This is a genomic window from Amycolatopsis sp. NPDC049252, assembly GCF_043197175.1.
In the GTDB taxonomy this organism is placed as follows: Bacteria; Actinomycetota; Actinomycetes; order Mycobacteriales; family Pseudonocardiaceae; genus Amycolatopsis.
The window spans coordinates 1-57,671 of the sequence record NZ_JBICSQ010000055.1 but is presented as its reverse complement, the minus strand read 5'-3'; the positions used below and the strand labels follow the sequence as shown (position 1 = coordinate 57,671).

At 72.9% G+C, this 57,671-nt stretch carries 29 protein-coding genes; 14 read left to right on the top strand and 15 right to left on the bottom strand.

Annotation, left to right across the window (positions count from 1 at the left end; all coding sequences use genetic code 11):
• Positions 1-220 precede the first annotated feature (220 nt).
• Both ACGFMK_RS35665 and ACGFMK_RS35660 read right to left on the bottom strand, forming a co-directional pair.
• Positions 221-418, bottom strand: coding sequence for a hypothetical protein (locus tag ACGFMK_RS35665; RefSeq protein WP_392772902.1), 198 nt, complete (start codon positions 416-418; stop codon positions 221-223).
• Positions 419-494: 76 nt separating this feature from the next.
• Entirely contained in the window at positions 495-1,361 is an 867-nt protein-coding gene (locus tag ACGFMK_RS35660) for a hypothetical protein (RefSeq protein ID WP_392772900.1), read from the bottom strand.
• A 96-nt stretch (positions 1,362-1,457) separates the two neighbouring features.
• On the opposite strand from ACGFMK_RS35660, the gene ACGFMK_RS35655 reads away from it, so the two are divergent.
• Positions 1,458-1,661: a hypothetical protein gene (locus ACGFMK_RS35655; RefSeq protein ID WP_392772906.1), complete on the top strand. Its 204-nt coding sequence runs from the start codon at positions 1,458-1,460 to the stop codon at positions 1,659-1,661.
• 105 nt (positions 1,662-1,766) lie between these two features.
• On the opposite strand, the gene ACGFMK_RS35650 is transcribed toward ACGFMK_RS35655, so the two are convergent.
• Positions 1,767-2,351, bottom strand: coding sequence for a TetR/AcrR family transcriptional regulator (locus ACGFMK_RS35650; protein WP_392772898.1), 585 nt, complete (start codon positions 2,349-2,351; stop codon positions 1,767-1,769).
• A gap of 102 nt (positions 2,352-2,453) precedes the next feature.
• On the opposite strand from ACGFMK_RS35650, the gene ACGFMK_RS35645 reads away from it, so the two are divergent.
• Both ACGFMK_RS35645 and ACGFMK_RS35640 read left to right on the top strand, forming a co-directional pair.
• Entirely contained in the window at positions 2,454-3,503 is a 1,050-nt protein-coding gene (locus tag ACGFMK_RS35645; protein ID WP_392772896.1) for an aldo/keto reductase, read from the top strand.
• Between the two features lie 70 nt (positions 3,504-3,573).
• Positions 3,574-4,089: a hypothetical protein gene (locus ACGFMK_RS35640; protein ID WP_392772893.1), complete on the top strand. Its 516-nt coding sequence runs from the start codon at positions 3,574-3,576 to the stop codon at positions 4,087-4,089.
• 302 nt (positions 4,090-4,391) lie between these two features.
• On the opposite strand, the gene ACGFMK_RS35635 is transcribed toward ACGFMK_RS35640, so the two are convergent.
• The 3 genes from ACGFMK_RS35635 to ACGFMK_RS35625 form a co-directional block, all read right to left on the bottom strand.
• On the bottom strand, positions 4,392-4,604 hold the full coding sequence (locus tag ACGFMK_RS35635) for a hypothetical protein (protein WP_392772890.1): 213 nt from the start codon (positions 4,602-4,604) through the stop codon (positions 4,392-4,394).
• Positions 4,601-4,855: a hypothetical protein gene (locus ACGFMK_RS35630; protein WP_392772888.1), complete on the bottom strand. Its 255-nt coding sequence runs from the start codon at positions 4,853-4,855 to the stop codon at positions 4,601-4,603. The genes ACGFMK_RS35635 and ACGFMK_RS35630 overlap by 4 nt, the downstream gene beginning before the upstream one ends.
• Positions 4,856-5,301: 446 nt before the next feature.
• Positions 5,302-6,552 (bottom strand): permease, encoded by a 1,251-nt coding sequence (locus ACGFMK_RS35625; protein WP_392772886.1) that lies wholly within the window; start codon positions 6,550-6,552, stop codon positions 5,302-5,304.
• Between the two features lie 269 nt (positions 6,553-6,821).
• Between ACGFMK_RS35625 and ACGFMK_RS35620 the strand changes: the two genes are divergently transcribed.
• A complete protein-coding gene (locus ACGFMK_RS35620; RefSeq protein ID WP_392772883.1) occupies positions 6,822-7,289 on the top strand; it encodes a phosphatase PAP2 family protein in 468 nt (155 codons plus the stop codon).
• Between the two features lie 18 nt (positions 7,290-7,307).
• Here ACGFMK_RS35620 and ACGFMK_RS35615 read toward each other — a convergent pair whose 3' ends face one another.
• Positions 7,308-8,669 carry an ATP-binding protein gene (locus ACGFMK_RS35615; RefSeq protein WP_392772881.1) on the bottom strand — a complete coding sequence of 454 codons (1,362 nt, stop codon included), beginning with the start codon at positions 8,667-8,669 and terminating at the stop codon, positions 7,308-7,310.
• Positions 8,659-9,342 (bottom strand): response regulator transcription factor, encoded by a 684-nt coding sequence (locus tag ACGFMK_RS35610; RefSeq protein ID WP_392772878.1) that lies wholly within the window; start codon positions 9,340-9,342, stop codon positions 8,659-8,661. The genes ACGFMK_RS35615 and ACGFMK_RS35610 overlap by 11 nt, the downstream gene beginning before the upstream one ends.
• An 83-nt stretch (positions 9,343-9,425) precedes the next feature.
• Between ACGFMK_RS35610 and ACGFMK_RS35605 the strand changes: the two genes are divergently transcribed.
• From ACGFMK_RS35605 to ACGFMK_RS35590, 4 genes are read left to right on the top strand one after another with little or no spacing between them, the layout of a single operon-like run.
• Positions 9,426-10,931 carry a hypothetical protein gene (locus ACGFMK_RS35605; protein ID WP_392772875.1) on the top strand — a complete coding sequence of 502 codons (1,506 nt, stop codon included), beginning with the start codon at positions 9,426-9,428 and terminating at the stop codon, positions 10,929-10,931.
• A complete protein-coding gene (locus ACGFMK_RS35600; protein WP_392772872.1) occupies positions 10,928-11,344 on the top strand; it encodes a FixH family protein in 417 nt (138 codons plus the stop codon). The genes ACGFMK_RS35605 and ACGFMK_RS35600 overlap by 4 nt, the downstream gene beginning before the upstream one ends.
• A gap of 23 nt (positions 11,345-11,367) precedes the next feature.
• Positions 11,368-12,495, top strand: coding sequence for a hypothetical protein (locus ACGFMK_RS35595; RefSeq protein WP_392772869.1), 1,128 nt, complete (start codon positions 11,368-11,370; stop codon positions 12,493-12,495).
• Positions 12,492-13,040: a hypothetical protein gene (locus tag ACGFMK_RS35590; RefSeq protein WP_392772867.1), complete on the top strand. Its 549-nt coding sequence runs from the start codon at positions 12,492-12,494 to the stop codon at positions 13,038-13,040. Before ACGFMK_RS35595 ends, ACGFMK_RS35590 begins: the two co-directional genes overlap by 4 nt.
• On the opposite strand, the gene ACGFMK_RS35585 is transcribed toward ACGFMK_RS35590, so the two are convergent.
• The 4 genes from ACGFMK_RS35585 to ACGFMK_RS35570 form a co-directional block, all read right to left on the bottom strand.
• Positions 13,041-13,715: a response regulator gene (locus ACGFMK_RS35585; RefSeq protein WP_392772864.1), complete on the bottom strand. Its 675-nt coding sequence runs from the start codon at positions 13,713-13,715 to the stop codon at positions 13,041-13,043.
• Positions 13,712-14,827, bottom strand: coding sequence for a sensor histidine kinase (locus ACGFMK_RS35580; RefSeq protein ID WP_392772861.1), 1,116 nt, complete (start codon positions 14,825-14,827; stop codon positions 13,712-13,714). The genes ACGFMK_RS35585 and ACGFMK_RS35580 overlap by 4 nt, the downstream gene beginning before the upstream one ends.
• Before the next feature lie 170 nt (positions 14,828-14,997).
• A complete protein-coding gene (locus tag ACGFMK_RS35575; protein ID WP_392772858.1) occupies positions 14,998-15,597 on the bottom strand; it encodes a DUF305 domain-containing protein in 600 nt (199 codons plus the stop codon).
• Positions 15,598-15,658: 61 nt separating this feature from the next.
• On the bottom strand, positions 15,659-16,069 hold the full coding sequence (locus tag ACGFMK_RS35570) for a hypothetical protein (protein WP_392772855.1): 411 nt from the start codon (positions 16,067-16,069) through the stop codon (positions 15,659-15,661).
• 117 nt (positions 16,070-16,186) lie between these two features.
• On the opposite strand from ACGFMK_RS35570, the gene ACGFMK_RS35565 reads away from it, so the two are divergent.
• Complete coding sequence (locus ACGFMK_RS35565; protein ID WP_392772852.1) at positions 16,187-16,666, top strand: DinB family protein; 480 nt, start codon at positions 16,187-16,189, stop codon at positions 16,664-16,666.
• 164 nt (positions 16,667-16,830) lie between these two features.
• On the opposite strand, the gene ACGFMK_RS35560 is transcribed toward ACGFMK_RS35565, so the two are convergent.
• Positions 16,831-18,267, bottom strand: a complete 1,437-nt coding sequence (locus ACGFMK_RS35560) for a sialidase family protein (protein ID WP_392772849.1) — start codon at positions 18,265-18,267, stop codon at positions 16,831-16,833.
• A 402-nt stretch (positions 18,268-18,669) separates the two neighbouring features.
• On the opposite strand from ACGFMK_RS35560, the gene ACGFMK_RS35555 reads away from it, so the two are divergent.
• Positions 18,670-20,523, top strand: a complete 1,854-nt coding sequence (locus tag ACGFMK_RS35555; protein ID WP_392772846.1) for an exo-alpha-sialidase — start codon at positions 18,670-18,672, stop codon at positions 20,521-20,523.
• Between the two features lie 15 nt (positions 20,524-20,538).
• Here ACGFMK_RS35555 and ACGFMK_RS35550 read toward each other — a convergent pair whose 3' ends face one another.
• Positions 20,539-21,006, bottom strand: coding sequence for a hypothetical protein (locus ACGFMK_RS35550; RefSeq protein WP_392772843.1), 468 nt, complete (start codon positions 21,004-21,006; stop codon positions 20,539-20,541).
• Between the two features lie 157 nt (positions 21,007-21,163).
• Complete coding sequence (locus ACGFMK_RS35545) at positions 21,164-21,700, bottom strand: hypothetical protein (protein WP_392772840.1); 537 nt, start codon at positions 21,698-21,700, stop codon at positions 21,164-21,166.
• Between the two features lie 1,283 nt (positions 21,701-22,983).
• Between ACGFMK_RS35545 and ACGFMK_RS35540 the strand changes: the two genes are divergently transcribed.
• The 4 genes from ACGFMK_RS35540 to ACGFMK_RS35525 form a co-directional block, all read left to right on the top strand.
• Positions 22,984-40,608 (top strand): non-ribosomal peptide synthase/polyketide synthase, encoded by a 17,625-nt coding sequence (locus tag ACGFMK_RS35540; RefSeq protein ID WP_392772837.1) that lies wholly within the window; start codon positions 22,984-22,986, stop codon positions 40,606-40,608.
• Between the two features lie 24 nt (positions 40,609-40,632).
• Positions 40,633-40,833, top strand: coding sequence for an MbtH family protein (locus ACGFMK_RS35535; protein ID WP_392772834.1), 201 nt, complete (start codon positions 40,633-40,635; stop codon positions 40,831-40,833).
• A gap of 56 nt (positions 40,834-40,889) precedes the next feature.
• Entirely contained in the window at positions 40,890-42,242 is a 1,353-nt protein-coding gene (locus ACGFMK_RS35530) for a serine hydrolase domain-containing protein (protein WP_392772832.1), read from the top strand.
• Positions 42,243-42,298: 56 nt separating this feature from the next.
• The coding region (locus ACGFMK_RS35525; RefSeq protein WP_392772829.1) for an amino acid adenylation domain-containing protein at positions 42,299-57,671 on the top strand (15,373 nt) is incomplete at its 3' end.

The following is a 57,671-nucleotide window of genomic DNA, read 5'->3' as shown; positions in this document are numbered from 1 at the left end:
ACGGCAAGGGCGCGCGGCGGCTCACGGTCCTGACAGCGTCGGCGCTGCGTCGCGGCACCGAAACCTGGCACGAAGTCGCGCTCGACGAGTAGGAGTCGCCGAGTTCATCGCCGGCCAATCCCGTTCACCGCGCGATCGGCGTACGCAGGATCCGTACTCCCGGTCTGGGAACCCCCGTCTTGAGTGGTTCACCGGTGCCAGACTTCGCGGTCGATGATCCTCACGGGGTGCTCCGCAGGTGCGCCCGGGCGCCGGAGACCAGCATCGCCACCGCGAGCGCGGCTCCGCCGCCGAAGCTGATCACCGCGGTGACGACGCCCCAGCTGCCCGATGGCTGTCGCCGGTCCGCTCGGCGAGCGGTACTCCACTCCGCGACCTGATTCGTCATGACCAGGAAGAACAGGTAGGCGCCCTCCATCAGGCCGGCACCCGGCTGAGTCGGCGGTATCCGATCGCCAGGACGACGGCCGCCAGGGTCGCGAGGACCGTCCGGATCACCGGGGCGTCTCCGGGGGTGACCAGTTCACCGCGGTCTGCGGCGCGAACAGTGGGTCCGGTGACGGGACGCCGTAGTCGCCGTCGGACAGGGCCGGGCGCCGTCGCCGGTGGATGATCGCGCCGACGGCCTGCAGCGCGACGGCCAGCGCCGCGTAACCGGCCAGCCAGGGCGCGAACCCCGGCGGCTGCCGGTGGGTGGTCACCAGGTCCGTGAGCACCGGGAACGCGTAGATCGCAGGCAGGGTGAGGCTGAGGTCCTCGAACCGCAGCACGGCGTCGACCGCCAGCGACGGCTCGTCCTCCGCGATCACCGGCCGGCGGACCACCCCGGTGAAGATCACCGCGAAGACGACTGCGCCCATCGCGAGGAGACCGAGCCAGCTCCAGGCGTAGGTTCGGTACCCGGTGGTGAAGAACATCGTCGCCCCGAGCGCGGCGCCACCGGCGAAGGTCACCACGACCGACGCGAAGTACCAGCCGTTCCTCAGCGCGTGCCACGGCTGTCGCGGCCGGTCGAGCGCCCGCGCGCCCAGTGCCGCGGCGGCTTTGCGGTCCCGTTGCCGGAGGGCGGACCAGATCGCCCCCTGGATCGCGAAGAGGAGGAAGTACGCGAGCTTGCTCTCGGTCATCTCGACCCCGCGCACGCCGGGCAGGTACTGCAGGCACTGGTACCCGAGGGCGCCGGCGGTCCCGGCCAGGAAGAAGACGGCCAGCAGTCCCAGCACCGCCAGCGGCCGCGCGCCCCCGCGCACGCCAAGCCGTGTCGCCAGCAGCCGGGTCGGGACCCGCACCCGGACCCCGTGCCAGCCCAGCCAGACCGCGGCCTGCGCCACCTCGTCGCGGGTCGGCACCTTTGCACCCATGACAGCCTCCTCGCCTCGGGAGTACACGCGCGAGATGGGCGAAAGGTTGGCCCGAAAACGGCCTGCTTCCCGGGCGGAGAAGCAGGCCGTCCGTGGATGATGCTGACCGTGGCTGACAAACAGGACCATGGCGGGAAACCGACTTTCAAGGAGCTCCTCGAATGTCAGGTGCGGACCATGCGGCCTTTCCGGAAACCGGCACTCCACCAGAAAAATGCTGGCGGAATCGCGTGCACGGTCCGGGACACCCGTGGCCAGGACATCGCCGCGGCCTGCGGCCAGCTGGCTGCTAAAGACTGAGGGTTCGCTATCACCCGTGAAACCATCGCCGTCCAGGTGTGGTGGTCCCGCGTCGCGTTTCCCGGCGAAAGACGTTGCAGTGTTTAGCGTCCAGCCCTCGGCTGCTCACCTTGGTGGCGGCGCTTGCTCGAGGCCCGAGAACACGGTGGCGATCAGGCGCCGTCCCTGGGTCACGCCCTCATCGTTGTTCGCGACCCGCCATAGGAAGCTCATCAGCATGATGATGTCCGCCGGATCGTGCCCGGCGGCGATGGTGCCCTCGGCCACGCACGCGTCGACGAGCTTCTTTACTGCCTCGGTGGTCGGCGCCCAGGAGGCGTCGATCATGTCCTGCGTGGCGGCGCTGTGCAGCGCGTCGCCGAGGCCGTGCTTGATGCGAATGTAGGCCGAGAGGGTCTCGAACCACTCGATGAAGGCGGCCTTCGCGGACGAATGCCGCACCAGGACCTCGTCGGCGGTGGTGGTCAGGCGCTCGATGTCGTGCTGGTAGGCCGCCAGGATCAGGTCTTCCCTGGTGGGGAAGTGGCGGTAGAGCGTTCCGGCGCCGACGCCGGCGCGCTTGGCGACTTCGCTCAGCGGCACGAGCGGGTTCTGTGCGAACAGTTCGTGGGCGGCCTCGATGATCGCGACACGGTTGCGCGCGGCGGCCTGGCGCTGTGTCCCGTATGTGCCCGGCGTCTGGTCGGTCATAACCCCATAGTGCCCTCTCGTTGACTCGCGGACAATCCTCCGCTAGTTTGGGAAGCACTTGCGGAGGATCCTCCGCAAGTGCTTCCTCTCAGGAGACCTCCCATGCGTTATGTGAAACTCGGCGCCACCGGCCTGGACGTCTCGCCCATCGCGATCGGTGCGATGACCTACGGCGAGCCCGACCGCGGCCACCCCATCTGGTCCCTCGGCGAGGAGCAGGCGCGCCCGCTGATCAAGCACGCGCTCGACGCGGGCATCAACTTCTTCGACACTGCGAACATGTACTCCAACGGCTCCAGCGAGGAGATCCTCGGCCGCGCACTGAAGGACTTCGCCGACCGCGACGACGTCGTGATCGCCACCAAGCTCCGTCACCCCATGCGCCCGGGCCCCAATGGGAAAGGCTTGTCCCGCAAGGCGATCATGACCGAGGTCGACCACTCCCTGCGGCGGCTCGGCACCGACTACATCGACCTCTACCAGGTGCACCGCAACGACCACGCCACCCCGTTGGAGGAGACCCTCGAAGCGCTCAGCGACCTGGTGAAAGCGGGCAAGGTGCGCTACCTGGGCGCGTCGTCGATGTTCGCCTGGGAGTTCGCCAAGGCCCTCCACCTGCAGAAGCAGCACTGCTGGGCCCGGTTCGTCTCGATGCAGGACCACTACAACCTGATCGCCCGCGAAGAAGAACGCGAGATGATCCCGCTGTGCCTGGACGAGGGCGTCGGCACGATCATCTGGAGCCCCCTGGCCCGCGGCCGCCTCGCCCGCGCCTGGGACGACGCCAAGTCGACCGCCCGCTCGGAGACCGACGGCGGCTATGCCGACCTGCTCTACTCACCTACGGAAGAGGCGTCGAACCACGCCATCATCGATGCGGTGGGGAAGGTCGCGGCTGATCACGGCGTGAGCCGCGCCTCGATCGCCCTGGCCTGGCTGCACCGCCAGCCGGTCGTCACCGCCCCGCTGGTCGGCGCCGGTTCGACCAAGCAGATCGACGACGCCATCGCCTCGCTGGAGGTCGAGCTCACAGATGAGGACGTCCGCGCTCTCACCGCCCCCTACACGCCGCGGTATGACTGGCAGGGCGTCTCGGACGAGGCGACCATGGACGCGATCCGTGCCCGGGTCGCGGGGATGGCGCTGACGTGACGCCGATCGTGCGCTCCGGCTCGGGGGCCCGCCTGGGAGCTGGCCTGCTATTGATCGGTCCGCTGGTGTCGTGGGTGGCCGAGCTGATCACGGCGGCGGCCTGGCAGGACCGCACTACTCGCCGTTCTGCAACTGGGTAAGCCATCTCGGCCTGACCGGCCCGAGTCAGGTCGCGTTCGGGCAGGTCGGGAAATCCCCGCTCGGGGCGGTCATGGACATCGGCTGGGTGTTTTACGGCCTCCTGCTGATCGTCGGCGCGCTGCTCACCTTCGACCTGCGTGGAGGACCGCGGCCGATCGTGATCGTGGTACTTGCGGTCCTGGCCGGTGTCGGCGTGTCCTGCGGCGGCATCTTTCAGGGGTCCAACGCGAATGTCGCGAATGGACTGATCGTCTTTCACACTTATGATGCGCAAGGCGTGATGCTGGCCGGGAGCCTCATGGCGATCGCCGTCGGCGTCAGGTCGTCGCGGCGGGCTCGCGTGGCCGGATCGGGTCGGGGAGCGCCGCGGAAGAGCGAGCGGGTCTCGGGCTGTCCCGGCTCGCGCCCCTGGATCCGTACCTGCTCGCGAACCGTGCACTGGTGAAGGCGCGTTCGTCCTTGGCAACGGCAATCGCGTCGAGCATTCGCGTCGGTCTGGCGACCTCGGCCATAAGACGGGGGAGGGCTGTCATCGGGCCGTATGCGCGTAGGAGCGGCAAGGGCCAGGCCGTCTACAGGCCGTCACACGTCCGGCCCGGATCAACCTCTGTCGGCCCCACCCGGCCTGAAAGTGCAGGTCAGGCCCTGCCTGGCCATGAAGGGTGCCAGCTTGGGAAATGGTGTCCTAAGTTCTGGCACAAGTAGGCGGTATCGGGCTGACCTGCTGTTTTGCAGTTGTTGATCGCGTCAAGCCGTCTCGGGATCTTCAAGCCGTGCCGCCCCGGTGTGGCGCGGTTTGAAGATCCCGTCGGCTGCCTCCCGTGCCCGGCGATGGCTCGACGGGACCAGGCGGGTGTAGATTCGGAGCGTGTACCCCGGGTCGTGGTGACCGAGGTACTCGGCCAGCTCCTTGACCGACACCCCGGACGCCAGTGCGATCGAGGCGTAGAAGTGCCTCATGCCGTGCATCCCGTCCCGTCGCATAACGTAGTCAACTTCTGCCGTACGGTAAGGACCACCTCGTTCACGCTGGTCGGCTCTTCCACGACGTACATCACCGCAGCACAGCCGAAGCTCAGCTCAACAGCACTCTGGCCGGCATCGCCGCTGGGGAGGGTGATGGCGGACGTGCTGAAAAGCTGCTGCACGACGCCGTCGCTTCGGCTCGGCGCGACAACTACCCGCGCGGCGAACTGCTCTTCACCCTGCAACTCTTGCTCGTGCAGCTACGTCGCGGCGCTGTGGCCGCCGCGATCAAGACCGCCTTGCGGTTGACGAAGATCGCCCGAGGCGCCGAGTACGGCGGTGTGGTTTGGCTCGTCCGACGTGTCAAGGCATCGAGCTTCTCCTTCCTGTTCACGTCTGTGTGGCGGAGGATAGACGGGCAACCTCCCGACCCAGTGGGCTGCCCGTGTCCGCTGCATCTTGACGTCCCGATGGCGGAATTGCTCGATGTGATCAGAGGGTCACTACCGGCGACAGGCTGAAGGTTGCCGGTGTAGGTGGGTCTGCACAGACTCCGGTTGACATCGGAGTTGACTGTTTCTCAGGCCGCTGACGCAGTCGTGCAGATGGTCTCAAGACTCGACCGGGGTGAGTTTGCCCAGCCCTCGTTGTCGGCGTTTGCGGCGGTTCTTCGTCCGTTGCGGCCTGCGTGTCAGGGGCGGTGATGCTCGTGGCCGGCAGGACGGTCATCGGCCGGTGCTTCGTTGCCCGTGTGGCCGGTGTGGTTTCCGTGCTGGGCGTGGTCGCCGTGATGCTCGTGCGTGGCCGTGGCGTCGGGTGAGCCGCCCATCATGCGTAGCATGTCCCGGCCGCCGGTGCGAAAGAACCGGACCAGCAGGACCGCGGCGAGGATCAGGAAGGCGATGTTGAGCCAGGTGGTGTAGTTCCACGAGATGCCTTCGGTCATCACCGTCGCGTTGCGTTGCTGTGGGGTCAGGCCGGTGACGCCGAAGAGCAGCTCGACGAGGTAGCCGGCGCCGACCATGGCGGCGTAGAAGGTGCCGAGCAGCACCAGGGCCATCCGGGTGCCGTAGTACTTCCGGTAGATGTTGAGGATCGGCAGGATGAGCAGGTCGGCGAAGATGAACGCGACCACGCCGCCGAAGCTGATGCCGCCGTTCCACAACACGGCCGCGAGCGGGACGTTGCCGATGGAGCAGACGAAGGAAAGGATCGCCACGATCGGTCCGACGATCGGCCCCCACAGCGCGGAGACCACCGGGTGGTCGGTGAAGAAGAACGCCCGCCAGAACGACTCCGGTACCCATGCGCCGATCGCTCCGGCGATGAGCAGGCCGATCACCAAGTCGCGCACGATGGCGGCCCATTCCATGACGAACACGTGCGCCACCGAGGTGAACCCGCCCGCGGAGAACAGCCGTCGCCGGAACGAGCCTTCGCCCTGCACGGACATGTCCATCGCCGCGTGGCCTTCCATCGACCCGGCCAGGCCGCGGTCGGCCTGCTCGCGGGCCTTGGCGATGAGGCGCTTGCGCACGAAGATCCGGAACAGCACGGCGAGCAGCACGATCATGATCGGTCCGCCGACGAACTCGGCCGCGGTGAACTGCCAGCCCATCAGCAGCGCCATGATGATGCCGAGCTCCACGACCAGGTTGGTGGAGCCGATCTCGAACGCCATCGCCGCGGTGAAGTTCGCGCCCTTGCGGAACAGCGACCGGGCCAGCGCGACGGCGGCGTAGGAGCAGGACGACGACGCGGCACCGAGCAGGGACGCCACCGCGAGGGTGCGCGGCCGGTCGTCGCCCATCAGCCGCACGATCGTGGACTTGCGCACCACCGCCTGGACCACCGCGGACAGCAGGAACCCGAGGATCAGCGCCCAGAGGATCTCCCAGGTCATCGACCCGGCCAAGGCCAGCGCGTGTCCGATCGCACCCATAACAACCACTCCCTAATACCCTGTGGGGGTATTGATGTGGGTGAAGACTACTCTTATCTTCCTCGACTCACTGTGACCCGCACGACATGCCGGTCAGATGTACGGGGCGATCGAGGTTCAGCCGGACCTCGTGCAGAAGAACGCCGGCCAGGTGCTCGAAGCCACCGTCCTGGCTGTTCCCGCGGACGGCGCTCGACCGGCAACCGCCGCGCGCTCCGAGGGCAGGAGGGCGCGCGAGCGCGGATACCCCAGGGGAGTAGGACATTCGCGTGGACGGCGGGGCGATCGACGGCAGCTGGTACCTCGCGGTGCTGGGGTTCGCCCGGGAGACCCCGTGGCTGCAGGGGGTGATGGCGATCTACACCAACGTCGGCCTGGTGCTGCTCGCCCTGCTGGCGGTGATGACGTGGTGGCGGATGCGCTCGCGCGAGGGGGCCCGCATGGCCGCCGCGTTGTGGGTCACGCTCGCCGTCGCCGCGGCGCTCGCCCTGCTGTTCGCCACGCGCCGCACCGGCCTGGTCGCGCTCGGGCTGGCCCTGCTGGTCGCGTTTTCGCGGATGTACCTGGGCGCGCACTATCCCCACGACGTGCTCGCCGGAGCTGTCCTCGGCGCGCTGGTGGCGTGCCTGGGCCTGTCGCTGCGGCGTCCGATGACGGCCCTCGTGGATCACCTGCGCGACGGCGCCCTGCGGCCGTTGGTGGGAAGCGGCGGACGAACCCTGGCCGCCGCCCGGTGACCGGACGCGGAGCTGACGTCAGGCCGTGCGGGGCAGCCAGATGACGACCGTGGTTCCGTGCCCCTCGGCGTCGGCCACGCTGATGCCGCCGTGGTGAGCGGTGACGATCTCCCGCGCGATGGCCAGGCCGAGCCCGCTCGTGCCGCTCGCGCGATCCCGGCTGCCGTCGAGGCGGACGAACCGGTCGAAGACCCGCTCGCGGTCCTCGGCCGGGATGCCCGGACCGTCGTCGGCGATCTCCGTGACCACGCGCACGTCCGTGGTCGTCGTTCTGATGTGGACAGTCGTTGCCGCGTGCCGCACCGCGTTGTCGAGCACGTTGCGGAACAGCCGTTCCAGGTGATCGGCGTGACCCGGGACCTTGCTGTCGCCCGCTGATTCCAGGCTGATCGTCAGGTGGCCTGAGGGCGTCGTGTCGTCGATCTCTCGCAACAGCCGGTCGACGTCCACCTCGGAGCTGCGAGCCGCCAGCTGGTGTTCGTCCGCTCTGGCGAGCAGCAGCAGCTGCCCGATGAGGGTTTCGAGGCGGTCGGACTGCCGCGCGGCGCGTTCGGCGATCTCGGGCCAGGGGGCCCGGTCACGGTGGGCGAGCCCGACTTCGAGCGTGGTGCGGATCGCCGCGAGCGGGCTCCGCAGCTCGTGGGAGGCGTCGGCGACGAAGCGCCGCTGACGGCCGGCCGAGTTCTCCAGCCGGCCGAGCATGTCGTTCATCGTCCGGGCGAGCGAGCCGATCTCGTCGGGCGTGCCGGGCTCCGGCACCCGCCGGGAAAGGTCGGCGGCGGTGATCTCGGTCACGGCGTGCCGGATCTCCTCGACCGGGCGCAGCACTCGCCCCACGATCAGCCAGACCGTGCCCGCGGCGCCGAGGAGGATGACGGGAAAGCCGAGCAGCAGGTTGGACGTGAACGCCTCGCGCAGCTGGGTCAGCAGCCCGGTGGGGGTGCCGGCCAGAATGGTGACCGGCTGTCCGCCGACGATCTGCCGGACGGCGACCACTCGGACGTCGTCGGGGATGATCCCGTCGGCGGCGCCGGTGCGCTGCGGGGTTTCGGAGCTGCCCGCGACGGTGTACATCGCGGGCAGGCCGGCCAGGGTGCGGGTCGCCGCCAGCACGTGCCCGTCCGGGGCGATCACCTGGGCCTCGGCGTCGGCGTCCAATGTGGACGGAGCCAGCACGCGGGGCCACGCGCCGGTCGCTGCGGATTCCGTGATCTCGACCGCGTAGGCGCGCAGCTGGCCGTCGAGGGTGCGGTCGACGGACTGGACCTGCAGCAGGTACAGCAGGACGATCCCCAGGACCACGGCGCCGGTGATGACGAGCCCGGCGATCATCGTGAGCCGGACCCGCAAGGTGCGCCACCGCGGGCGGTCACCGCTCATCGTCGTCGTCCCGGATGAGGTAACCCTGGCCCCGCAGGGTGTGGATCACGTCCTGGCCGCCGGGCCGGTCCAGTTTCCGGCGCAGGCGGTGGACGGTGACCTCGACGACCGCCGGCCCGCCGTCGTAGGCGGCGTCCCAGCAGTGCTCCAGCAGCTCGGACTTCGACACCACCTGCCCCTGCTTGCGCAGCAGGTACTCCAGGACGCTCAGCTCACGGGTGGTGAGGTCCAGCGCGGCGCCGTCGTGGACGACCGTCCGCCCGGCGGGGTCGAAACGCAGGCCTGCGGCGGTGAGGACCGCGGGACGGCGGCCGAGCCCGCGCCGGGTCAGCGCCCGCAGCCGGGCGAGCAGGACCGGGTAGGCGAACGGCTTGACCAGGTAGTCGTCGGCGCCGCAGTCGAGCCCCTCGGCCTGGTCGAGGTCGTCGTCCATGGCCGTGAGCATCAGGATCGGCGTCCACACCCCGTCGGCGCGCAGGCGGCGGCAGACCTGGTAGCCGTCCAGCCCCGGCAGCATGACGTCCAGGACGATCACGTCGTGGGCCGTCTCGAGGGCCTGCCACAGGGCGTCCCGGCCGTCGCCGGTGACGTCCACGACGTACCCCTCCGCCCGCAGGCCCCAGGCCAGCGACGCGGCCATGGCCTCCTCGTCCTCGACCACCAGTATCCGCATCGGCCCAGTATCACCGGGCGCGGGCAAAAGCGCGGTTACCGGCTGAAAGGGTCCTGTAAGGCGGCTTTCGCGAAGCTCCTGCCGTGCCGCACTTCCCGAAGTACCGTGCGCTGGTCCCGTTCGCGTGCCTGGTGTTCCTGCTCGCCGCGAGCCCGGTGGCGCACGCCGACTCGCCGTCTTCGGGCGGCGACGTCACCGTGGCCCAGACCCTCGGCGACCGCGAACTCACCGTCGTCCTGCGTCGCGTCACAAGCGTCCCCGGCCCGCTGCACCTGGACTTCATCACGCACGCCGGCACCGCGCCGGGCCGGCTCACCGTGGTGGCCCGGGCTACCACCGAAAGCGGGCCGGCGCCCTCGGCGACGGTCGACCTCGGGGTGGAACCGCGGGCCTACAGCGCCGTCGTCGACGTCGACCGGCCCGGACCGTGGGAGCTGGCCCTGAGCGACGGGACACGCACGGCCCGGATCCCGTTCGTCGTACCCGTTCAGGTGATCTCGCCGCCGGAACGCCTGGTGTACGGCGGGTTCCTCGCCGCCGGTGTGCTGCTGCTCGTGTCGGTCGTCACGGCGACCCGGGCTCGACGGGCGGCCTGGGCGGTCCTCCCGGCCGGCGGGATGGTGGCCGGGCTGGCGGTCGCGGTGACCGCCGCGGTGCTCTCGGCGTCGCTGCCGTTGCCGCCGCAGCCCGGTACCCAGCTGGACCCGACCGTCGCCAACGTCACCGACCCCTACGTCCTGACCCAGCCGATGACCGGCGACTACTCGCGCCCGCCGGTGGTGCTCACCGTCGACGGCGCGCTGACCGCGGGACACGCGGCGGACCTCGGCCTCACCCTCACCGACGGGTCGACGGGCCTGCCGGTGGACGACCTGATCGTCCACGACAGCGCCCTGGTCCACCTGCTGCTGGTCGGCCCGGACGGCGAGCTGTGGCACGAACACCCGATCCGGACCTCTCCGGGCCACTACGCACTGCACGTCACGCCGCCGGCGTCCGGGCACTACGCCTTGTCGGCCGAGCTGGTCCGGCGCGGCGGCGGGGTCCAGCTGGTGCGGGCCGCCGCGGGCCTCGACGTCCCGGGCGCGTCCGTGCCGCCGGCGGTCCCGGACCCGGTCCGGCTCGGGGCCGGGGAGCTCACCGGCGTGACGGCGGCGGGCGACATCGCCGTCACCACGACGACGCCGGCAGCCGGGGAGCCCACAACGGTGACGGCCCGGGCCGGTGACACCGGTGATCTCCAGCCTTGGCTGGGCATGGCCGGGCACCTGATCGTGGCCGGGCCGCTGCCGCCCGCGGCGCCGGTGGGGGCGGCGGCGCAGGCCGCGCCGGTGTGGGCGCACGTCCACGCCATGGGTTCGACGTCCACAATGGACCCGTCGCGGCCCGGGATGGCCGGCCTGCCGCCGGTCAACGGCGACAGCGCTCCCGACGAGACCGTCGCCGCCTACGGCCCGGACGTGCCGTTCACCTACACCTTCCCGGTGCCCGGCGAGTACCGGCTCTGGATCCAGGTCGAACGCCGTTACGCCGTGCTGACGGTCCCGGTCGTGCTCGACGTCGCCCCCGCACCCCAGGAGACACCGTGACGACCACGCCCACCTGCTCCCGTCGCGGGCTCGCCGCCACCGTCGGCGTGGCGGTCGCCGTGGCCGCGGTGCTCGTGGCGGTGCTGTGGCCCAGCCCGGCCGGACCGGCCGTGCTGCACGCGGCGACGGCGCACTACGCGGTGACGGCCACGGTGCGCAACCCCAAGCCCGGCAGCACTTCCGTCGACGTCGAGGTGGCCGATCCGGCCGGTCGCCCCGTCTCCGGCGCCACGGTCCGGATCCAGCCGGTGATGCCGCAGATGGGCCACGCCGGGCCGCCGGTCACCGCCGTGCCCACTGGTGGCGGCGGCTATCGCGCCGACGGCGTGCCGCTGATGATGGCCGGCTCGTGGCAGTTGCTGCTCTCGGTCGACGCCGAGCACCTCACCCTCCCGCTACCGGTCTCCGGCTGACATCCCCACCCCGAAAGGACACCATGATGGACATAACCGCGGCACTGGCCGGCGGTCGCACCGCCACCCGAACGGGAACGGCCGCCCAGACCGGCGCGTGGACGGTGTTCCTCGGCACGGTCATCACCACGGCCGGGCTGAGCTGGGACATCCAGTGGCACACCGAGGTCGGGCCGGACACCTTCTTCACCCTGTCCCACCTGGCCCTCTACACCGGCAGCGCCCTGTCCGGCGTCGCCAGCCTCGTCATGGTGCTGCTGGCCACCGCCGCCCAGCGCGCCGGCCGGCCGATGCCCCGCACCGTCGGCGGCACGCCCGTGCGGGTGTTCGGCGGCGTCTTCACCGCGCCGCTCGGGTACCTGGTGTCGGGGATCGGCGCTGCGTCGTTCCTGCTCTACGGGTTGCTGGACCTGGTGTGGCACTCGATCTACGGCTTCGACGCCGTGCTGAACACCCCGTCGCACGTCGCGCTGTTCCTCTCGATCACCGTCACGATGATCGGCAGCATCATCGTGTACGCCGCCGCGAAGAACCAGCGCTGGGGCCGCTGGGGGGTCATCGGGTCGATCCCGATCCTGATCACCTTCGCGCCGATCCCCGCGAACGCGCTCAAGAACTTCCCGCTGCCGATCGACCCGACGATCATCGGGATCATCTTCTTCTCACCGCTGCTGCTGATCATCGGCGCGACGCTGCTGCGCCGGCCCGGTTCGGCGATCGCGATCGCGGTGGTCCTCGGGGTGCTGCAGGCGTTCCTGTGGTGGTTCTCCCCGTGGGCGGCGGAAACCTACGCCGCCGCGGTTGGCCTCCCGCTGCGCGACGGCCTCACCCCGCAGCCGCCGGACCTGCCCGGCGCCATGCCGATGTTCCTCGTCGTCGCGGCCGTCCTGGTCGAGGGCTTGCTGCACGTCACCCGCCGTCGTGGGCTCGGCGTCCGGCGGGTCCTGCTCCTGGCCGGCGCGGTGACCGGGCTGGTCGTGGCCGTCGGCCTGCCGCTGCAGCAGACCCTCACCGACCCCACCGTGGAGATCTCCGGAACCGAGTTCGCGCTCGTCGCGATCCTCGGCCTCCCGCTGGGCGCGCTCGCCGGGTTCCTCGGCGGCCGGTTCACCATGATGCTCGACGCCCTCACACCGGAGGAAACCCGATGACCTCGCGCACCCGGCGCTTCGCCGTCACCGCCCTCGCCGTGCTGACCCTGAGCTTCGCCGGAGCGGCTCCGGCGATGGCCTACGCACCCGTCAACATCGTGCACACCGAACACGTCCAGGCCGGGCCCTACAGCGTGACCGTCGGGTTCTCCGTCTGGCCCGTCCGGGCCATGCAGTCGCTGGACTTCACGTTCCTGCCCGACGGCGGCATCGCGGGCAAGTCCGGCACCCTGCTGCTGGACGGCCCCGGCGTCAAGTCCGACGAGCACACCCGCCCGCTGGTCCGCCACCCGCGCAAGCTCGATTCGTGGGGCCTGGACGTGAAGTCGTTCAGCAGCGCGGGCGTCTACCGCTTCGGGTTCGCCATCGACGGCCCGCAGGGGCACGGCGAAGGGCAGCTCCCGGCGATCACGGTCCTCGGCCAGCCGGGGCCGCCGCTGGCGTTGAGCTGGCTGGTCGGGTCACTGCCGTTCGCGGGCCTGCTCGTGTTCCTGGTGATCGCGTGGCGCCGGGTCCGGCCCGCGTGGCAGCCGCTCGTGGTGTGATCACCGGCGGGGCACGTGGTAGCGGTGTTCCGGACGGCCCGCGGTGCCGTAGTTCAGGCTGAGGTCCGGCAGGCCGCGGCGCCCGAGGTCGGCCAGGTACCGCTGCGCCGTGGCGCGGCTGACGCCGAGCTGCTCGGCCACGTCGGTCGCGGACAGGGCGTGCGGCGCGGTCCGGACCCGTTCCGGCACTTGGGCCATGGTGGCGGGCAGCCGCCGCCGGTCGGCCCGGTGGACGGCCGGGCCGCGCAGGAGGCCGTAGAGGGTGTCGACGGTTTCCTGGTTCGCGATGTCGAGCCCGGCCAGGCTGTCGTGCAGCCGGCCGTAGGCGGCGAGCTGCTCGCGCAGCTGGGCGAACCCGAACGGCTTGACCAGGTAGTAGACGGCGCCGAGCTGCATGGCCTGCCGGACGCCGTCGATGTCCTGTGCGGCGGTGACGACGATGAAGTCGGGGCGGGGCACGGCTTCGTGCAGGGAATGCATGAGCTCGAGCCCGTGGCCGTCGGGCAGGTAGAGGTCGAGCAGGAGCAGGTCCGGCCGGAGGGTCCGGACCAGCGCCCGCGCCTCGGCCAGCGAATGCGCCTCCCCGGCCGCGGTGAAGCCGCCGACGCGGCCGACGCCGGCCGCGTGGACCTTGGCGATCCGGTCGTCGTCGTCCACCACCAGCGTCCGGATCATCGGGCCTCCAAGGCAGGTACGGGCAGCCGCACGGTGAACGCTCCGCCCGGGCCCGGCGTCACCACGATCACGCCGCCGAGCCGGACGACCAGCCGGTGCACCAGCGCGAGGCCCAGGCCGCGCGGCAGCCCGCTGCGGGACGGTTTGGTGGTGTAGCCGTCCTGGAAGACGCGCTCCGCCAGTTCGGCCGGCACGCCGGGGCCGCTGTCGGTCACGGACAAGGCGATGGCTTCGTCGTCGTACGTCAGGCGGACCACGACCTCCCGCGGCGCGGGGGTGTCCGCGACGGCGTCGAGCGCGTTGTCGACGAGGTTGCCGACGATCGTGCGCAGCGCGTCCGGGGTGGCGCCCGGCCGGTCGAGCCGCGAGTCCTCGGACACCGTCAGCCGCACGTCCCGCTCCGCCGCGATGGTGATCTTGGCCAGCAGCAGGGCGGCGAGCGACGCCGGTGCGATGCGGGAGCGCAGCTCCTCGGCCTGCCCGGCGCTGCCCGCTGAGATCTCGTCGAGGTAAGCCATTGCCTCGTCCTGATCGCCCATCCCGATCAGCACCGACAGGACGTGCAGCCGGTTGGAGAACTCGTGCTGCTGCGCGCGCAGCGCGTCGGTGAGCCCGGTGACGCTGTCGAGTTCGCGTAGCAGGGCTTCGAGCTCGGTGCGGTCCCGCAGCGTCACCACCGAACCGACGTCGCGCCCGCGCACCCGCACCGGCATCCGGTTCGCCACCAGGAGGTGCTCGTCGGTGAGCACGATCTGATCGATCCCGTCGCCGCCGAGCACCTCGCGCAGGCGGCCCTCCGGCACGATCTCGTCGAGGGGCCGGCCCAGTTCCGCGCTCCGCCACCGCAGCAGCCGCCGCGCTTCGTCGTTGACCATCGTGAGCCGGTCTTGCCCGTCGAAGGCCACCACGCCTTCCCGGATGCCGTGCAGCGCGGCCTCCCGCTCCTGCAGCAGCGACGCCAGTTCGTGCAGCTCCAGCCCGAACGTCATCCGCTTGAGCCGCCGGGCGAGCACGAGCGCGGTCAGCGTCCCGGCCAGCAGCGCCGCGCCGGTGTAGCGGAGCAGCGTCGGTACTTCGGCCCAGAAATGCTGGGAGACGAGCCCTTCTCGCACCGCTGTTCGCGGCGAAGAACCCGGATGGGTTACGCCGCGTTCCAGTGCACGTCCATCACCGACGCTTCGAACTCACCCAGACCCGTCAGGGCACTTCCGCGAGCAAGAAATTTCCAGCGCTTCGTGCTGCCGGCGGTCGCCGGGGCGGTGGCCGCCCCGGCGACCGGTGATCAGCTCCGGGCGAGCAGGCCCTGCATCTCGGTGATCTCCGCCTGCTGGCCGTCGATGATCTTCTGGGCGAGCGCCTTCGCGTCGGCGTTGCCGCCCTTGGAGAGTTCGGTCTTCGCCATGTCGACCGCGCCCTGGTGGTGCTTGACCATCATGTCCAGCCACATCTTGTCGAACTCGGCGCCCTTGGTGCCCTTGAGTTTCTCCAGGTCGGCGTCGGACATCATGCCGGGCATCGACCCGTGGGCCATTCCCGGCATGCCGGACATGCCGGCGCCCCAGGTGGTCAGCCAGGTCTGCATCTGCTGGATCTCGGGGTCCTGAGCCTTGGCGATGCGGCTCGCGAGGTCGAGCACCTTCGGGTCGGTGCTGCGCGACGGGACCAGTTTCGCCATGTCGAGGGCCTGGCTGTGGTGCGGGACCATCTGCTGGGCGAACGTGACGTCGTCGGCGTTGTGGCCGGCGGCCGCCTGCGTGGACGGAGCCGGAGCGGGCGCCGACGAGCTGTGGTCCATTCCGGACATCGAGTCGTTGCTGCTGCACGCGCCGAGAAGCACGGCGGAGGTCAGGGCGATGCCGCTGACGAGGATGTTTTTGCGCATGACAAATCCTTCTCTGTGCTGATTGTTCGTGAAACGACGAGACCGTGGGAGGCCGGGTCGATCACGTGCGTAGTACGCACAGAGAGGTCAGGATGCTTCGGCCGCGTCCGTCGGGCGGACGTCCTCGCCGCGGTGAGCCGCGGAGCCGAGGCGATCGGGCGAACGTCGTGGTGAGCCACGAGAGGGCCAGGAAAGCGGCCAATGCCAGCAGGAGCGCGGCCGCCGCGTACAGCACGGCCAGGCAGAGGTGCAGCATGTCGTGCATGCCGCCGGGCATCCCCGGATCGTGTTCGCCGGAGCCGGCCACCGGCGCCACTTCCGGCCCCACATCGGACATGGCGTGCGACGCGGTGACCTCCGCGGCGCCGGACATGCCGGAGGCCACGCTGAAGTGGTGCATCGCGACGACGCACACGGCAAGGGCACACAGCAGGACGACCTGCTGCACTTTGCCAAGCCGATTCGTCGTCACGGCCCCACCGTATCAACCGCTCCCCGCTCCATGACGGACACTGTTCTCAGCTCTCCCGGGCAGAGTCGGCTTCAGGATCGCTTTGCGACACGGATAGGGATTGGTGCGCGCTCCTCGTTGCACGGGCTGCTCGCCGACGCTTCACCGACCGATCTCCGCCGCCTCTCGGACGGGACGCGGTGGACCAACGAGCAGCTTCTCTATCACATGGTCTTCGGCTACCTGATCGTCCGCGTGCTGCTGCCGCTGGTCAGGGGCGTCAGTCGGCTTCCAGCACCCGTCGGCGAAGCCTTCGCCGCCACGCTCGACGCGGGAACCCGGCCGTTCGACGTGGTGAACTTCTGGGGCGCGGTCGGTGGAGCGAAGGTGTTCGATCACCGGCGGATGGCGTCGTTGCTCGATCGGGTCGTCGCCGCGTTGCATCGCCGGCTCGAGACGGAAACAGAGGCCGGACTGCAGCGGGGGATGGCCTTCCCACCTCGCTGGAATCCCTTCTTCAAGGACCGCATGAGCGTCCTCGACGTCTACCACTTCGCTACCCAGCACTTCGACTTCCACGCCCGCCAGCTCACCCTCGACCCGGGTACGGCGAACTAGCAGCGATCGCCGCGTTCTGCGGCAGCCAGGAGCGCGAGCCCGTAGACCGGCGGGCCGTACCCACGACCTTGCCCGGGCCGCCGGCCACGATGCACCCGCGCTTGCCGCGAGCCCCGGGTGCCCACCTCGCCTTCGCGCCGTGGGCACCCGCAGGCAGCCGAGCCTCAGAAGGCGGTCACGACGGAGTGCGCGGTGGTGTTCTGCGGCGCCGGGGTGTCGGCGCTGCGGCGGGCGCCGCCGGTCAAGGACAGGCCGCCGGTCGGGGCGAACATGCCCATGGTGAAGGTGGATCCGCTCGGGGCCGAGGCGATCGGCACCACCGGGTAGGCGTTACCGCCGGGCCGGACGGACGTGGAGATGTAGTCGCCGAACATGCGGCCCTGGGAGGTGTTCGGGATCCAGCTCAGGTTCATCGGCCCGGCGACCTGGCTGGCGGTGCTCCAGCTCGTCCCGCCGTTGGTCGAGGAGGTGAACCCGACGTCGAGCTGGCAGGTCGAGGCGGTGCAGTTGGCGGCGGGGTAGAAGTAGTACGTCAGGCCGATCCGGGCGCTCGTGCCGGAGGTCGAGGGGTCGACGCCGATGCCGGGGACGAAGTGATCGACGGTGCTGGTGGTGGCGTCGATCGGGATGCGCGCCGGGCTGGTCCAGGTGGTGCCGTTGGCGGACTTGCTGAGCACGATGTCGTTGCTCGGGCAGCCGGAGCGGAACCGGCAGTCCGACCACGCGACGTAGACGGTGCCGGCGCTGTCGATTTCGGCAGTGGGCAGGGCTTCTTCGCGCAGGCCGCCGGCGGCGTCGTGGTGGCTGATCGCGGCGACCTGGACGGTGGAGGTCCAGCTCGCGCCGCCGGTGGTGGAGCGGAAGCTGCGGATCTGGTCGTTGAGCGACAGGTAGGGAACCACGACCGTGCCGTTGGGCTGCACGACCGGCTGACCGCCGAGTCCGGTGTGGGTGCCGGAAGGCGCGCGGGCCGGGCCCCAGGTGAGGCCGCCGTCGCTGGAGGTCTTCATCCGGATGGAGTCGCCGGAGCTGGTGATGTCGTACTGGGTGTAGCAGTTGCCGAAGAACGGGCTGGACGTGGTGTTGTCGCAGACGATCCAGTTCTTGTCCAGCGAACCCGTCGCCGTGGTGACGGGGTTGCCGAAGGTCTTGCCGCCGTCGGTGGAGCGACTGGTGAACACCGGGGTGCCGCTCGGGCAGTTTACGCCGAGGGAGGAGATCAGCCAGACGTTGTGCTTGGCGTCGAAGGCGACGGCGGCGTCGCTGATCTGGCCGCACGGGCCGCCGGTGTTGGCGGTGGTGGCGGGCAGGAAGCCCTGGGTCCAGGTGGCGCCGCCGTCGGTGGAGGTGGCGAAGCCGATGTCGGAGGAGCCGCCGCCGGAGACGCGGCCGACCTGGAAGGCGGAGACGATCGTGGAGCCGAACGCGAACGTGTCGGGTTCGACCTCGGTTCTGTGCTGGGCTTGGGCGTCGGTGAACGGATCGGAGCTGACCTGGGTCACGGCGACGTTCGCGGACGCGGACGTCGCGGAAACCAGCAGGCCGCCGACCACGACGGCCGGCAGGACGGCGGCGGTGACGAGTTTTCGGGACAGCGGCATGGCACGTTCACCTTCTGGCATCGAGGTGAGGCAACGAGGCGGGCAGCGGGGTCGCCGCTGCGGGCCATGACGACTCCCGATCCAGCCACGCGAGGCCCGTGCGGTAAAGCCGCCATGTGGAGGACCCCGGCTGATCAACTGTCCAGTTCGGAGGCGCCGGTGCCGGCCCCTCGACCGATCCAGAACGTTCGGCGGCGGCCGAACGGCGGAGGAATTGGCCATGCGCTTACCTAGTCCAGTGTGGACAGTCGACAAGCAGGTAACGCCACGGCCCGCCGGGGCGACGGTTCCAGCGGCGGACCAAGGCACGGCTCGTGCCGTGTGGCTGGCCGCGCACCGGAAACTCCGGTCGATCAAGGGAGCACGCCCGTGTCGCGTCCCCGCACCATTTCCGCGATCTGTGTGACAATTCTGAGTACGGCCGCGCTCGGCGTGTTCGCCGTGGCCCCGGCCACCGCACAGCCGTTCGGCTACCACCAGCTCACCCCCGTGCAGCAGCGCCACGTCTCCGGACTGCTGTCCACGGTTCTCAACGGCGAAGACCCTGCCAACGCTGCCAGAGCATTGGCCCCGAATCGGGCCACGCCCTCAGCTGCTGCGCCGTGCGCCAACCGGTACGGCACCAACGTCAAGGTCAACCAGAACTGCCTGAACCTCACCGACCCCGATCTGCAGGGCCGGGCCCAGGCCCAGAACGAGACCTGGGCGGCCGCCGACCCGAACAACCCCGCCCACGTCATCGCCACCTACAACGACTACCGCCGCGGCGACGGCACCTGCGGCGTCAGCTACTCCCTCGACGGCGCCCGGTCGTGGGCCGACGCGACCACGCCGAACGGCTTCAGCCGCGGCACCGACTTCGGCGGCGCGCCCCGGGAGTACTGGCAGTCCGGCGGTGACACCTCGGTGGCGTGGGATTCCCGCGGCAACGCCTACCTCTCGTGCCAGGTGTTCAACCGCGGCAGCGCCGTGTCGCCGAACCCGGACCAATCGAGCGCGTTCCTCGTGTTCCGTTCGACGGGAACCAACGGGGCGTCCTGGAACTTCACGGGCCGTCCCGTCGCCACCCACGACGACACCGCCGGAGCCGGGAATTTCCTGCTGGACAAGCAATTGCTGACCGTCGACAACAATCCGCGCAGCCCGTTCCGCGACCGTGTCTACGTGTCCTGGACGACCTTCGCCGACGACGGCACCGGCTACATCTACGAGGCCTACTCCGCCGACTACGGCGAAACGTTCTCCGTGCCAGTACTGGTCAGCGCCGACACGTCATTGTGCGCCAACGCGCTCGGCTTCCCGACGCCGCGGGGCCGGTGCAACCAGAACCAGGACTCGCAGCCGTTCGTCGGCCCCGACGGCGCGTTGTACGTGGTGTTCAACAACTTCAACAACGCCACGGCGAACGCGGCGGACAACCACAACCAGGTCCTGCTGGCCCGCTCCGCCGACGGCGGCCGGAGCTTCTCGACGCCGGTGCTGGTCGGGAACTACCACGAGCTACCGGACTGCGCGACCTACCAGAACGGCCAGGACCCCGGACGCGCCTGCGTCCCGGAGAAGGGGCCGTCGGCGAACTCGGTGTTCCGCGCGAGCAACTACCCGATCGGCGGCGTCGACCCGCGCAACCCGCGCCGGATCCTGGTCACCTACGGCTCGTACATCAGCCGGAACTCCAACGAGACCACCGGCTGCACGCCGACCGGGTTCAACCCCGCCACCGGCATCAACACCTACACCGGCGTGAAGAACGGCACCTGCAACAACGACATCGTGCTGTCGGCCTCGACGAACGCCGGTGCTTCGTTCGCCGGCGGCAGCACCGACGTCCGGCAGCTGCCGGTGGTCACCACCGCGCCCGGCCAGGCCCGGACCGACCAGTTCTGGCAGGGTGCCGCGTTCAGCCCGGACGGCACGTTCGCGGTGAGCTACTACGACCGTCAGTACGGCGCCGACGAGACCACCGGCTTCTCGGACATCACGGTGTCGGCCGGGTTCACCCACACCCGGGCGACGTCGGGCAGCATGCCGCCGCCGACGCAGTTCACCGGGACCTTCTACGGTGACTACGCCGGAATCGCCGTCACCCCGCGTGCCGCGTATCCGGTCTGGTCGGACACCCGGCCGCCGGATCTGTTCCTCTGCCCCGGCACCGGCACACCCGGCACTCCGCCGGCTACTTGCCAGGCCGGCGCGCCGAACGCGTCGATCGCCAACGATCAGGACACCTACACCACCGCCGTCGGCGTCCGCTGACCGTGCTCGAGTGGGTCACCCGCGGTTTCGCGGGTGACCCACCGGGCGTTCACCTGACCTCGACGCGGAGTTCCCACTGGGTCTGCGGCGGTCCGTGCGGGTCGCCGGCGAAGGCGGCGGGGCGGCGGCGCCGCGGCGCCGGGCGGTGCAGGTCGCGGTGGTGGCACCGTCGGCGAGCGGCCGGGCGATGCACTGCAGGACCGATTCGTCGGAGCTGACCGGCAGGCTCCACGGCTGCTGCGGCGAGGACTCGGTCGTGATGTACAGGACGTCCCCGACACCGAGGCATTGCGGCGCTGGTTGCTGCCGGACCGTCGCGACCAGGCTGCGCGGTCCACAGCCGCCCTTGCCGGGCGGTGAGGAGGGGCTGCCACTGGCCGCCGTGCCGGTGCCCTGGCCGGCGGGCGGCGTCGGCTGTTCTCCGGCCGGCGGACCGGTGCCGCAGCCGCCGAGGAGCAGCAGCAGGGGCAGGGACAGCAGCAACCTGGGACGCCTCCGGACGGAGGCGTCCCATCGGGTGACAGGGCGGGTTCAGCAGAAGCTGAGCCGGCCGAGGCGGGTGGCCCAGCTGCCACCGGTCGCGAAGTACTGCTGCGCGACGACGTCGGTGCAGGTGGTTTCCACCGACACCGAGGAGTCGTCACCGAAGCGGGTGTTGGTCGTGGTGGCCGCTGGTGTCGGTGTAGGCCCAGTTGAGCCAGACGTAGTTGCTCGCGCCGCCGCCTCCGGCGTCCGACACCCCGATGGAGGGGTTGAAGTCGTCGCTGGTGCCGCTGCGGTAGGCGAGCGCGACGAACGGGACGTTGTCGCTCAGCCGGATCGCGCCGTAGCGGATCCCCGGGAAACCGCCGATGGCGATGCCGTGGGTGAACCAGATGAAGTTGCCGAGCTGGTACGGCGACCACACGATCCGCCCGTCGCTCGGATCGAGCTTCGTGGTGACGCCCGGCTGGTTGACCTGCCGCGGCGGTGCGCTGACGGTGGCCTGCAGGGTCAGCGTCGTCCCGGGCCCGGCGGAGTTGGTCATGCGGTAGAGCTGGTAGCCGGTGCCCGCCACCGACGCGAGGAAGTAGCTGTTGGTCGTGGCCGGCGTCGGGTTGCCGCCGACGGCATTCGCGTCGGTCTGGCGGCCCCGGCCAAGAAGACGGGGCGGGCTGTCATCGGGCCGTATGCGCATAGGAGCGGCAGGGAGCCAGGCCGTCTACAGGCCGTCACACGTCCGGCCCGGATCAACCTCAGTCGGCCCAACCGGCCTGAAAGTGCAGGTCAGGCCCTGTCTGACCGTGAAAGGTGCCGGCTTGGGAAATGGTGTCCTAAGTTCTGGCACAAGTAGGCGGGATCGGGCCTGAACTGCTGTTTTGCAGTTGAAGATCCCGTCGGCTGCGTCCCGTGCCCGGCGATGACTCGACGGCTTTCCGCACCTTCGTGAAGCCGGGGCTGCCACCGATCAAACTGCCGTGATCGGGTCGGTCAAGAGTCGCTCGAAAGCCGGGAAACCGGCGCCGGTCTCGACGAAATCGCCGTGACGACATGGAGCCGGACTACGGCGATCTCCAGTGCCGGATTGGCGGCGTGCGCGGACAAGGTCGAGGACATCGCGGGTACCGGGATCCGCAGGGCTCGGCACCGTGCTTCCGGGGGAACGTTCCTCCGGTTAAGGCGACTGCCGTCGTGTCAGAAATTCACCGGATGGGCCCTGAGTATTCCTTTGATCAAGGTGTCCTCCCGCTGTGTGAGAGTTGGCCGTCCGGCTGGTCATTTTGTCGGATTCGCTCCGCGGTTGCTCATCTTTTCTGTTGATCTTTCGCTGCCTTTCCGGCGTTACGCGCCAACCGGGTGATTTCGAAAAGTGCTGGAACGCGGGTCCTTTACTGGTGTCGAGTTGCGGATAGTTGCAGGTGGCGGGGCTGTCGGTGGTCTAAACCCGTCATTGGCGGTATATCCATGGCAGAAGGGTGAACCGATCGGCCTGGCGGGTTTTCCGTTGCGTGACGGGCTTTCCCGGCGCCTTTCCCGGATTTGCGGTTATGCTCCATTCGGCGGTACGAGCCCGATCTCGACTGGGTAACGTATGGCGAATCCGGCTGTTGGGGGATCACGGACCGCTGGGGCGACCGACTTTCCTTCCGGGGAGCCAAGGCTGCTGCGAACGCACGGCAGTGGCCGGCGTGCAATCGGCACCGCGATGCGGCTGCCGATTCAGCAGGAGATCCAAAAGTTCGCTGACGTGAGAAAGGATCAACCGCATGTGTTCGCGATCACCGCTGCCAGGCTTCGCGCCGCTTTGTTGACCGGGTGGCAAAAACTCTCGACGCTGGTAGGCGCGGTTCGCAGCTCTCCAGGAAAGCGGCCCGCGCAGCCTTCTGCCTCCTGGCGAAATCGCCAGTGAACCCCATCCTTCGTAGTTCTGGCGCCGGCCTGGTCAGGCGCTGATGCCTCCGTGCTCGAAAGGTTCCGGAAATGCCGCTCTTTGACGTCCCGGTCGACGCGACCAGGACGGCGTCCGTCAGCGGGCCGACGCCCGCGCACCTCGCCGAGCTGGTCCAGGCACAAGCCGCCCGCACGCCGCTCGCACCCGCCCTGACCGGCGCGGACGGGACGCTGACCTACACGGACCTGAACGTCCGGGCGAACAGGCTGGCGCGGGTGCTCGTCGAGCACGGTGCCGGGCCGGAACGGATCGTTGCGCTCGCGCTGCCGCGCTCGGCCGACCTGATCGTCGCGCAGCTGGCGACGGCCAAGGCCGGCGCGGCTTTCCTGCCGATCGACCCGGACCACCCCGCCGAGCGGATCGCCTTCACGCTCGCCGACGCCCGGCCGGTGCTCGTCCTGACCCGGTCGGCCGCCGGACCGGAAGGCATCGGAACCACGCCCACGATCGCCCTCGACCGGCCCGAGCTGCTCGACGGCAGATCCGGCCACGACCTCACGGACCCGGACCGAACGCGCCCGCTGCACGTCGGCCACCCCGCGTACCTGATCTACACCTCCGGCTCGACCGGCGTTCCCAAGGGCGTGCTCGTCACCCACCGCGGCCTGGCCGGATTCTTCGCCGCGATGCGGGACCGCTACGACGTACGGCCCGGCGACCGGGTCCTCGAGTTCTCCTCACCCAGCTTCGACGCCTCGATCCTGGAACTGGGCATGGCGCTGCCCTCGGGGGCCGCGCTCGTCGTCCCGCCCGCGGGCCCGCTGCTGGGCGACCGGCTCGCCGAAGTCCTCGCCGGCAACCGCGTCACGCACGCCCTGATTCCGCCGGTCGCCCTGGCCACGCTCTCCGCCGCGCACGCCGCGAGCCTGCCCGACTTCCGAACGGTGATCGTCGGCGGCGACGCCTGCCCGCCCGAACTGGTCCGGACCTGGGCGCCCGGCCGCCGGATGATCAACTCCTACGGCCCCACCGAGTCGACCGTCGTGGCCACCTGGAGCGATCCGCTCGTGCCCGGCGGGACGCCGCCGATCGGCCGGCCGCTGCCGGACACCACGGTCCACGTGCTCGACGAGTCGCTGCGCCCGGCCGCCACCGGCGAGCTGCACCTCGCCGGCCCGAGCCTGGCCCGCGGCTACCTCGACCGGCCGGGGCTGACCGCGAGCCGGTTCGTCGCCGACCCGTTCGGCGCGCCGGGCGCCCGGATGTACCGCACCGGTGACGTCGTGCGCCGCACCGCCTCGGGTGAGCTCGAGTTCGTCGGGCGGACCGACCACCAGGTCAAGATCCGGGGCTTCCGCATCGAGCCCGGCGAGATCGAAGCGCTGCTGCTGAGCCGCCCGGACGTCCGGGAAGCGGTCGTCGTCGCCCGCGAAGACCAGCCCGGCGTCAAGCGCCTGGTCGCCTACGTCGCCGGGGACGCCGAGCCGGCCGCCCTGCGTGCGGCCGTGGCCGACAAGCTCCCGCCGTACCTGGTGCCCGCCGCCTTCGTCCCGCTCGACCGGATGCCGCTGACCACGCACGGCAAGCTCGACCGGGACGCGCTCCCGGAGCCCGACTGGGCGGCCCAGGTCCGCGCGACCCACACCCCGCCCCGGACCGCCACCGAGCGGATCCTGGCCGGAATCTGGGCCGACCTGCTCGACGTGCCCGAAATCGGGGTCGACGCGGACTTCTTCGAACTCGGCGGGGACTCGATCCTCGGCGCGCGGGCGCTGGCGCGGATCCGCGCCCGCTTCGGTGCGGACCTGTCGCCGCGGGTGGTGTTCGACGCCCGGACCATCACGAAGCTCGCCGCGTTGCTGCCCGAGGGCGACCGGCCGGTGAGCGACCGCATCGAGCGCGCGACCCACGACGACGTCGTGCCGATCTCCCCGGTGCAGCGCCGGTTGTGGCTGCTCGACGAGCAGCACCCCGGCAGCACCGAGTACAACGCCGGCGTCGGGCTCACCTTGTCCGGGCCGCTCGATCGCGAAGCTCTGCGCAGCGCCTTGGCCGGCCTGGTCACGCGGCACGAGGCGCTGCGGACGACCTTCCGCACCGTCGACGGTCAGGGCGTCCAGGTGGTCGCCGGGACCGGCACGATCCCGTTGCGCGAGGTCGACGCGGACGACGACGTGGACGCGCTGCTCGCGGCCGAGCTGGACCGCCCGTTCGACCTGGGCGCCGGGCCGCTGACCCGGGCCACGCTGATCCGCCTCGGCCCCGACGAGCACCTGCTTCTCCTGTGCCAGCACCACATCGTCACCGACGGCTGGTCGGTCGGCCTGCTCGTCGACGAGCTCGCCGCGCTGTACGCGGGGGAGGAGCTCGCCCCGGCGCCGATCGGGTACCGCGACTACTCCCGCTGGCACCACGAACGCCTGGCCGGCCCGCTGCGCGAGCGGCAGCTGACGTACTGGCGGGCGCAGCTGGCCGGGCTGGAGCCCCTGGAGCTGCCCACCGACCGGCCGCGTCCGCCCGTCCGCGAGACGCACGGCGCCATCCGCCGCTACCCGCTGCCGGACGGGCTCGCCCGCGGCCTGGCCGCCCTCGGCCAGGACACCGGCGCGACCCTGTTCACGACGCTGACCGCCGTGGTCCAGCTGCTGCTGGCCCGCTACACCGGGCAGGACGACATCGCCGTCGGCACCGCGGTGTCCGGCCGCGACCACGACCAGCTCGAGCGCCTGGCCGGGTTCTTCGTCAACACGCTGGTCCTGCGCTCCGCCGTCGACCCGGCCCAGCCCTTCGACGCTTTTCTCGGCCAGGTCAAGGAAACCGCGCTCGCGGCGTTCGCCGCCGGCGAGGTGCCCTTCGACCAGGTCGTCGACGACCTGCGGCCGGCCCGTGACCCGGGCCGCACGCCGCTGGTGCAGGTCCTGCTCGTGCTCCAGCAGGACCTCGTCCGGACCCGGGAGGCGGGCGCCCTGCGGCTGGGCGAGCACGATCTGCCCCGCCCCCGGGCCCGGTTCGACCTCGTGCTGGAGTTCCAGCCGCAGGGCCGCGGTGTCGCGATCGAGTACGACACCGCCCTGTTCGACGCCGCGACGATCGACCGTTTCGCCGGGCACCTGCGGGTGCTGGCCGAAGCCGTCGTCGCCGACCCGCACCGGCCGGTGGCCGAACTGTCCATGATGGACGGTGCCGAGCTGGCCCGGCTCCACGACCTTGCGCGGGGCCCGGCGGTCCCGGTCCCCGCGCCCACCCTGCCCCGTCTCTTCGAGGCCCAGGTGGCCCGGACGCCGGACGCGGTCGCCGTCGTCTGCGACGGCCGGCGGCTGACCTACCGGGAGCTCGACGACCAGGCCAACCGGCTGGCCCGGGTCCTGCTCGACCGGGGTGCCGGACCCGAGCGGCTCGTCGCCGTCTCGCTGCCGCGCACGGAACGGCTGCTGGTGGCGCTGCTCGGCGTCCTCAAGTCCGGCGCCGCGTACCTGCCGGTCGACCCGGCCTACCCGGCCGGCCGGATCGCGCTGATCCTCGACGACGCCGCCCCGATCCTGATGCTCACCGCGGACGGCGAAGGAGCCTCGGTGGCCTTCGACGACCCCGGCCTGCTCGCCGGACGGTCGGCGGCGCCGGTCGGCGGCGGACCCGACCCCGCCAACCCGGCCTACGTGATCCACACCTCCGGCTCGACCGGGCGTCCCAAGGGTGTCGTGGTCGCCCACCGCAGCGCGGCGAACCTGATGGCGTGGGCGGCCGCCGACTTCGGCGCCGTCCTGCGGCCCGGGTCGACCGTCGTCGCGTCGACGTCGCTCAACTTCGACGTCTCGGTGTTCGAGATCTTCGCGCCGCTGATGACGGGCGCCACCGTCGAGGTCGTCCGGGACGTCCTGGCCCTCGGCGAGCAGGCGGACGCCGGCCGGAAAGTCGGCCTGGTGAGCGGCGTGCCGTCGGCGTTCGCGCAGCTGTTGTCGCAGGGCGTGGTCTCCGTGCGGCCTTCGACGGTGGTCCTGGCCGGTGAGGCCCTCACCCTGCACGCGTTGCGCGACATCCGGAAAGCGCTGCCGGACAGCCGGATCGCGAACATCTACGGTCCCACCGAGTCCACTGTGTACGCCACGGCGTGGTACCACGACACCGACCGCACGCCGCCGATCGGCCGTCCGGTCGCCGGGATCCACGCCTACGTCCTCGACGCCGGGCTGCGGCAGGTGCCCGTCGGTGTGCCGGGGGAGCTGCACCTGGGTGGTGCGGGCGTGGCCCGCGGGTACCTCGGCCGGCCGGGGCTGACCGCCGGCCGGTTCGTCGCCGACCCCTTCGCCACGCCGGGCGCCCGGATGTACCGGACCGGCGACGTCGTGCGCTGGACCGCGCGAGGCGAGCTGGAATACCTCGGCCGTGCCGACGACCAGGTCAAGATCCGCGGCTTCCGCATCGAGCCCGGCGAGGTGGAAACCGCGCTGCGGCAGCACCCGGACGTCGCCGAGGCCGTCGTGGTCGCGCGCAAGGACGGCGGGCACCAGCGGCTGGTCGCCTACGTGGTGCCCACCGCACCTGCCGGCTTGCGGGAGTTCCTCGCCGCGTCGCTGCCCGCACACCTGGTGCCCTCGGCGTTCGTACCGCTCGACCGGCTGCCGCTCAACCCCAGCGGCAAGCTCGACCGGCGCGCCCTGCCCGCCCCCGACTGGGCCGGCACCACCACTCGCGTCGCGCCGCGGACCCCGGCCGAACGCCTGCTCGCCGGCATCTGGGCCGAAGCGCTCGGACTGCCCGAGGTCGGTGTCGAGGACAACTTCTTCGAGCTGGGCGGGGACTCGATCCTCAGCATCCGGCTCGTGTCCGAGGCCGCGAAGGCCGGCCTGAAGATCACCACCCGGGACGTCTTCCGGCACCAGACGATCGCCGCGCTCGCCGCGGCCGCCGGCACGCCGGCCCCGGCCGCGGAACGGCGGGCGGCGACCGGGGCCGTGACGCCGACCCCGATCCAGCGCTGGTTCCTCGACGCCGAACCGGCCGATCCGGACCACTTCGCCCAGGAACTGAGCGTCCGGCTCACCGACGACGTCGACGAGGCCCGGTTGCGTGCCGCGGTGAACACCGTCGCCGGCCACCACGACGCCCTGCGGCTGCGGTTCCGCCGTACTGGAACCGGCTGGACCCAGCACCACGCCGAACCGGGCGGCGCCGACGTCTTCGGCGCGACGATCGACCTCGAGCACGGCCCGCTGGTGCGCGCCGAACTGACCGGCACGACCCTGCACCTGGCCGTGCACCACCTGGTCGTGGACGGCGTCTCCTGGCGGATCCTCCTCGAAGACCTCGACCACGCCTACCACGGGCGTGCGTTGAGCCCGCGGACCACGTCCTTCCAGGACTGGTCGGCCCGGCTCGCCGCGCACTCCTTCGACGACCACCTCGACCACTGGCGCGTGGTCGACGGCGCGCAGATCCCGCTGGACACCGCAGACACCGACGACGTCAACACCGTGGCGAGCACCCGGACCGTCAGCACCCGGCTGGACGCCGACCTGACCCGCGCGCTGCTGCAGGAGGTCCCCGGCGTCTACCGGACCCAGGTCAACGACGTCCTGCTGACCGCGCTCGGCCGTGCCCTGGGCCGGTGGGCCGGCACCGACCGGGTCCTGCTCGACCTCGAAGGCCACGGCCGCGAAGAGCTGTTCGACGACGTCGACCTGTCCCGCACGGTCGGCTGGTTCACCTCCCTGTTCCCGGTCGCGCTCGACGTGCCCGGCGGCGGCTGGGGCGAAGCCCTGAAGCGGACCAAGGAACAACTGCGCGCGATCCCGGCGCGCGGGCTGTCCTACGGCGCCCTGCGCTACCTGACCGGCACCGCCCCCGAGGTGACGCCCCGGCTCAGCTTCAACTACCTCGGCCGCTTCGAGGTGGCTGGCGACCTCTACCGCGGGCTCGAGCGGGACCTCGAACTTTCGCAGAGTCCCGGCGCGATCCGCGCGCACGCCATCGACGTCGTCGCCCGGGTCACCGACGGTTGCCTGGAGATCACCTGGTTCTACTCCGACCGGCTGCACCGCGAAGCCACCATCGCCGCGGTCGCCGACGACCTCGGGCGCGGCCTGGCGGAGATCGCCGCGCACTGCGCCGACCCGGCCGCCGGCGGCCGCACGCCGTCGGACTTCCCGCTGGCCCGCCTCGATCAGGCAGGCGTGGACACGATCGCCGGGGACGGCCGCGACGTCGAAGACGTCTACCCGCTCACCCCGGCCCAGGCCGGCATGCTCTTCCACGGGCTCACCGGTGACACCCGGTCCGCCTACCTCCAGCAGATCACGTTCGTGCTGACTGGTGTTCCCGACCCGGCCGCCCTCGCCCGCGCGTGGCAGCAGGTCGTGGACCGGACGCCGGTGCTGCGCAGCCGGGTCGTCTGGGACGGCGTGGACGAGCCCGTGCAGGTCGTCCACCGGCAGGTCACCCTCCCCGTCGAACACCGCGACTGGACCGGCGAACCCGAGGACCTGGACGCGGTGCTGGCGGCCGACCGCGCCACCGGGCTCGACCTGACCGCGGTACCGCTGACGCGGCTGCTCGTCGCCCGCCTCTCGGCGACCGAGGTCCGGGTCGTCTGGACGTTCCACCACCTCCTGCTGGACGGCTGGAGCCTCTTCCAGGTGCTCTCCGACGTCGCGGCGGCCCACGCCGGCCGGCCGCTGCCCGCGCGGCGGCCGTTCCGCGACCACGTCCGCTGGCTGTCCGAACAGGACCGCTCCGCCGCGGAAAAGTACTGGCGTGACCAGCTTTCCGGCCGGCCCGTGCCCGTCCGGCTGCGGACCGACCGCACCCCCGAGCGGCACACCGTCGAGTCGACGGCGTCGCTGCGCGTCGACGTGCCGGCCGGCCCGCTGCGGGCCGCCGCGCAACGCCACGGCCTGACCCTCAACACCCTCGTCCAGGGCGCCTGGGCCGTGCTGCTGGCCCGCCACGGCGGGCGCCCCGAGGTCTGCTTCGGCACCACGGTCGCCGGCCGGCCCGCCGAGCTGGCCGGGGCCGCCGAGATCACCGGCCTGTTCATCACCACGCTGCCGCTGGTCACCGACGTCCACGACCACCTCCGGGCGGGCGACTGGCTCCGGGACCTGCAGGCGCGGCAGGCCGAAGCGCGGCGGTTCGAGTACGCGCCGCCGGTGACCCCGTTCGACACGCTCCTGGTCTTCGAGAACTACCCGGTCACCGACGGGCTCGGGCTGCGCGAGCTGCGCGGCGTCGAGACCACCAACTACCCGCTCAGCGTCGTCGCCTACCCCGGCGAGGAACGCCTGGACCTGGCCTTCGGCTACGACCCGGCGCTGTTCGACGCCGAGACGGTCGCCGGGTTCGCCGGGCACCTGCGCACCTTGCTCACCGAACTGGCGGCCGGACTGGACAAGCGCGTCGCCGACCTGCGGATGCTCACCGACACCGAGCGGCACGACGTCCTGGTCCGGTGGAACGACACCGCGCACGACCTCCCGGCCGCGACCGTGCCGGAGCTGTTCGCCGAGCAGGTCGGGCGCCACCCCGACGCGGTCGCCGTCACCGGCGGGGAAACCCTGACCTACGCGGAACTCGACGTCCGCGCCAACCGGCTTGCCCACCGCCTGATCGCGCTCGGCACCGGCCGGGACGACCTGGTCGCGCTGCTGCTGCGCCGGTCGGCGGACGTCGTCGTCGCCCAGCTCGCGGTGCTCAAGGCCGGTGGCGCGTACCTGCCGCTGGACGCCCGGGCCCCGCGGGAACGGCTGCGCGTGCTGCTGGACGGCGTGCGGGTGCTCGTCACCGACGACCCGCGCCAGGATGTCCACAGTGGACCGACCGTGCGCGTCGGCGACGGTGGCGACGAGCCGGCGAGCGCGCCGGACGTGGTGCTGCGCCCGGAAAACCTGGCCTACGTGATGTACACGTCGGGATCGACGGGCACGCCGAAGGGCGTGGCGGTGACCCATCGGGATATCGTCGGGCTGGCCCGGGACCGGTGCTTCTCCGGTCCCGCGCACCGGTCGGTGCTGATGCACTCCCCGCAGGCGTTCGACGCCTCGACCTACGAGGTGTGGGTGCCGCTGCTCGGCGGCGGCCGGGTGGTCGTCGCGCCGCCGGGCGACGTCGACGCCCGGGTGCTGCGTCGCGTGGTCGCCGCGCACGGGGTGCGCGCGCTGTTCCTGACGGCGGGGTTGTTCCGGGTGCTGGCGCAGGAGGATCCCGCCTGCCTGCGGGGCGTCCGCGAGGTGTGGACCGGCGGCGACGTGGTTCCCCCCGCCGCGGTGCGCCAGGTGCTGGCGGCGTGCCCCGGCGTGGCCGTGGTGGACGTCTACGGGCCGACCGAGACCACGACGTTCGCCAGCCACCTCGTGCTGCCGCCGGGCGAGCCGGTACCGGACGTGGTGCCGATCGGCCGGCCGCAGGACAACATGGCGGCCTACGTCCTCGACGCCGGCCTGCGCCCGGTCCCGCCCGGCGCCCTCGGCGAGCTGTACCTCGCCGGCACCGGGCTCGCCCGCGGCTACCTCGGGCAGCCGGGCCTCACCGCCGAACGGTTCCTGGCCGACCCCTTCGGCGCGCCGGGGACCCGGATGTACCGCACCGGCGACCTCGTCCGCTGGACCCGCGCCGGAGTGCTGGAGTTCGCCGGCCGCGCCGACGACCAGGTCAAGATCCGCGGCTTCCGCATCGAGCTGGGGGAGATCGAGACCGCACTCACCGCGCACCCCGACGTCGCCGAAGCCGTCGTCGTCGCCGCGGCGGACGCCGGGGTCAAGCGGCTGGTCGCCTACGTCGTCGCGACCGGGACGCCGGACCTGCGCGAGTTCCTGCTCGAGTCCCTGCCGGACTACCTCGTGCCCGCGCTCTACGTCCCGCTGGAAGCGTTGCCGCTCAACGACAACGGGAAGGTCGACCGCCGGGCGCTGCCCGCACCGGACCGCACGCCGGACCGCACCCACCGCGAGCCCGGCACCGACGCCGAGCGGCTGCTGGCCGGCATCTGGGCCGAGGTCCTGCGGGTGGACCGCGTCGGCGCCGACGACAACTTCTTCGAACTCGGCGGCGACTCCATCCTGAGCATCCAGGTCGTCTCCCGGGCCCGCCGGGCCGGGCTGGACCTCATGCCGGGCCAGGTGTTCGACCACCCGACCGTCGCCGCGCTCGCGCTCGCGCTCGCCGCGAACACCGCCCCCGCCGTGGTCACGGCGGACGAGGGACCGGTCACCGGCGACGCGCCGCTGACGCCCGTCCAGCACTGGTACCTCGACCCGGAGCCGGTGCACCCCGAGCAGTTCGTCCAGTCCGTCTCGATCGACCTGCCCGCGCCCGACCCGGCGGCGTTGCGCCGCGCACTGCGGGAACTGCAGCTGCACCACGACGCGCTGCGGCTGCGGTTCACCGACGGCGGCCAGCACCACGCGCCCGACGCCCAGGACGTGCTCGGGGCCACCATCGACCTCGAGCGGGGACCGCTGCTGCGGGCCGACCTCGACGGCACCACGCTCACGCTCGCCGCGCACCACCTGGTGGTCGACGGCGTCTCGTGGCGGATCCTCCTGGAGGACCTGGAAACCCTCCTCGCCGGCGGCGAGCTCCCCGCCCGCACGACGTCCTTCCGCGACTGGGCCCGCACCCTGGCCGAGCACGCCGCCGCGGGCGGCTTCGACGACGAGCTCGCCCACTGGGCCGCCGCGGACGCCGATCCGGCGCTCCCGGTCGACGCGACGGGCGCCAACACCTACGGCTCGGCCCGGTCGGTGACCGTCCGGCTGCCCGCGGACGCGACCCGCGCGGTGCTGCACGACGTGCCGGGCGCGTACCGGACGCAGGTCAACGACGTCCTGCTGACCGCGCTCGGCCGGGTCCTCGCGGACTGGACGGGCCGCGACCGCGTCCTCGTCGACCTCGAAGGGCACGGGCGCGAAGACCTGTTCCCCGGGATCGACCTCTCCCGCACCGTCGGCTGGTTCACCTCGATCTTCCCGGTCGCGCTCACCGTGCCCGCCGTGCCCGGCGGCGACTGGGGCGACGCGCTGAAGCAGACCAAGGAACAGCTGCGCGCGGTGCCCCGCCGGGGCGTCGGCTACGGCGCCCTGCGCCACCTCACCGGTACCGCCCCGCGCGTCGAACCCGGGATCAGCTTCAACTACCTGGGCCGGTTCGACCACGGCGGCGGCCTCGACGGCGCGGCCCACCCGGAGCAGGCCCGCGGGCACCTGCTCGACGTCGTCGGCGCGGTCGTCGGCGACCGGCTCGAACTCACTTGGCACTACTCGGACCAGGTGCACACCGAGGCCACCGTCCGCCGCCTCGCCGACGCGCTGCTCGCCGCGCTCACCGGGATCGTCGGGCACTGCGCCCGCCCGGACGCCGGGGGCCGCACGCCGTCGGACTTCCCGCTGGCCCGGCTCGACCAGGCCGCCGTGGACCGCCTCGCCGGGACCGGCACCGGAGTCGAGGACATCTACCCGCTGACCCCGATGCAGTCGGGCATGGTGTTCCACAGCCTCGTCGACGGCGCGGCCGGCACCTACCTCAACCAGGTCCGGCTGCGGCTGACCGGTGTCACCGACCCCGAGCGCCTGGCCCAGGCCTGGCAAGACGTCGTCGCGGCCACGCCGGTGCTGCGCAGCCGCGTCGTCTGGGACGGCCTCGACGCACCCGTCCAGGTCGTCGAGCGGTCCGCGCCGGTGCCGGTCACGCACCTGGACTGGACCGGGCACGACGACCGCGAGCGGTTCCTCGAGGCGGACCGGGAGCGGGGCTTCGACCTCGCCACCGCGCCGCTGATGCGGCTGGCGCTGGCCCGGCTGCCCGGCGGGGACGTCCTCATGCTGTGGACGTTCCACCACGTGCTGCTCGACGGCTGGAGCGCCGCCCAGGTCTTCGGCGAGGTCTGCGCCCGCTACGCCGGTGCCGCCACGCCGGGGCCCCGGCCGCCGTTCCGCGACTACCTGCGCTGGCTCGGCGCGCAGGACACCGCGGCGGCCGAACGGCACTGGCACGACGAGCTGGCCGGGGTGCGCACGCCGACCCCGCTGCCCTACGACCGCCGGCCGAAGGAGGTGCACCGCACCCGGTCCACTGCGTCCCACCACGTGTCGGCGCCGGCCGACGGGCTGCGGGAGCTGGCCCGGCGCGCCGGGCTGACCCTCAACACCATCGTGCAGGGTGCGTGGGGCCTCGTGCTGTCGCGGCACAGCGGCGAAACCGACGTCGTGTTCGGCACCACCGTCTCCGGCCGCCCGGCCGACCTGCCGGGCGTCGAGGCGATGGTCGGGTTGTTCATCAACACGCTGCCCAGCCGCGTCACCGTCCCCGACGGACAGACCGTGACCGCGTGGCTGCGCGACCTGCAGGCGGCCCAGGCCCGGGCGCGGCGGTACGACTTCGTGTCCCTGGCCCGGATGGGGGCCGGGCTGTTCGACAGCATCCTCGTGTTCGAGAACTACCCGTTCGACGCCGGCGCGATCGCCGCGCACGGGATCGGCCTGCACGAGGAAGGCGAGCTGCAGCCGACCAACTACCCGCTCAGCGTGGTCGTCACGCCGGGGGAGCGGCTGGCCGTGTCGTTCGACCACGACCCCGAGCTGTTCGACGCGGCCACGATCGAGTGGCTGGCCGGGCACCTGCTCCTCGTCCTGGACCGCATCGCCGCCGCGCCCGAGCGGCCGGTCGGCGAGCTGGACCTGCTGACCGAGGACGACCGCGCAAGCGTGCTGCGGACGTTCAACGCCACGGCGCACCCGGTCGCCCCGGCGACGGTGGTGAGCCGGTTCGCCGACCAGGTGCGGCGGACGCCGGACGCCCCCGCGCTCGGGCCGCTGACCTACGCCGAGCTGGACGCTCGCGCGAACCGGCTCGCGCACCGGCTCATCACGCTCGGCGTCGGCGTGGAGGACCGGGTCGGGCTGCTGCTGGAGCGGTCGGCCGACCTGGTCGTCGCCGAGCTCGCGGTGCTCAAGGCCGGCGCCGCGTACGTGCCGGTCGACCTGCGCGCCCCGGCCGCCCGGATGCGGCTGATGCTGGGCGAGGCGGGTGTCTCCGTGGTCGTCGCCGACCGGTCCCGTTCGGACGTCCACAGTGGACCGACGGTGCTGGTCGGCGAGCCTCTCGACGGCCCGGCGACCGCGCCGGAGGTGCCGGTGCGGCCGGAAAACCTGGCGTACGTGATGTACACGTCCGGGTCGACGGGGACGCCGAAGGGCGTGGCGGTGACCCACCGCGACGTCGTCGGCCTGGCCTCGGACCGCTCCTTCGCGGGCGAGGCGCACCGGAGCGTGCTGCTGCACTCGCCGCAGGCGTTCGACGCCTCGACGTACGAGGTCTGGGTGCCGCTGCTGGGCGGCGGCCGCGTGGTCGTCGCACCGCCGGGCGACCTCGACCCCGACGTGCTGCGCGTGCTCGTCGCCGAGCACCACGTGAGCGCGTTGTGGCTGACCGCCGGGCTGTTCCGCCTGCTGGCGCAGGAGGATCCCGCGTGCCTGCGCGGGGTCCGTGAGGTGTGGACCGGCGGCGACGTCGTCCCCGCGAGCGCCGTCCGCCAGGTGCGCGACGCGTGCCCGGGCCTGACCGTCGTCGACGGCTACGGCCCCACCGAGACGACGACCTTCGCCAGCCGCTGCGTCCTGCCGCCCGGCGAGCCGGTGCCCGACGTGGTGCCGATCGGCGGACCGCTCGACAACATGGCCGCCTACGTCCTCGACACCGGGCTGCGGCCGGTCCCGCCGGGGGTGGCGGGGGAGCTGTTCGTCGCCGGCACCGGCGTCGCGCGCGGCTACCTCGGCCGGCCCGGGCTCACCGCGGAACGGTTCGTGGCGAGCCCGTTCGGCGCGCCGGGGGCGCGGATGTACCGCACCGGCGACGTCGTTCGCTGGTCGGCCGGCGGGGTGCTGGAGTTCGTCGGCCGGGCCGACGACCAGGTCAAGATCCGCGGCTTCCGGATCGAGCTGGGCGAGATCGAAAACGCGCTGGCCGCGCACCCCGGCGTCGCCGAGGCCGTCGTCGTCACCCGCGACAAGCGGCTCGTCGCCTACCTGGTCGGCACCGCCACGACGACCGACCTGCGTGCGTGGCTGCAGCGCGATCTACCCGACTACATGGTGCCCGCGGCGTTCGTCACGCTCGACGCGCTTCCGTTGAGCCGCAACGGGAAGGTCGACCGGCAGGCGCTGCCGGAACCGGCCGCCGAGCCGGTGGCCGGCTACCTGCCGCCCCGCACGGAGACCGAACGGATCCTCGCCGACGTGTGGGCTGACGTGCTCGGCGTGCCCGCCGTGGGGATCGAGGACAACTTCTTCGAGCTGGGCGGCGACTCGATCCTGAGCATCCAGGTCGTGTCCCGGGCGCGGCGGCACGGCCTCGCGCTCACCCCGCGGGACCTGTTCGCCCACCAGACCGTCGCGGCGCTGGCCGTCGCCGCCGGGACGGCCGCGGTGACCGTGGCCGAGCAGGGCCCGGTCAGCGGCCCCGCCGCGCTGACCCCGATCCAGCACTGGTTCTTCACCGGAGATTTCGGTGCCGCCGCGGACTTCACCCAATCCGTCCGGGTCGAGCGGGCCGAACCGTTCGACGTCGAGCGCCTGCGCACCGCGCTGGCCGCGCTGGTCGAGCACCACGACGCGCTGCGGATGCGCTTCACCGGTGACGGCCAGATCAACGCCGCGGCCGAGCCGGCCGAGCTCCTCGGCGCCGTCATCGACGTCGCCGCCGGGCCGCTGCTGTCCGCCGAACTGCTCGAACCGGCCGTGCTGCGGCTGACCGTCGACCACCTGGTCGTCGACGGCGTCTCGTGGCGGATCCTGCTGGAGGACCTCGAAACCGCCTACGAGCGGCGCCCGCTCCCGCCGAAGACGACGTCGTTCCGCGACTGGGCCAACCGGCTCGCCGCCCGGGCCGAAGCCGGCGGCTTCGACGACGAACTGCCCTACTGGCGCACGGCTCTGGCGGTCGACCCGGCTCTGCCGGTCGACGGCAAGACAGCGGACGGCACCACCGAAACGGTCACCGCGCGCCTCGACGCCGAGCTGACCCGGGCCCTGCTGCAGGACGTCCCGGGCGCCTACCGGACGCAGGTCAACGACGTGCTGCTGGCCGCGCTGGGCCGGGTCCTGACCCGCTGGACCGGGCGCGACCGCGTGGTGATCGACCTGGAGGGGCACGGCCGCGAGGACCTGTTCGACGACGTCGACCTGTCCCGCACGGTCGGCTGGTTCACCTCGATGTACCCGGTCGCGCTGCGGATCGACGACGACTGGGCGGCCCTGCTCAAGTCGGTGAAGGAGCAGCTGCGCGCGGTGCCCCGCCGGGGCGTGGGCTACGGCGCGCTGCGGTACCTGACCGGCACCGCGCCCGCGGCCGGCGCCGAGATCGGCTTCAACTACCTGGGCCGGTTCGACGGCGCGGCCGGCAGCCTGGACTCCGCCGTCGGCGCCGGCGCCGGCCGCGCGCACCTGCTCGACGTCGTCGGCCGGGTGGAGGCCGACTCCCTGGAGCTGACCTGGTACTACTCGCCCGGGGTGCACACCGCCGAAACGGTCGAGCGGCTGGCCGCCGACCTGGTGGCCGCGCTCGGCGAAGCCGTCGCGCACTGCGCCGGGCCCGGGGTGGGCGGCCGGACGCCGTCGGACTTCCCCCTCGCCGGGCTGGACCAGGACCAGGTCGACCGGATCGCCGGCGACGGCCGCGCCGTGGCCGACATCCACCCGCTGACCCCGATGCAGGCCGGCATGGTCTTCCACGGGCTTTCCCAGCAGGCGCAAGGTGTCTACTTCGAACAGGTCACCGCCGTCCTCGACGGCGTCGCCGACCCGCACGCGCTGGCCGCGGCCTGGCAGCACGTGGTCGACCGGACGCCGGTCCTGCGCGGCCGCGTCGTCTGGGAGGACGTCGCCGACCCGCTGCTCGTGGTGCACCGCGACGTGCGGCTGCCGGTCACCGAGCTCGACTGGCGGGACCTCGGCACCGGCGAGGCCCTGCGCGACCTGCTCGCCCGTGACCGCGCCGAGCCGTTCGACCTGGCGGCCGCGCCGCTGCTGCGGGTCACCCTGGCCCGGCTGCCCGGGGACGCCGTCCAGCTCCTCTGGACGTTCCACCACGTGCTGCTGGACGGCTGGAGCGTCTTCCAGGTGCTGTCCGACGTCTGCGCCGCGTACGCCGCCCTGCGCGACGGCGCCGTGCCGGCCCTGCCGAACCGGCGGCCGTTCGCCGACTACGTGACGTGGCTGGGCGCGCAGGGCCAAGCGGGCGCCGAGGAATACTGGCGCCGCGAACTGGGCGACGTCACCGAGCCGACGCCATTGCCCTACGACCGGGTTCCGGCCGCCGCTCACGAAGCGAGTTCGTCGGTGTGGGCCGGCCGGGACCTCGACGAGGAGCGGACCGCCCGGCTCGCCGCGTTCGCCCGGCGCGAGCGGCTCACCGTCAACGCGATCGTGCAGGGCGCGTGGGCGCTGCTGCTGTCGCGCTACAGCGGCGAGGACGACGTCTGCTTCGGGGCGACCGTGTCCGGCCGCCCGGCCGGGCTGGCCGGGGTCGACGACATCACCGGCATCTTCATCAACACGCTGCCGGTGCGGGTCGCGGTGGATCCCGCGGCCCCGGCCGCGGACTGGTTGCGCGGCCTGCAGGCCACGCAGGCGGAATCGCGTCGCTTCGAGCACGTCCCGCTGACCGCGGTGCAGGGCTGGAGCGGCGTCGAAGGCGGGCAGAACCTGTTCGACAGCATCGTCGTGTTCGAGAACTACCCGGTGACCGCCGACGATGTCGCCGGTCATGGCGTGCGCCTGCGGGACCTCGACGCGAGGGAGACGACCAGCTACCCGCTCAGCGTCGTGGCCTCGCCGGGCCCGCGGCTGTCGCTCGGGCTCGGCTACGACCCGGCGTTGTTCGACGCGACCACGATCGAGCGGCTGGCGGGGCAGCTGGAGCACGTGCTGAACACACTGGCCGACGAGCCGGACCGTCCATTGGGGACACTCGACGTCCTGACCGCGGCCGAACGCGACGAGATCCTGGTGGCGTTCAACGACACCCGCCACGACGTCGCGCCGGTGACCCTGACCGACCTGATCGAGGCGCAGGTGGCCCGGACCCCGGACGCCGTCGCGGTGCTCGCCGGCGACGAAAGCCTGACCTTCGCCGAGCTGGACGCGCGCGCCAACCGGCTGGCGCGGGTGCTGGCCGCGCGCGGCGCCGGGCCGGAGCGGATCGTCGCGCTCGCCCTGCCGCGCTCGGCGGAGATCGTCGTCGCGCAGCTGGCCGTGCTCAAGACCGGCGCCGCCTACCTGCCGATCGACCCGGACTACCCGGCCGAGCGGATCGCGTTCATGCTCGAAGACGCCGCCCCGGTCGTGGTGCTGACCCCCGCCGAGCTGGCCGCCCTCGACGACGCGGGCTCCCCGGCCGAGCCGTACACCCGGGCCGTACCGCTCACCGCGCCGGCGTACGTGATCTACACGTCCGGGTCGACCGGCACCCCGAAGGGCGTCGTGGTCACCCACGCCGGCCTGGCGAGCTTCTCCGGCGCCGAGATCGGCCACTTCGACGTCCGGCCGGGCGACCGGGTGCTGCAGTTCTCCTCACCCAGCTTCGACGCCTCGGTGCTGGAACTGTGCATGGCGCTGCCGGCCGGGGCCGCGCTGGTCGTGCCGCCGCCCGGGCCGTTGCTCGGCGAGCAGCTGGCCGGCGTGCTGCGCGATCAGGGCGTCACCCACGCGCTGATCCCGCCGGTGGCGATGGCGAGCGTCCCGGACGTGGCGCTGCCGGAGTTCCGGACGCTGGTGGTCGGCGGCGACGCCTGCACCGCCGACCTCGTCACCCGCTGGGCCCCGGGCCGCCGGATGATCAACGCCTACGGCCCCACCGAGATCACCGTGGTCGCCACCTGGAGCGATCCCCTGGAACCGGGCCCGACCCCGCCGATCGGCCGGCCGATCCGCAACGCCCGCGTCCACGTCCTCGACGCCGCCCTGCGCCCGGTGCCGATCGGGGCGCCGGGGGAGCTGTACGTCTCCGGGGCCGGCGTCGCCCGCGGTTACCTGAACCGGCCGGGGCTGACCGCGACGCGGTTCCTCGCCGATCCCTTCGGCGCGCCCGGCACCCGGATGTACCGCACCGGCGACCTGGTGCGGTGGCGGGCCGGCGGCACGCTCGAGTTCCTCGGCCGCGCCGACGACCAGGTCAAGATCCGCGGCTTCCGGATCGAGCCCGGCGAGATCGCGGCGGCCCTGCGGACCCACCCGGACGTCCGCGACGCCGCCGTCGTCGCGATCGACCAGCGGCTGGTCGCCTACGTCGTCGCGGGCTCGGTGGCCGGGCTGCGGGAGCACGTCGCCGCGACCCTGCCGGCGCACCTGGTGCCCGCGGCCTTCGTCGCGCTCGACGCCCTTCCCCTCACCGCCAACGGAAAGCTCGACCGGCGGGCGCTGCCCGCGCCCGCCGCGCCGGAAGCGGGCGCGGACTACGCGGCCCCGGAAACCGAAACCGAAGAGGTGCTGGCCGCGATCTGGGCCGAGGCCCTCGGCCTCGACCGCGTCGGCGTCGAGGACAACTTCTTCGCCCTCGGCGGGGATTCCGTGCGCAGCCTGCGGATCACGTCGATGACCAAGTCCGCCTTCGACGTCCAGCTCACCCCCAAGGACGTGCTCGCCGCCGGCACCGTGCTGGCCCTGGCCGAGCTCGTCGAAGAACGGGTCCTGCGGGACCTCGAACGGCTCGCCGCCGGCCAAGACCTCTGACAGACCCCGAGAAAGGAAACCGGAATGCAGGACGACATCGAGTTCCAGGTGCTGGTCAACGACGAAGGCCAGTACTCCCTCTGGCCGCTGACGAACGAGGTGCCCGCCGGCTGGCGCGCCGACGGCTTCCGCGGCGGCCGCCAGGAGTGCATGGACCACGTCGACGAGGTGTGGACCGACATGCGGCCGCTCAGCCTGCAGCGGCAGATGGCCGCCGACGGCTGAGCCGGCCCACGACCACGGCCCGCCCGGGCCGCACCAACGCGAAAGGCTTCTCGATCGTGCCCTCTTCTTCGACGTTCTTCCAGACCATCCACGTCCCGGCCCAAGACGGTCCGGCCGGGCCCGAGGAAGACCGCCTGCAGCGGCTGCTCGCGGGCCTGGCCCGCAAGCACCGGGTCCCCGCGGCCCAGCTGGCGGTCCACGACGGCGGCCGGACGCGCTCCGTCGCCGTCGGCGACGTCACCGCCGCCGCGAAGTTCCCGGTCGGCTCCATCACGAAGGCGTTCACCGCCGCGCTGGCGATGCTGCTCGTCGCCGACGGCGACCTGGACCCCGGTGACGCGCTCGGGGACCACCTCGCCGACCTCGGCCCCCAGGTCGGCAGACCGACGCTCGCACAGGTCCTGAGCCACACCGGCGGCCTGCCCGCCGCACTCGGCGCCGCCGAGAACACCGGGTCGGCCCGCCGGTACCTGCGGGCGTGCCGCGACGCCGGGCTCGTCCAGCCGCCCGGGCTGGGCTTCTCCTACTCCAACGTCGGGTACGTGCTCACCGGCTACGTGGTCGAGGCCATCACCGGCATGAGCTGGTGGGAGGCGATGGACACGTTGCTGCTGGAGGAGCTCGGGATCGTCCCGGCCTTCGTCGTCGAGCCGGGTTCCCGGCGCCGGGCGGGCACCCACGTCAGCGGGCACGCCGTGCACGCGGTCACCGGGCGCGCCCGGCCGGTCGCGCAGACCCTGAGCGGCGTCGAAGCCGCGGCCGGCGCGCTCGCGCTGAGCGCGGAAGACCTCGTCGCGTTCGGCCGCATGCACGGCGGGGGCGACAGCCCGCTGCCGGCGGACCTGCTCGAGCTGACGCGCCGGCCGGTACCGGGGGCCGAACCCTTCGGCCTGGCCGACGGCTGGGGCCTGGGTCTCGCCACCTACCGCGGGGCCGACGCGGACTGGACCGGGCACGACGGCACCGCCGACGGCACCTCCTGCCACCTGCGCGTGGATCCCGCGCACGATCGCGTCGTCGCGCTCACCACCAACGCGGGCAGCGGCTCGGCGCTGTGGGTGGACCTGGTCGCGGAGTTGCGCGCGGCGGGACTGCCGGTCGGCGACTACGAGCTGCCCGGCGACGGGAAGCGGGCTGCCCGCCCGCCGGCCGAGGTGTCCGGCAGCTACACCAACGGCGACCTCGAGTACCAGGTCGACGTGCGCGACGACGGCGGCGCGGTCCTGGTCGTCGACGGTGAGGTCTACCCGGAGCTGGCGGTACTCGACAACGGGGCGTTCTCGGTGCGCGAGCCCGGCACCGGCCGCCGGATCGTCGGCGGCCGCTTCCTGACCGACCCGGCCACCGGGACCGTCAGTGCGATGCAGGCCGGGGGCCGGGTCGCCCGCCGGCGCCGCAAGGCGTCCTGACCCGACCGCCCCGAACACCCCCGAACACCCCGATCAGTGCTGTGAGGAAAGCGAACATGACCACCTCGAGGAAGAGCCGCATCGACGCGCTGCCCGCCGAGCTGCGCGAGACGCTCAAGCGCCGCCTGGCCGGGCGGGCCGAGCGCACCGACGTCATCGGCCGGGCCTCGCGCGAGGAGGACCTGCCGCTTTCCTTCGCCCAGCAGCGCCTGTGGTTCCTCGACGAGTTCCGGCCGGGGGACGCCGAGTACAACAGCGCGGTCGGGCTGCGGCTCACCGGGCCGCTCGACACGGCGGCCCTCACCGGCGCGCTCGGGGACCTGGTGACCCGTCACGAAGCCCTGCGCACCACCATCAACGACACCGACGACACCGCCGGCACGCCCGTCCAGGTCGTCCACCCGGCCCCGGAGGTCCCGGTGCGGACGGTCGACCTGACGGCCGATCCCGCGCTGCGGCCCGCCGATCTCGACGAGGTGCTGGGCGCCGAGTACGCCCGGCCGTTCGACCTGCGCCGCGGCCCGCTGGTCCGGCTGCTGCTGGTGCGCGTCGCCGAGGAGCACCACGTCCTGCTGCTCACCGCCCACCACGTCGTCACCGACGGCGAGTCGATGGGCATCCTGGTCGCCGAGCTCGGCGCGCTGTACGCGGCCGCTGTGCGCGGCGAACCCGCGGACCTGCCCGAGCCGGCCGTCCAGTACGCGGATTTCGCCGTCTGGCAACGCAACCGGCTCGCCGGGCCGGCCCTGGACCGGCACCTCGCCTACTGGACCACGCAACTGGCCGGCGTCGAGCCGCTCGACCTGCCGGCCGACCGGCCGCGGCCCGCCGTCCGCACGACGGCGGGCGCACTGCACGGCTTCAGCGTGCCCGCCGAGGTCGCCGCCGCGCTCGCCGGCCTCGCCAGGGCTCACGACACGACGCTCTACACCGTGCTGGTCGCGGCCTGCCAGGTGCTGTTCGCCCGGTACACCGGCCGCGACGACATCGCGCTCGGCACCGTCGTCTCCGGCCGGGGGCGGCCGGAACTGGAGCGGACGGTCGGCTTCTTCGTCGACACCGTCGTCGTCCGATCCACAGTGGACAGACGTACGCCGTTCGAAGCGTTCCTCGACGACGTCCGCACGACGGTGCTGGAGTCCTTCGAGCACGCCGAAGCGCCCTTCGAGAAGCTCGTCGAAGCGCTGAAGATCGAGCGTGACCCCAGCCGCAACCCGCTGTTCGACGCCATGGTGCTGCTGCACGGGAGCCCGGCCCGGCAGCCGGACTTCGGCGGGCTGACCGTCGAACCGGTCGAGGTGGCCCGGCGCGCGGCCAACTTCGACCTCACCGTCGAATTCCAGCCGACCGACAACGGCCTCGAAGGGGCGCTGGAGTACAACACCGACCTGTTCGACGAGCGGACCGTCGCCGCGCTGGCCGAGCACCTCACCGTGCTGCTCACCGGCATCGCCGCCGACGCCGCCCGCCCGGTCGGCGAACTGCCGCTGCTGACCGGCGCCGAGCGGCAGCGGGTCGCCGCGTGGAACGACACCGGCCTGGACGTCCCCGAGGCCACCCTCACCGAGCTGTTCGAATCCCGGTCCCGCCGCATCCCGGACGAGACCGCGCTGGTCGCCGGGCCCACCACCCTGAGCTTCGCCGAGCTGAACACCCGCGCCAACCGGCTCGCGCGCCACCTCGTGGCGCTGGGCGCCGGCCCCGAACGGGTCGTCGCGCTCGCGCTGCCCCGCACGGCCGACGCGATCGTCGCGCTGCTCGCCGTGCTGAAGGCGGGCGCGGTGTACCTGCCGATCGACCCGGCCCTGCCCGCCGACCGGATCGAGCTGCTGCTGCGCGACGCCGGCGCCACCCTGGTCGTCACCCACGACGGCGACGAGACCACGCCCGTTCCCGGCGCCGGGCTCGTCCTCGGCACCCCGGAGACCGACGCCGCGCTGGGGGAGTACCCGGGCGCCGACCTGACCGACGCCGACCGCGTCGCGCCGCTGCGCGCGGCCAACACCGCCTACGTCATCTACACCTCCGGCTCCACCGGCCGGCCCAAGGGCGTGGCCGTCCCGCACCGCAACCTCACCAACCTGCTGGTCAACCACCGCAACGACTTCGCCGCCCCGGGACGGCGGCTGCGGGTCGCGCTGACCGCCACCCTGTCGTTCGACACCTCGCTCGAAGGCCCGGTGCTCATGGCCGACGGCCACGAGCTGCACCTCGTCGGCGACGACGTCCGGCTGGACGCGCACGCCCTCGTCGACCACATCGCCGAGCACCGGATCGACTTCCTCGACCTGACCCCGACCTACCTGCGCCGGCTCGTGCCCGCCGGGCTGCTGACCGACCCGCGACACCGCCCGAAGATCCTGATGCTCGGCGGCGAAGCCCTCGACGAGACGCTGTGGCGCGCCCTGTCCGACGCCGAAGTCACCGTGGCGCACAACTTCTACGGCCCCACCGAGTACACAGTGGACGCCGTGTCGTGCCGGGTCGGGGCGACCGCCCGGCCGGTGCTCGGCCGCCCGCTGGCCAACACCCGGGCCCACGTCCTCGACGAGGACTTCCGGCCGGTACCCACCGGTGTCGCGGGCGAACTCTGCCTGGCCGGCGCGCAGCTCGCGCGCGGCTACCTCGGCCGGCCCGGCCGAACCGCCGGCAGTTTCGTCGCGAACCCCTTCGGCGCCCCCGGCGAGCGGATGTACCGCACCGGCGACCGCGTCCGCTGGACCGCGGACGGGCAGCTGGAGTACCTGGGCCGCCTCGACGACCAGGTGAAGATCCGCGGCTTCCGCGTAGAACCCGGCGAGGTCGAGGCCGCGCTGCTGCGCCTGCCCGGCGTCTCCGCGGCCGTCGTCGTCGCCCACCGCGGCGACGACGGGCACGCCCGGCTGGTGGCCTACGTCGTCGCGGCCGGCCCGGCCGCACCGGCCGCCGCCGACCTGCGCCAGGCCCTGCGGGCCACCCTGCCGGACTACCTGGTGCCCTCGGCGTTCGTGCCGATCGACGCCGTTCCCGTGACGCCGCAGGGGAAGGTCGACCGCCGGGCCCTCCCGGCCCCCGGCGTCCCCGAGGACGGCGACCAGGTCTACGTCGCGGCGCGGACCACCGTCGAGCACCAGCTGGTGGCCATCTGGGCCGAGGTGCTCGGCAACGACCGCGTCGGGGTCGAGGACAACTTCTTCGGCCTCGGCGGCGACTCGATCCTGAGCATCCAGGTCGTCGCCCAGGCCCGCCAGGCCGGGCTGCGGCTGACCTCGCGCGACATCTTCCTGCACCAGACCATCGCCGGGCTCGCCACCGTCGTGCAGTCCGCCGCGGCGCTCACCCCGGACGTGACGGCGCCGATCACCGGGCCCGCACCGCTGACCCCGATCCAGCACTGGTTCTTCGGCACCCACGGCCCGCTCGACCACTTCACGATGTCGCAGCTGCTCGAACTGCCCGCCGACGTCGACCACGACGCCCTGCGGACGGCAGTGGACGCGGTCGTCGCCCACCACGAGGCCCTCCGGACCCGGTTCTTCCACCTCGACGGCGAGTGGCGGCAGGAAGTCGTGCCGACGCCGCCGACCGGGGTGCTGTGGAGCCGCGACCTGTCCTCGCTCGGCGAAGCCGGGCAACGCGCCGGGATCGAAGCCGCGGCTGGCCAGGTGCGCGCCGGGCTCGACCTGACGACCGGCGTGGTCGCCGGGGCGGTCCTGCTGGTGCGCGGCACCCGGCCGCCGCTGCTGTTCCTGGCCGTGCACCACCTCGTGGTCGACGGCGTGTCGCTGCGGGTGCTGCTCGCCGACCTCGACACCGCCTACCACCAGGCCCGCACCGGCGCCGCCGTCCGGCTGCCGGCCGCGGGCACGACGTTCACCCGGTGGGCGCACCTGCTGCGCGAGCACGTCCGCTCCGGCGCCTTCGACGGCGACGTCGGGCACTGGACCCGGGTGGCCGGCCGGGTGCCGACGGCGCTGCCGGTCGACCACGACGGCGCCGGCACCGCGGGCTCCACACGCACGCTGACCGTGAGCCTCGGCGCCGGTGACACCGACGCGCTGCTGCACCGGGTCCCCGCGGCCTACCGGACGCAGGTCAACGACGTGCTGCTGAGCGCGCTCGGCCGGGCCTTGGCGGACCGGACCGGGCAGGACGGCGTCCTGCTCGCGCTGGAGGGCCACGGCCGGGAGGACGTCCTCGACGGCGTCGACCTCTCCCGCACGGTCGGCTGGTTCACCACGCAGTTCCCGGTGGCGCTCGACCTGCCGCCGTCGGGGGACTGGGGCACCACCCTCAAGGCGGTCAAGGAGCAGCTGCGGGCCGTCCCGCGCCGCGGCCTCAGCTACGAGGCCCTGCGCCACCTCGCCGCCGCCGACGCGCCCGGCAGCGCGCTGAAGTCCCTGCCGCTGCCCCAGATCTGCTTCAACTACCACGGACGCTGGGACGGCGGAAGCGGCGGCGAGGGGCTCTTCCGCGGCCGGCTCGACGGCGCGGGCGCGGACATCGCGCCGGACCAGGCGAACACCTACCAGCTGGACGTCACCGGGGTCGTCGACGGCGGCGAGCTGTCGCTGACGTGGAGCTACTCCGAGCAGGTCAACAACCGCGAAACGGTGCAGGAGCTGGCCGAGGCGATGCTGGCGGCGCTGCGCGAGATCGTCGCGCACTGCGCGGAGCCCGGCGCCGGCGGCCGCACGCCGTCCGACTTCCCGCTCGCCCGCCTCGATCAGTCCACTGTGGACAGGATCGCCGGCGACGGGCACGACGTCGAAGACGTCTACCCGCTCACCCCGCTGCAGGCGGGCATGCTCTTCCACAGCCTGCTCGACCCGGCCGCCGACGCCTACGTCGACCAGGCCCGGATGCTGCTCGACGGCGTCCGCGACCCGGAGGCGTTCGCGCGGGCCTGGCAGCAGGTGGCCGACCGGACCCCGGTGCTGCGCACCCAGCTGGTCTGGGAGGGTGTCGAGGAACCCCTGCAGGTGGTGCGCCGCCGCGCGGCCGTGCCGATCACCCGTCACGACTGGCGCGGCCTGTCCGAAGACGAGCAGGCCGCCGAGCTGGCGCGGCTCTCGGCCGAGGACGCCGCCGCCGGGATGGACCTGGCCACCGCCCCGCTGATGCGGCTGGCCGTCATCGCGCTGCGCCACGACCGGGTGCTGCTGATGTGGACGTCACACCACATCGTGCTCGACGGCTGGAGCCTGGCCCAGATCTTCACCGAGGTGGTCGAGCAGTACGCGGCCATCACCGGCAGCCGCGTGCCGCGCGTGCCGGCCCACCGCCCGTTCCGCGACTACCTCGCCTGGCTGGCCGCGCAGGACGGCACCGCGGCCGAGGACCACTGGCGCGAGGTGCTGGCCGGGTTCGCCACCCCGACGCCGCTGCCCTGGGACCGGTCACCGGCCCAGGCCCACCGGACCCGGACCGCGCAGCCGGTCCGCGGCTCACTGACGGCCGGGGACACCACCCGCCTGCGCGACGTCGCCCGGCGCCACGGCCTGACCGTCAACACCCTCGTGCAGGGCGCGTGGGCGCTGCTGCTGGCCCACCAGAGCGGCGAGGACGACGTCGTGTTCGGCACGACCGTCTCCGGCCGGCCCGACGACCTGCCCGGCGTCGAGACCATGATCGGGATGTTCATCAACACCATCCCGACGCGTACCCGGATCGACCGCGGCGAGCCGGTGCCGGCCTGGCTGCGGCGGCTGCAGGACGAGCAGAACCGCGCGCGGCGCTTCGACTTCGTCGCCCTCGGGCGGCTGCGCGCGCTCAGCGACGTCCCGGCCGGGCAGAACCTGTTCGACAGCATGGTCGCGTTCGAGAACTACCCGTTCGACGAGCACGCCGCCGCGCGGGCCGGCGTCACCCTGCGCGAGGTGACCGCGCTCGACGCCACCACCTTCCCGATCACCCTGCGCGCCTACGCCGGCGAACAGCTGGGCTTCGAGCTGGCCACCGACCCGGCGCTGTTCGACCCGGCCACCGCCGAGGCCCTGGCCGCCCGGCTGGAAACCCTGCTGCTGGCACTCGCCGAGAACCCGGACCGCACGATCGCCCGGCTGCCGTGGCTCTCGGCCGCCGATCGCGCGCAGCTGCCCGGCGACGCGGACCCGGTTTCGCTGCCCGCGCCGGCCATCACGGACCTGTTCGCCGCCCAGGTCGCCGCGACCCCGGACGCGATCGCCCTCACCGGCGAGGGCACCGCCCTGTCCTACGCCGAACTCAACCGCCGGGCGAACCGGCTGGCGCACCGGCTGGTCGCGCTCGGCGCCGGGCCCGAGCGCTACGTCGCCCTGCGCCTGCCGCGCTCGCCGGAGCAGGTCGTCGCGATCCTCGCCGTGCTCAAGGCCGGGGCCGCCTACCTGCCGATCGACCCGGCCACCCCGGACGAGCGCGTCGAGCGGATGCTGGCCGACACCGCTCCCGTCGCCGTTCTCACCCTCGACGACGTCGACGCGACCGGTCCGGACACCGACCCGCCGCCGCGGTGCGCGCCCGAGCACCCCGCGTACGTCATCTACACCTCCGGCTCGACCGGGCAGCCCAAGGGCGTGGTGATCCCGCACCGCAACGTCACGCGGCTCTTCGCCGCGACCGCCGGCCGGTTCGGCTTCGGCCGTGACGACGTGTGGACGCTGTTCCACAGCTACGCCTTCGACTTCTCCGTCTGGGAAATCTGGGGCCCGCTGCTGCACGGCGGCCGGCTCGTCGTCGTCCCGCACGCCGTGTCCCGCTCACCGCGGGAGTTCCTGCGCCTGCTGGCCGACGAGGGCGTCACCGTGCTCAACCAGACGCCGTCGGCGTTCTACCAGCTGTGCCGCGCCGACGAAGACGACCCCGTCCTCGGCGCCCGGCTCGCACTGCGGCACGTGATCTTCGGCGGCGAGGCGCTCGACACGCGCCGCCTGTCCGGCTGGTTCCGGCGCCACGGCGCCACCGCGCCCCGGCTGGTGAACATGTACGGCATCACCGAGACCACCGTCCACGTAACGCAGCACGACCTGGAGCCCGACGCTCCCGGTCTCGTCGGCGACGTCCTGCCCGACCTGCGCGGGTACGTCCTCGACGCCGACCTGAACCCCGTCCCGGCCGGGGTGCCCGGCGAACTGCACGTCGCCGGGGCCGGCCTGGCCCGCGGCTACCTCGGCCGTCCCGGGCTGACCGCCGCCCGGTTCGTCGCCGACCCGTTCGGCGCGCCCGGGTCCCGGATGTACCGCTCCGGGGACCTGGTGTCCCGCACCGGAAGCGGCGCGCTGCGCTACCGCGGCCGCGCCGACCAGCAGGTCAAGATCCGCGGCTTCCGCATCGAACCGGGCGAGATCGAGGCCACCCTGCTCGCGCTGCCGGAGGTCGGCTCGGCGGCCGTCCTCGCCCGCGAGGACGAGCCCGGCCGCAAGCGCCTGGTCGCCTACGTCGTCGCGGCCGACCCGCAGGACCCGCCGAGCGCGGCCCTGCTGCGCGAGCGGCTGGCCCGGACCTTGCCCGAGTACATGGTGCCCTCGGCCTTCGTCACGATCGACACGATGCCGTTGACGCGCAACGGAAAGCTCGACCACCGCGCGTTGCCCGCCCCGGCCGCCGCCGGTCCGGCGGGCGCGGAGTTCGTCGAGCCGCGCACCGACGCCGAACGCACGGTCGCCGCGGTCGTGGCCGCCACCCTCGGCCTGGACCGCGTCGGGGCCGAAGACAGTTTCTTCGAGCTGGGCGGGGATTCCATCCTCAGCATCCGGCTGGCCTCCGCGCTGCGCGACGCCCTCGGCGTCGACGTCTCCCCGCGCAGCGTGTTCGACACCCCGACGGTCGAAGGGCTCGCGGCGAGCCTGGCCACCGCGCCGGTCGCCGTCGCGGCGATCCCGCCGGTGAGCCGCGAGCACGACCTGCCGCTGTCGTTCGCCCAGCAGCGCCTGTGGTTCCTCGAGGAGTTCGCCCCGGGCAGCACCGACCACGTCACCGTCTTCGGCGTGCGGCTGCGCGGTGACCTGCGGGCCGACGCCCTCGCCGCGGCCCTGACCACCCTGATCGCCCGGCACGAGTCCCTGCGCACCACCTTCGCCGTCACCGACGGCCGGCCCCGCCAGATCGTCGGCGAGCCGTGGGAACCGGCGTTGCCCGTCACCGACCTCTCCGACGACCCCGGGAGCCTGCACCGGCTGCTCGCCGAGGACCTCGCCCGGCCGTTCGACCTGACCCGCGGCCCGCTGCTGCGTGCCCGGCTCGCCCGCGTCGCCCCGGACGACCACGCGCTCGTCCTGTCCCTGCACCACATCATCACCGACGGCTGGTCGATGGGCGTGCTCGTCGGCGAACTGGCCGCCCTCTACGGCAACGAGCACACCGAGCTGCCCGTGCTGCCGATCCGGTACGCGGACTTCGCCGCGTGGCAACGAGAACTTCCGGTCGACGACCAGCTCGGCTTCTGGCGCCGTCAGCTCGACGGCCTGCGCCCGCTCGACCTGCCCACCGACCGCCCCCGGCCGGTCATCCGGACGCCGCACGGCGCCGAGCGCGAGTTCACCCTCGGCGCCGAACCGCTCGCCGGCCTGCGCCGGCTGGCCGCCGACCGGGACACGACCCTGTTCACCGCCCTGGCCGCGGCCTGCCAGCTGGTGCTGCGCCGCTGGTCCGGGCAGGACGACGTCGCCGTCGGCACGATCACCTCCGGCCGCGACCACCCCGAGGTGCAGCACCTGGTCGGGATGTTCGTCAACACCGTGGTGCTGCGGTCACAGCTGGACGGGCAGCAGGACTTCGGGGAGGTGCTCACCGCCGTCCGCCGGACGGTCCTGGACGCGTTCGCCCACCAGGACGTGCCGTTCGAGCGGATCGTGGACGAGCTGAGCCCCGAGCGCGACACCGGCCGCACGCCGCTGTTCGAGGTGCTGGTGACCCTGCAGAACGCCGGCAACCGGCTGCCCGCCCTCGCCGGGCTCGCCGCGAGCGACCTCGACCTGCCGATGACCACCGCGGGCTTCGACCTCAGCATCGAGTTCGAAGAACGCCCCGACGGCTTGCGTGGCCTGCTGAACTACCGCACCGACCTGTTCGACGCGGCCACGATGAGCCGCTTCGCCGAGCACCTGACGGTGCTGCTCACCGCCGTCGCGGCCGACCCCACCCGGCCCGTCGACACGCTGCCGCTGCTGCCCGCGGCCGAACACGACCTGGTCGTCGGGACCTGGAACGCCACCGACCGCCCGACTCCCGGCGCCACCGTGACCGAGCTGTTCGAGGCGCAGGCCGCGCGCACCCCGCACGCGACCGCGCTGGTCTGCGGCGATACCGCGCTGAGCTTCGCCGAACTGAACAGCCGGGCGAACCGGCTCGCTCGCGACCTCGTCGGCCGCGGTGCGGGTCCGGAGCGCTTCGTCGCCGTTTCCCTGCCCCGGTCCGCGGACCTCGTCGTCACGTTCCTGGCCGTGCTCAAGGCCGGGGCCGTCCTGCTCTACCTGGACCCCGAACTGCCTTCCGTGCGCAGGGAAGCACTGCTCGCCGACACTCGGCCGGTCGTCGTGGTCACCGAACCGATCTCCGCCTCCGACTCGGTGTCCGATGTGGACCTCACCGACGCCGGCCGCCTCGAGCCGCTCAGGCTCGACAACGCGGCCTACACGATCTACACCTCCGGCTCGACCGGCGTGCCCAAGGGCGTCGTCGTCAGCCACCGCGCCCTGGCCAACCTGGCCGCCGACCACGCCGGCGCCTTCGCCGCCGCGGCCGGGAAGGACCGCCTGCGGGTCGCACTGACCGCCGCGTTCTCCTTCGACGCGTCCTGGGAAGCGCTGCTGCTGATGCTCACCGCCGGGCACGAACTGCACGTCGTCGACGGCGACACCCGCCTCGACCCCGCGCTGCTCGCCGGTTACGTGGCCGACCGCGGGATCGACCTGGTCAACTCGACACCGTCGTTCGTCCGGCACCTGCTCGACGCGAGCGAGCACCGGCCGCCGGTCCTGCTGCTGGGCGGAGAGCCCGTCGGCGACGCGCTGTGGCGCGAACTCGGGGCGACCGACGGCGTCACGGCGTTCAACATCTACGGCCCCACCGAATGCACGGTCGACGCGACCCTCGCCCGGATCGGCGGGACCGGGCGCGAGACGATCGGCCGCCCGGTCGGCAACGTGCGGGCCTACGTCCTCGACGACCGGCTGCGCCCGGCGCCGATCGGCGTCCCCGGCGAGCTGTACCTGGCGGGCACCCAGCTCGCCCGCGGGTACCTCGACCGGCCCGGGACGACCGCGGAGAAGTTCCTGCCGAACCCCTTCGGTGCGCCGGGAAACCGGATGTACGCCACCGGTGACCGCGCCCGCTGGACCCGCGACGGAAACCTGGAGTACCTCGGCCGCGCCGACGACCAGGTCAAGATCCGCGGCTTCCGGATCGAGCCCGGCGAGGTCGAGACGGCCCTGCGCGCCTTGCCGGAGGTCGCCGACGCGGTCGTCGTGGCTCGCCACGACGACGGCCACGCCCGTCTCGTCGCCTACGTCGTCACGACGGGCGAGCCGGGCGACCTGCGGACCCGGCTGAAGGCGAGCCTGCCCGACCACCTGGTGCCCACGGTGTTCGTGCGGCTCGACCGGCTCCCGCTGGCCGCCAGCGGCAAGGTCGACCGCGGCGCGCTGCCCGCGCCCGCCCCGATCGTGACCCCGGCCGCCGGCCGGATCGCGCCGCGGACGCCGGCCGAGGAGCTGCTGGCGTCGATCTGGGCCGACGTCCTCGGCGTCGAGCAGCCGGGCGTGGCGGACAACTTCTTCGCGCTGGGCGGGGATTCCATCCTGAGCATCCAGGTCGTGTCCCGGGCCCGGCAGCACGGCCTGCGCCTGACCTCCAAGGACGTCTTCCGGCACCAGAACATCGCCGAGCTGGCGCTGGTCGCCGGCACGGACGGGCCCGCCGGTCCCGAAGCGGCTTTCACGGGCCCGGCCCCGCTGACCCCGATCCAGCAGTGGCTCTTCGACACCGGCAACGACCGGTTCACGATGTCCACGGTGGCCGAACTCGACCCCGACCTGGACGTCCCGGCCCTCACCACCGCCCTCGACGCCGTCCTGTCCCGCCACGAAGCCCTGCGCACCCGGTTCACCCACCACCGCGACGGCTGGCGGCAGGAGTCCCGCGCCGACGCGCGGATCCCCGCGCTCCGCCGGATCTGTTTGTCCACTGTGGACTCGGAGGCCGACCAGGCGATGCGCGCCGCCGCGGCCGAAGCACGCGCCTCCCTGAGCGTCGGGGACGGCCCGCTCGTGGCGGCCGTCCTGTTCACCTTCGGCCCGGCGCGGCCGCCGTCCCTGCTGCTGGTCGTCCACCACCTGGTGGTCGACGGCGTTTCGTGGCGGATCCTGCTCGCCGACCTCGAAACCGCGTACCGCCAGGTGCTCGCGGGCCGCCCGATCGACCTCGGGCCCGGGACGACGAGCTACTTCCGCTGGGCCGACCGCCTCGCCGCGCACGTCCGCGGCGGCGGCCTCGACGCCGAACTGCCCTACTGGACCGGGGTGCTCGACGGTCCCGCCGCGGACCTGCCGGTCGACGCGGCGGGGGAGAACACCGCTACCCGCACGGTCACCGCGAGCCTGGACGCCGCCACCACCGACGCCCTGCTGCGCCAGGTCCCCGACGTCTACCGCACGCAGGTCAACGACGTCCTGCTCAGCGCACTGGGCCGGGTTTTGGCCCGGTGGACCGGATCCGAGCGGGTCCTGGTCGCGCTGGAAGGGCACGGCCGTGAGGAGCTCTTCGACGACCTCGACCTGTCCCGCACGGTCGGCTGGTTCACCGCCGAGTTCCCCGTCGCGCTCACTCTCCCGGAGACCGAGGACTGGGGGCCGACGCTGAAGGCGGTCAAGGAACAGCTGCGGGCCGTGCCCGGCAAGGGCCTCGGCTACGGTGCGCTGAGCCGGCTCGTGCCGGACTCGCCCCTGCGCGGCGGCCGCACCCCGCAGATCTCGCTGAACTACCTCGGGCAGTGGACCGCCGCCGGCGATGACGGCGGCCTCTACCGGGGCTTCGGCGGCGTCCTGGGCGAAGACGACGTCCGGCCCCGCGGTCACCTGCTCGACGTCGTCGGCATCGTCGAGAGCGGCCGGCTGGAACTCGCCTGGACGTATTCCCCCGGCGTGCACCGCGAAAGCACCGTGCGAGACCTCGCCGAGCAGGTCACCGCGGCGCTGCGCGAGATCGTCGCGCACTGCGCCACCCCCGGGGCCGGCGGCCGCACCCCCGCGGACTTCCCGCTCGCCCGGCTGAGCCAGCGCGAACTGGACGTCGTGGCCGGCGACGGCCGGGGCGTCGCGGACGTCTACCCGCTGACGCCGCTGCAGGCCGGCATGGTGTTCCACACGCTGTTCGACAGCGGCTCCCCGGCCTACTTCGAACAGGTCCGTGTGCGCCTCGCCGGGGTCACCGACCCCGCCGGGCTCGCCGCGGCCTGGCAGCGGGTGGTGGACCGCACGCCGGTGCTGCGGACCCGGCTGGTCCTGACCGGCGTCGAGGAGCCCGTCCAGGTGGTGGACCGCGCGGCCACCCTGCCGGTCACCCACCACGACCTGCGCGACCTCGACCCGGAAGCGCGCGAGAACGCCGTGCGCGAGTTGCTCGAAGCCGACCGCGCGGTGCCGTTCGACCTGGGCCGGGCCCCGTTGACCCGGCTGGCGATCGCCGCGCTGCCCGCCGACGAGGTCGACTTGGTCTGGACCTCCCACCACGTCCTGCTCGACGGCTGGAGCGCCGCCCAGGTCTTCGCCGAAGCGTGCGAGCAGTACGCCGCCACGGCGTCGGGCGCCCGGCCGGGCCTGGTCACCCGCCGCCCGTACCGCGACTACCTCGGCTGGCTGGCCGGTCGCGACCAGACCCGCGCCGACGAGTTCTGGCGCGTCACGCTGGCCGGTTTCGACGCCCCGACCGCGGTGCCCTACGACCGCCCGCCGGCCGAGGCCCACCGGTCCCGCTCCACCGATTCCGTCCGCACCGAGCTGGCCCCGGCCGCGACGCTGCGGCTGCGCGAGTTCGCCCGGACCCACGGCCTCACCGTCAACACGGTCGTGCAGGGCGCCTGGGCGCTGCTGCTGTCGCTGCTGTCCGGCGACCGGGACGTCGTGTTCGGCACCACCGTCTCCGGCCGCCCGGCCGACCTGGCCGGCGTCGAAACGATGATCGGCATGTTCATCAACACCGTTCCCACCCGCGTCCGCCTCGACGGCTCCCGGTCCGTCGCGGCGTGGCTGGGGGAGCTGCAGGCGGCCCAGAGCGAAGCGCGCGACCACGACTTCGTGTCGCTGGGCCGGCTGCGGCCGCTCAGCGACGTCGCCGCCGGGCAGAACCTGTTCGACAGCATGGTGGTGTTCGAGAACTACCCGATCAGCGAGCCCGCCACCACGGGCGCGCCCCGGGTCGTCGAGGTCGCGTCGGCCGACGCCACCAACTTCCCGCTGTGCCTGCGCGCTTCCCTCGACGAGGGGCTCGCGCTCGACCTCGCCTACGACCCGGCACTGTTCGACGCCCGCTCGATCACGGCCATGACCGACCGGCTCGGCCTGCTGCTCGACGCCGTCACGGCCGATCCCGCCCGGCCGCTGGCCCGGCTGCCGTGGGTCGAGGGCGCCGAACGCGCCCAGGTGCTCGCCGACGCCCACGGCGCGGGCGCGCCCGCGCCCGCCGCGACGGTGCCGGCGTTGTTCGCCGACCAGGTGCGGCGCCGGCCGGACGCCCCCGCGGTCGTCGCCGGCGACCGGACCCTGAGCTACGCCGAGCTGGACGAGCGGGCGAACCACCTCGCGCACCGGCTGATCGAGCTGGGCGTCGGCGCCGAGGACCGCGTCGGGCTGCTGCTGGAACCGTCGGTGGACCACGTCGTCGCCGAGCTGGCCGTGCTCAAGGCGGCCGCGGCCTACGTGCCGCTGGACACCCGTGCCCCGCACGAGCGGCTGCGGGCCGTGCTGGCCGAGGCCGCGGTGACGGTCGTGGTGGCCGGGCCGACCTGGGTGACCACCGCCGAGTCCGTCCACAGTGGACCCACGATGGCGGTGGGCGGGCCGCGGTCCTCCTCGGCGCCGGAGCGCGCGATCGATCCCGGCAGCCTCGCCTACGTGATGTACACGTCGGGCTCGACCGGGACGCCCAAGGGGGTCGCGGTGTGCCACCGGGACATCACCGCGCTGGCCCAGGACTCGAGGTTCGCCGGTGACGCCCACGCCCGGGTGCTGGCCCACTCGCCGCTGGCCTTCGACGCCGCCACCTACGAGCTGTGGGTTCCGCTGCTCTCCGGTGGGGCCACCGTCCTGCCCGACGGTCCCGACCTGACCGTGGAATCGTTGCGGCGCGCGGTGTCCGCGCACGGCGTGACGGCGGCCTGGCTGACCGCGGGCCTGTTCCGGCTCCTCGCCCACGACGCCCCGGATGCCCTGCGCGGCCTGCGCGAGGTGTGGACCGGTGGCGACGTCGTCCCGCCGGCGGCGGTGCGAGCGGTCCAGGCCGCGTGCCCCGGCCTCGTCGTGGTCGACGGTTACGGCCCCACCGAGACGACGACGTTCGCGACGTCCTTCCGGCTGAGCGCGGACGTGCCCGAGCCGATCCCGATCGGCCGCCCGCTCGACGGCGTCCGCGCCTACGTCCTCGACCGCGACCTGCGGCCGCTGCCGGCCGGCGCGCCGGGCGAGCTGTGCCTCGCCGGGCCCGGCCTGGCCCGTGGTTACCTCGGCCGCCCGGGCGCGACCGCCGACCGGTTCGTCGCCGACCCGTTCGGCGCGCCGGGGGAGCGGATGTACCGCACGGGCGACGTCGTCCGCCGCGACGCCGACGGCGAACTGGTGTTCCTCGGCCGCTCCGACGACCAGGTCAAGCTGCGCGGGTTCCGGATCGAGCCCGCCGAGGTGGAAACGGTGCTGGCCGCCCACCCGGCGGTCGCGCAGGCGATCGCCACGGTCCACACCGACGCCGCCGGCACCCGGCGGCTGGTCGCCCACGTCGTCGCCACCCCGGGGCGCACCGCCGACCCGGCCGCGCTGCGCGCGCACGCCGCCGAGACCCTGCCCGAGTACATGGTGCCCGCGGTCGTCACCGTCCTGCCCGCTCTTCCGTTGAACCGCAACGGAAAGGTCGACCGCCGCGCGCTGCCCGCGCCGGACGGCCCGATCCCGGCCCAGCGGGCCCACGTCCCACCCGCCACGGTGACCGAGCAGACCGTCGCCGAAATCTGGCAGCGGCTGCTCGGCGCCGGCCGGGTCGGCGCACAGGACAACTTCTTCGAGCTCGGCGGTGACTCGATCCTCAGCATCCGGCTCGTTTCCCGGCTGCTGGCCGAGTTCGCCGTGTCGATGTCGCCGCGCGCGGTGTTCGCGCACCCGACGGTGGCCCGGCTGGCCGCGGCGATCGACACCGTGGGCGCCGCCCGCACCGCCGCCGACCCGATCCCCGCCGTGCCCCGCGACCGGCCGCTGCCGCAGTCCTTCGCCC

Bases quoted from the DNA above. Each gene is read 5' to 3' on its own strand.
- ACGFMK_RS35645 (WP_392772896.1), top strand. From the start codon at position 2,454: ATGCGTTATGTGAAACTCGGCGCCACCGGCCTGGACGTCTCGCCCATC.
- ACGFMK_RS35665 (WP_392772902.1), bottom strand. From the start codon at position 418: ATGGAGGGCGCCTACCTGTTCTTCCTGGTCATGACGAATCAGGTCGCG.
- ACGFMK_RS35595 (WP_392772869.1), top strand. From the start codon at position 11,368: ATGATGGACATAACCGCGGCACTGGCCGGCGGTCGCACCGCCACCCGA.
- ACGFMK_RS35660 (WP_392772900.1), bottom strand. From the start codon at position 1,361: ATGGGTGCAAAGGTGCCGACCCGCGACGAGGTGGCGCAGGCCGCGGTC.
- ACGFMK_RS35650 (WP_392772898.1), bottom strand. From the start codon at position 2,351: ATGACCGACCAGACGCCGGGCACATACGGGACACAGCGCCAGGCCGCC.
- ACGFMK_RS35615 (WP_392772881.1), bottom strand. From the start codon at position 8,669: ATGAGCGGTGACCGCCCGCGGTGGCGCACCTTGCGGGTCCGGCTCACG.
- ACGFMK_RS35585 (WP_392772864.1), bottom strand. From the start codon at position 13,715: ATGATCCGGACGCTGGTGGTGGACGACGACGACCGGATCGCCAAGGTC.
- ACGFMK_RS35540 (WP_392772837.1), top strand. From the start codon at position 22,984: ATGCCGCTCTTTGACGTCCCGGTCGACGCGACCAGGACGGCGTCCGTC.
- ACGFMK_RS35655 (WP_392772906.1), top strand. From the start codon at position 1,458: ATGATGCTGACCGTGGCTGACAAACAGGACCATGGCGGGAAACCGACT.
- ACGFMK_RS35535 (WP_392772834.1), top strand. From the start codon at position 40,633: ATGCAGGACGACATCGAGTTCCAGGTGCTGGTCAACGACGAAGGCCAG.
- ACGFMK_RS35635 (WP_392772890.1), bottom strand. From the start codon at position 4,604: ATGAGGCACTTCTACGCCTCGATCGCACTGGCGTCCGGGGTGTCGGTC.
- ACGFMK_RS35560 (WP_392772849.1), bottom strand. From the start codon at position 18,267: ATGCCGCTGTCCCGAAAACTCGTCACCGCCGCCGTCCTGCCGGCCGTC.
- ACGFMK_RS35590 (WP_392772867.1), top strand. From the start codon at position 12,492: ATGACCTCGCGCACCCGGCGCTTCGCCGTCACCGCCCTCGCCGTGCTG.
- ACGFMK_RS35625 (WP_392772886.1), bottom strand. From the start codon at position 6,552: ATGGGTGCGATCGGACACGCGCTGGCCTTGGCCGGGTCGATGACCTGG.
- ACGFMK_RS35575 (WP_392772858.1), bottom strand. From the start codon at position 15,597: ATGCGCAAAAACATCCTCGTCAGCGGCATCGCCCTGACCTCCGCCGTG.
- ACGFMK_RS35545 (WP_392772840.1), bottom strand. From the start codon at position 21,700: ATGCGCATACGGCCCGATGACAGCCCGCCCCGTCTTCTTGGCCGGGGC.
- ACGFMK_RS35610 (WP_392772878.1), bottom strand. From the start codon at position 9,342: ATGCGGATACTGGTGGTCGAGGACGAGGAGGCCATGGCCGCGTCGCTG.